Here is a 40964-nt window from a genome sequence, read left to right on the forward strand (position 1 = left end):
GTTGTCATTTGATGAAGCTGGCATTTTTCTACAAAATAGGCAGCAAAAAGCAGTACGTTATATTTTTTTGGTTATGATTGCTTTATCGGTTAGTATTTCTTCACAACTTGTTGGCTCATTATTAATTTTTGTATTGGTAACATTGCCTGCTGCAAGTGCTAAATACTATGTAACAGCTACGACAAAATTAATGGGTCTAGCTATCATATTTGCTTTATTTGGGACTTGGTCTGGTTTAACACTTGCCTATCTAACAAATTTACCAGCAAGTTTCTTTATTGCCATGATTGAAGTTTTAATTTATTTAATCTCAGTTTGGCAGTTTCAAAAAAATGCTTAAATACCGAACGTTACTGTTTTAAAAATGTTATAATTAATATTAAATATTAATATTTATAAAGGAGAATACGTGCTAATTTGTTTATCGCACGTTTATACATTATGAAAACACGTCGTTCGGATCGCCTTGTTGATATGGCGCGCTACATGCTTGAGCGCCCACGCACACTCATTTCTTTATCCTATTTTGCCAAGCGTTATGATTCTGCTAAGTCTTCTATTTCAGAAGATTTATCCATTTTAAAAAGAACCTTTCAGGAACGCGGCACAGGTTTACTAGAAACTGTTCCTGGCGCTGCGGGTGGTGCACGTTTTATACCGTTTATGGCTGAGGACGAAGCAAAAAGCTTCATTGAAGAAATACGCCAATATGTCAACGATGAAACACGTGTCTTACCTGGTGGATATGTTTATTTGTCAGATTTGTTAGGCCGTCCGGATATTTTACGCCAAGTTGGCCGATTGATTGCCACACAATATTTACGTGATAACATTGATGCAGTCATGACGGCAGCTACAAAAGGTGTCCCACTAGCACAAGCAGTTGCCGAGCAATTAAATGTACCTTTTGTAATTGTTCGTGATGATGCTAAAGTAACAGAGGGGCCAACGGTTTCCGTGAATTATTTGACGGGCTCTTCAAAGCGTGTTGAAAAAATGGAATTATCTCGTCGCTCGTTACGTACAGGATCTCGTGTCTTAATCGTTGATGATTTTATGAAAGCTGGCGGTACCATTCAAGGTATGCAGACACTTGTTAGTGAATTTGATGGAACAGTTGTTGGGACAGCTGTTTTTGCTGAAGGTAGATCAGCAACGCGTCTTCTTGACCGCTTTACGTCTTTGCTACATGTCGATACAAATCTTAAAAATGGTGATCCAATTATAGTCACTGCTGGTAATTACGCAAAAGAAATTTATAAACGCGAGGCATAGTTAATTATGGTTGATGAAGTAAACGTCTTAGTATTGGCAGCTGGTAATGGTTCACGTATGAAGTCAAGTGCGCCAAAAGTATTACATCATGTTGCTGGTCAAATGATGATTGATTGGGTGTTGGATGCAGTTGAACCACTCTCAAAAAATAAACCAATTACAGTCATTGGTGTTGGTGCTGAAAGCGTCCAGGCACATGTTGGGAAGCGGAGTGAATTTGTTTTGCAGTCTGAACAGCTCGGCACTGGTCATGCTGTTCAGCAAGCACAATCACAGCTTGAATCAAGCCATGGTGTGACACTTATTATGTCAGGTGATACACCGATGTTTCGTTCCGAAACGCTGTCAGAATTTATTGATGAGCACAATAGGTCCAACAATGCAGTAACTGTCTTGACTGCTATTGCTGATGATCCGACTGGTTATGGTCGAATTGTACGTGCAGATGATGATACTGTCATAAAAATAGTAGAACAAAAAGATGCTAGTATAACAGAGCGTCGTATTCGAGAAGTGAATACAGGTGTGTATATTTTTGATAATCAATTGTTATTTAAATCATTGTCACAGGTGAAAAATAACAATGCGCAAGGTGAATATTATTTGCCAGACACGTTAGACATTTTGCGTCAAGCTGGTCATCAAATTGGTGCATATACGTTACAAAACTTTACCGAATCTCAGGGTGTCAATGATCGTGTGGCTTTGTCTGTCGCAAACCGTGTCATGCATGAACGTATTAATCATCAATTGATGATTTCGGGCGTTGAATTGGTAGATCCGGCTAGTACATTTATTGACGGTACAGTAGTTATTGGCCAAGACACGTTGATTGAAGCTGGTGTCACCATTTTGGGACAAACAGTGATTGGCAAAAATAACGTGATAACTCAAGGATCACGCATTTCTGATAGTGTCATTGGTGATGATAACGTGATTACGTCATCACACCTAGAAAGTGCGCAGTTAGCTAATGGTGTCACTGTTGGGCCCTATGCACATTTGCGGCCACAAGCAGATCTTGGCGATAACGTACACATTGGTAACTTTGTTGAGGTGAAACAAGCAACAGTAGCTGCTAACACTAAGGCAGGTCATTTAACATATATTGGAAATGCAACTATTGGCGAGGATGTTAATATTGGTGCAGGCACAATTTTTGTTAATTACGATGGTGTCAATAAATTTAATACAACAGTTGGTGATCGTGCGTTTATTGGGTCAAATACAAAAATTGTTGCGCCAGTAAATATTGCTAGTGAAGCAATCACAGCAGCAGGATCAACGATTACAAATAATGTACCGGGCCATGCTATGGCAATTGCTAGAGCGCGACAAATTAACAAAGAAAATTTTTGGGATCATATGCCACATAAGTAATAGGCAACTATAATTTTTAAAAATGAGAAGCACGACTATGTCATCTGAACATAATATAGTGCTTTTTTCGTACGATAACTTAATAATCATGCCAATTGAATGGTTGTTTGTAACCTTATTCAATAATTATTCTATGGTAAACTAATATTGACATAATTTAAAAGGATGAGGCTATGCAAATTACAGGTGAAAAGGCATTAGAAAACATTTCGGAAGATACCATTTATTCGCATAAAGAGAATATTTTAGATAGTGATCATATTGCCTTGGATAATCTTTTTACGATGTTAGACAAGCATATTCATGATGACAATTTTATACATATTGACGGTGAAATTAATGGTGGTATAACTGAAGGTGGCACAACGCTAACTTTAGAAACTAATATTGTTAACTTGCCATTACGTTACACAAATCAATTAAAAAAATTGATTTGGCCAGAAAAAGAGGATAATCAAGTCAATATATATATGATTATTGAAAATATTGATGTGAGTCAATCAAATTTAAAAATTTCATTGGCAAGTTCAGTTGCGGCATATTTAGATGATGCTGCTAGTGTTAAACTAAAAATTTCGCAGTGGTTTGATGAACAACTAGCCAATATTGTGGTTGCCCAAAATAAGATTGAAGAAAATGACGAGCCAAACAATAAAACAAGCGATAATTAAGATTATCGCTTGTTTTATGCATCGTATTCAATTTTACCTGTAATCCGTGATTGCTGTTCACCATTCAAATAAGTAAAGTCTAAGATGTGATGTGATACAGTTGATTTTACACCATAAAGTTCACCTAAATCATAGGTTTCAATGACGTATTTTGCCATCATTTGTTTAGAATCAGCGTTGGAATCTGGGACATAAATGTCAGCAAGATCAGAGTATTTAGGATTAGCAATTCGGCTAATATCATGTTTTTCTAGTTTTGTTAATTTTATCATATGTCTATTATAACAGGTTATCAGATACGGATGAGTGGTATGATATTTTAAACGATGAAGTTGATTTTGACTATTATTTAAAAATTTGGTATACTATCTGTATGCGATGAGTCGAAGCGCTTGAAAAATTAGCGCCGAAGGCGGCCTGCCGTGTTAAATCACAAGTCTCGTATAGACGCAGGTGTTAATGGTGGTTGTGGAACCCCATTTTCTCACTATGACTAACAGTGCTTGCACTGCAGTGACGCGACTTTACTATTAGTGTGACAACTAGTAGTCGCCCGCAGGAGCGAATCCTGCATGCCAAACTAACACCTAACAATAATTTGTTAGGTGTTTTTTAGTGACATGGAATAGTGTAACGTATCATATTATCAGAGGTGATGCATGTGATAGATACATTTGATGTAATCAAGGATAAATTAGCAAGCTACAAAATTTGGTTATTGTTAGGTGGCGTTGTTTTTATGGGTTTCATTGCTATGCTTGTCATTAAGCAACCTAAAGGCACAGAAGTGCCACTTGCTTATAGTATGAGTAGCAGTAGTACAAGTAGCTCAGCTGCAACTCGTGTCAAGACAAACGACATGGTTGTTATGATTGATGTCAAAGGTGCTGTTAAAAATCCGGGCGTGTATGATATTGTCAACTCACCACGTGCACAAACTGCGATTGCAAAAGCAGGTGGATTGACGCATGAAGCTGACGCTTTGCAGTTGAATTTGGCCGAAAAATTATCTGATGGACAAATGCTTTATGTACCAGCGATTGGTGAAGTTAGGTCAAATAAAATTGCTGTTGGTCAACAAGCAACTGAACCAAGTCAAACAATGACTAAAATTAATTTAAATACCGCGACTGCTGCAGAATTACAGACACTTGAAGGAATAGGTGAAAAAAAAGCAGAGCAAATTATTGCTTATCGCGAAGCACATGATAATTTTAAAACAATAGATGAAATTAAAGAAGTTTCTGGTATAGGGGCAAAACGCTTTGAAACATTGCAGGATAAATTAACCATATAATGATTAATCGATCTTTGTTAATAGTAAGTTTACTCATTGCAGCAATGGGTGGTTGTATTTATCGTTTAAATGGTGTCACCATTATTTTGTTAGTATTAGTGATTGTCATTTCTTGTTTTAATTTAACTAAGTGGTTTGGGATGATTACCCTAATTTTAGGGATACCTTTTTTGCTATATTTTGTCTATGATGCACATGAACTAAGAGCACAGTCTCGACAACTAGATCAAGAAGCTGTTCAAATTAGTGGTGTTATTTTACCTGATGAAATCACGATTGATGGTGATAATTTAATAACCAACGCAAGTTTAGATGATAATAAACATGTTGTTCGATTGTACGCTAAATTAACTTCTGAATCCGAAAAAAAAGCGTGGTTATCTGAAAAAAATATTGTCCATTTTGATGCAACAGGTAATTTGTCGCGTATTAAATCACCAACAAATTTTAACCAGTTTGATGCACAAAAATATTATGAGACAAAGCACATAACACATCAAGTAACAATTAAGTCGTGGCAAGTCAAATCGATAAAGTCCAACAAATTTTGGCAAAAATGTCGTTATCAATTACATATATGGCATGCACAAGGTATTCAAAATGCAGCAAAACTCCCACAACCGTTAAGTGATTATGCACAAGCACTCATTTTAGGAACAACACCACAATCACTTTACGGCAATAATCCAGGAGTACAAACACTGGGACTGATTCATCTATTTAGTGTATCTGGGTTCCATGTATCTTATGTATTAATGCTGCTCATGGCGGTCTTGCGGCGACTTTATGTACCACAAGAAGTATCTGCTTGGTTGGGGGCGTTAGTTTTAATTAATTATTTTGTGTTTGCTGGTGAACCTGCAGTGCTTGTGCGTGCTCTGATTGCTGGACTAATTATGATGACACATTTGGCAGGTTGTCGCCGTATGCCAGTTGAAAGTGTTTGGGCCGTTAGTTTATTAGGCAGCCTGATTTATGAACCAGGTATTTTGCTAACACTTGGCGGACAACTCTCTTTTGCTATGACATTTTGTTTATTATTTACAACGACATTAAATTTTTGGCAAATTAACTTATTATTAAGTGCAGTCAGTTTACCACTTATTGTCGGCCAACAATACACTTGGCACGTCTTGCAAACTTTTGTGAACTTTGCAGCAATACCACTTTTTAGTGCCGTTATTGTACCGGCAGTGATGATTGGTTTTATCGGACAAACAGTGCCATTTGTAACTTATTTAATAAATAGTGTTATTGAATTATTTGCTCATAGTGTTGATTATATTGCGACACTACCTGGTAATTTAATTATTGGCAAACTGTCTTGGTTTGTCGCGATTATTCTTTTTATGATGGCATTGTTATTATTTGTAACAGAAAAAAAGGTTGCTCAATTGGCAAGGCTGTTGTGGATAATGTTACTAGGCATCGTATTACTTTTTATGCGTTTTCCAGTGTATGGAGAACTGTCAATTTTTGATATTGGTCAGGGGGATGCGACGTTAATTCGTGAGCCTTTTAATCGTTCTGTAACTTTAATTGATACAGGTGGACAAGTGACATTTGGTTCAAAACAAAAGTGGCAAGAACAAAATTTTAAGCGAACTAAAGGCGAGACAGTTATTGTGAATTATTTGCATAGCCAAGGCATTGGGCATATAGATAATCTTGTGTTAACGCATCAAGATTATGATCATATTGGTGATGCAAAAATCATTTTACAAAAAATAAAGGTTAATCATATTATCATTCCGGCGGGTATGCTGACGCAAAAGCCATTTGCAAAAGAAATCAAGCCGTATCTCAAAAAGACGCAAGTTGTTGAGGTTACTCAAGGTACGGTAGTACCTCAAATGCCATTAGATATTGTTCATCCATTTCAATCAGGGCAGGCCGAAAACGAAGATTCTATCGCATTATATGGTAAAATAGGCGGTCAAAATATTTTTACAGCAGGTGATTTAGATCAAGCAGGTGAGTCAGCAATTGCTGCTAAATATCCTAATATGCGTGTGGATATTTTAAAATTAGGGCATCACGGTTCTAAAACATCCTCTAACCCAATGGTTCTAAAACAATGGCAGCCTAAAGTAGGAATTGTGTCAGCAGGTCGTAATAATCGATATCATCATCCACATATTGAGACACTAAAAACAATTCAAGAGCAACAGATGGCACTGTTTAATACACAAACTCATGGTATGATTAGATATAATTATACAAAGGAAAAAGGCCAATTCGAGGTGAAAGTAAATCATGAACTTGCAACAACTACAACAACAAATTAACAATAATGCGTTAGCTAATTTTTATGTCGTGACTGGCAATGAAGAAATTCTTATTAGCCGTGCCCAACAGGCGTTTAGACAACTGATTCAACCGGCAGATCGTGATATGAATTATGCGCAATTTGACCTTGTTGATCAGACTTTAGATGATGTTATTAATGATGCGATGTCGATGCCTTTTTTTGGTGATCGCCGTGTTGTGGTTGTTCAAAATCCTGACTTTTTAACAGCCAAGGGTAAAACTTCTGTTCAAAACCAGGAGCAACTGATTCAATTATTAGAAAAACCAATTTCTGAAAATATTGTCGTTTTTTTTATTAATGACTTAAAAATTGATAAACGTAAAAAAATAACTAAAATGCTGTTAAAATATGCAGAAAATATTGAATTACCAGCATTAAATGAATCACAATCAAGACAAGCAATTACCCAAGAACTGCAACAACGTGCCTATAAAATTGATCAAGATGCTTTACAAGAATTAATTTTACGAACAAATGCGCATTATACTGCAATGAAAAATGAATTACCTAAATTAATCGCGTATGCAACACATACTAAAAATATTTCAGCAGAGGCGGTAGCGACTTTAGTACCTAAAACCTTAACAGCAACCGTTTTTGATCTCGTCGATGCTGTCATGACACGACAACCTAAAAAAGCATTGTTAATTTATAGAGACTTATTACAGAATGGTGAACCTGCTTTACGGATTAATGCAGTACTGACGGGCCAATTTCGATTATTGTTGCAAATTGCAGGTTTAAAGGGTACAGAACAAGACATGAGTAAGCAATTAGGCATCCATCCATACCGTATTAAACTAGCACGCCAAATGTTAAAAAAGTATCTATTGTCATCACTTAGAGATAGCTATCTTGGTATGATCAACATTGAAGTGAAATTAAAATCAACAAATCAAGAACCAGCACTATTATTTGAACGTTTTATATTAAAAAATACTTTATAAGAAAATAAAAAACGACTTAACCGTCATGCCAAATCTAGGAATGATGGTTAAAGTCGCTTTTTATTTGTTTTTACTTAACATACTTAGCTAAACGTGACTTTTCACGTGAAGCTTTGTTCTTCTTGATCAAACCCTTTGAATAGGCGTGGTCAATTGCAGAAGAAGCAGTCTTGTATAATTCTGCTAAATTGTCTTCACCAGCAGCTGAAGCTTTTTCAAAACGCTTAACAGCTGTACGGTAAGCACTGAGTTGCGGTTCGTTACGATCGTGTTGCTTTTTCGTTAGACGAACACGTTGAATTGCTGATTCAATAACAGGCATATGTCTTTTCTCCTTAAATTTGATACGAGGTTTTCATGTAATCCTAAGATTAACGACGCAAACCTAAGCGTTGGATTAATTCACGGTAACGTTGAATATCAGTGTTGCGGAGGTAACGTAATAAGTTACGACGGCTACCAATCTTCTTCATCAAACCACGTTGTGAGTGGAAATCATGCTTGTGAATTGCCATGTGTGTGTTCAACTCGTTAATGTCAGCAGTTAAAACTGCGACTTGTACTTCAGCTGAACCAGTATCGCCTTCGTGACGAGCATATTCATTGATGATTTCGTTCTTACGTTCTTGTGTAAGGGCCATAATCATATCCACCTTTCTAAAATGTCGCCAAAGACTGTGTGAAGCGACGGTGAGACGCTAAACAAAGTACTTGGTCATGTTGTTTTTACAACAAATTTAATTATACGCGAATATCATTAAAATGCAAGCGTAGAGAGCGTCAGAGTTATGGTAAAATAAATAGGTATATATGTTACGTGCGTTGTACATGTCGTTAAACAACAAACACGCTTAAAGGAGTAAGTAAATGTCTGAAACAACAATTTCAAAATCAGAAGTTGCACACGTTGCTAATTTAGCTAAACTAGCATTTGATGATACTGAATTAGTGCAATTCACAACTCAATTAGATAATATTTTAAATATTTTTGATACATTGGGTGAAGTTAACACAGATGGTGTGGCGCCAACATATTCGGTAACTGACAACGTGAATCATTTGCGTGAAGATGTAGCAGATAATTGGCATCAAAAACAAGAACTATTAAAAAATGCACCACTAGAGGCAGCAGATTTGATTAAAGTGCCAGCAATTTTAGATGGTGAGGGAGAGTAATCATGACAATTAATTTTTTTGATAATGATTTAACTTCTTTGCATGAAAAATTAGTTAACAAAGATATTACTACTGTTGATTTAACACAAGCAACCATAGAAAATATTGAAAAGACAGACAATGAATTACAAGCTTTCCTTCGAACAAATTCGGATGAAGCTTTGCTACAAGCAAAAAAAATTGATGAACAACAGAATTTTTCTAACATATTGTCTGGTTTGCCATTAGCTTTGAAAGACAATTTGGCAACAAATGGCATTCAAACAACAGGTGCTTCACATATTTTAGAAGGCTTTAAACCAGTTTATGATGCGACTGTTGTTGATAAGCTAAGTACAGTAGGCGCGATTTCTGTTGGTAAAACTAACATGGATGAATTTGCTATGGGTGGTTCAACAGAAACGTCATACTATAAAAAAACAGCAAATGCATGGGATCATACCAAAGTTCCCGGAGGGTCATCTGGTGGCTCAGCCGCAGCTGTTGCTGGCGGTCAAGTGCCCTTTGCATTGGGATCGGATACAGGTGGTTCAATTCGCCAACCAGCAGCATTCAATGGTATCGTGGGCTTAAAACCGACTTACGGACGGGTTTCTCGCTGGGGCCTATTCGCAATGGCTTCATCTCTTGATCAAGTAGGTCCTTTTACACGAACTGTTAAAGATAATGCTTTGGTTTTAAATACAATTGCTGGTTTTGATGCAAAAGACTCAACGTCATCAAACCGTGATGTACCTGATTTCACTTCAAAGCTAACAGGAGATGTCAAAGGTTTGAAAATTGCTGTACCAAAAGAATATTTTGGTGAAGGCATTGATCCTAAAGTTGCCACAACAGTTAAAGCAGCCATTGCCCAACTTGAAGCAATGGGCGCAACAGTTGACGAAGTTAGCTTACCACACACCAAATACGGTGTCGCTGCGTATTATATTATCATGTCTTCTGAAGCTTCTTCAAACTTACAACGTTATGATGGTGTTCGCTATGGCTTTAGGGCAGATAATGTCAAAAACTTAGAAGATTTGTATATTAAGACACGCTCTGAAGGATTTGGGGATGAAGTTAAGCGCCGTATTATGCTTGGTACATTCTCATTGTCAGCAGGGGCTTATGACGCTTTCTTTAAAAAAGCAGCAAAAATAAGAACGTTGTTAATTGAAGATTTTAACAAGGTGTTTGCTAATTATGATGTGATTGTTGGGCCGACAGCGCCAACTGTGGCCTATGGTTTGGGTGAAGAAATTGATGATCCCACGGCAATGTATTTAGCGGATGTCTTGACAATTCCAGTTAATTTGGCTGGCTTACCAGGTTTGTCCGTAAATGCTGGATTTGTTGATGGGTTACCAGTTGGTTTGCAAATCATTGGTAAACCGTTTGATGAAGCAACGGTATATCAAACGGGTTATGCGTTTGAACAGGCTAGCCGTTTGTTTGAACAACGGCCAAATATCGCTAAGAAATATTAAGCTAAGAGGGAGGAAACGTCTTTACTAATATATACAATCATGTTATAGTAGGGACTCTAAAATTATGGCAACAGGAAATTTTGAAACGACTATAGGACTTGAAGTCCACGTTGAAATGCAAACGAACTCAAAGCTCATGTCACCGTCACCAGTACATTATGGTGATAAACCTAATGAAAATACCAATGTCATTGATTTTGGTTATCCAGGAGTTTTGCCTGTCGCTAACAAAGGGGCAATAGAATTTGGTATGCGTGCTGCACTTGCTTTACATGCAACTGTGTCGCCATTCATTCGTTGGGATCGTAAAAACTATTTTTATCCTGATAATCCTAAGGCCTATCAAACAACGCAATCGCAAACACCGCTTGGAACAAATGGTTATTTAGATGTGACATTGACTGATGGCACAGTTAAGCGTGTTCGTATTAAAGAAATGCACGTTGAAGAAGATGCCGGTAAGAATACACACGGTGCAGATGGCTATTCTTATGTTGATTTAAACCGTCAAGGCACACCCTTAATCGAAATTGTTTCTGAACCAGATATTGCTTCTCCTGAGGAAGCTTATGCCTATTTAGAACAATTACGACAAGCTATTTTGTTTACTGGTATTTCAGAAGCTAAAATGCAAGAAGGCCAAATGCGTGCGGATGTTAACATCTCGATTCGACCATTTGGTTCATCTGAGTATGGTACAAAAGTTGAAATGAAGAATATTAATTCATTTAACTACGTGCGTAATGCTTTGATTTTTGAAGAAAAACGCCAAGCCGAAGTGTTACGATCTGGTGGTGTGATTCAACAAGAAACGCGTCGATATAATGAACCAACTAAATCAACTATTTTGATGCGTGTTAAAGAAGGTGCGGATGATTATCGTTACTTCCCCGAACCAGACTTGGCACCAATCACGATTGATGACGCGTGGATTCAAAAAGTCGCTGATGAATTACCAAAATCAGCTGGGGATCGTCAACGTGATTATGTGTCAGATTTAGGTATTGAAGCATATGATGCGGAAGTATTGACACAAACGCTTGCGATGTCTGATTTTTATGATGCAACGGTTACTGCAGGCGCTGATGCAAAACGTGCAGCAAACTATTTAATTGGTGATGTTAATGCCTTTATGAATAAGCATCAAATTGAATTACAGGATACGCAATTAACACCAGTGCACTTGGCTGGTATGATTAAGTTGATTGAAGCTGGTACAATTTCAACAAAACAAGCCAAGCAGGTTTTTGAAGCAATTATGGCAGGTGAAGAACCAGAATCATTTGCTAAGAAGAATGGTTTGGTACAAATTAGTGATCCCGCAATCTTATTGGGTTGGATTACTGAGGTTTTGGATAATAATCCACAATCAATTGAGGACTTTAAGGGTGGCAAAGATCGTGCAACTGGTTATCTGATTGGTCAATTAATGAAAATGTCAAAGGGGCAAGCAAACCCTGGTGTCATGAATAACATGTTATTAGAAGAATTAGCTAAACGTTAAGTACTAATAATTTTAATGTCACAATTTATAATGTGTTGATAAACAATAAACGGCATATGTTTTATACAGGTTTATACCTGTGTACATAGTTTTATGAAAGGATAGTGTGACACGGTAACGTGATCGGTAGCTATAAGTAGCTATATTACACTTTAAAATGAGAGCACGAATTATTTATAACCCAACATCTGGTCGTGAGGCAATTAAACGGGAAATGCTAGCTATTTTGCATACCTATGAGCTTGCTGGTTATGAAACGTCAGCATTTGCTACAACACCAGAACCGATGTCTGCTGCCAAAGAAGCACAACGTGCAGCCAAAGCTGGATTTGACTTGATTGTAGCAGCTGGAGGCGATGGTACGATCAACGAAGTCGTTAATGGGTTAGCGCCATTACCCAAACGTCCTATGATGGCTGTTATTCCAGCCGGCACAACAAATGATTATGCACGTGCGTTAAAATTACCGCGTGATGAGCCACTGGAAGCAGCTAAAATTATTTTTCAGCATGAAACCATTAAAATGGATATTGGAAAAATTGATCAAGCAGGCATATCGAAGTATTTTATGAACATTGCAGCGCTTGGAACAATTAGTGAAGTGACATATGCGGTCCCATCTTTGATGAAGTCATTGTACGGTTACTTGGCCTATCTTGTTAAAGGCACAGAGCTTATTACACGAATAAAACCAGTTAATGCTAAAGTTACCTATGACACTGGTGAATATTCTGGTAAAATTTCAATGATTTTTTTAGCATTAACAAATTCTGTTGGTGGTTTTGAGACAATTGTTCCTGATGCTAAATTAGATGATGGTAAGTTTACCTTACTGATTATCAAAGAATCCAATTTAGCTCAAATTTTACAAATAGTTGCTCAAATGTTAAATGGTGGCAAGCATATTGATAACCCACACATGATTTATAAAAAAACAAATAAAGTGGAAATTATACCTTTGGACGAAGATCAGTTAAAAGTCAATTTAGATGGCGAATATGGCGGAGATGCACCGATGGTGTTTACGGATTTGCAACAGCACATCGAATTTGTTGCAAATCGTTCGGGTATGGAAGAAACAGCGACTATTTCAGATACAACTAAGAAAAAATTTGTGGCTGACGTCGAAAAACTCGACGTTAAATAAGGTTGACAGTGGGTGTCTAAAAACCCAAGAAAAGGAGATACGGTGTACTATAATTAATAGTGTATGCCGTTAAAACATATGGCAAAAGCTAATCGTGTTTACAAAACAGCAGTACCAGTAAAAAAGAATCAAGAAATTCAAGGGGAAGTGATGGATATCACCTACCAAGGTATGGGTGTTGTCAAAATTGATAACTTTCCTATTTTCGTAGTTGATGCTATTCCTGGTGAGATAGTTAATCTCAGTATTACCAAAGTTCTAAAAAACTATGCGTTTGGACGTGTCGTTACACGGGTACAAGAATCACCAAATCGTGCTGAAAATGTTGATCAAGTGGCTATTACTACAGGAATTGCACCATTGGCAAACTTGAAATATGAGGCGCAGTTAACGTTTAAACAACATCAAATTGAGCAAATGTTCAAAAAAGTTAATGTTGCCGTTGATGTTAAACCTACGCTTGGCATGGCAAATCCAACAAAATACCGTAACAAAGCACAAGTGCCTGTGCAATTGATTAATGGTCGGTTAGAGACGGGATTTTATCGTCGTGGTTCGCATAAACTTGTGCCGACTGAAGATTTTTATATTCAAGATCCTAAAGTTGATGAAGCAGTGATTGTGACACGTGATATTTTACGTGATTTAGGTATTTCTGCGTATGATGAAGAAACAAATAAGGGTGTTGTTCGTCATATTATGGCACGTCGCGGTTATTATTCACATGAATTAATGGTTGTGATTGTGACAAACACAAAAAAGCTACCTGATGCAGAAGAAATTGCAACACGCTTGCAGGCAAAACTACCTGAATTAAAGAGTTTTATCCACAATATTAATAATCATGATACAAATGTCATCATGGGACAGTGGAATGAAACGATTTGGGGTGCTAATGACATTCATGACCAATTAATGGACAAGGATTTTGTGATTGGTCCAAATTCGTTCTATCAAGTGAATCCACAGACTACAGCTACGTTATATACACTTGCTGCTGAAAAAGCTGGCTTGAAAAAGACTGATATTGTAGTTGATGCCTATTCTGGTATTGGGACGATAACCTTATCTATTGCTGATAAAGTTAAGAAAATTTATGGCGTTGAAGTTGTTGAAGATGCAGTCGAAGATGCAGAGAAAAATGCTAAAAACAATCATATCGACAATGTTGAATTTGTGACAGCTGATGCGCCTGAACAGATGGTTAAGTGGGCCGAAGATGGGTTGAAACCAAACGTTGTCTTCGTGGATCCACCACGTAAAGGACTGACAGCTGAATTGATTTCTGCTGTGAGCGCTATGAAGCCCGAAACATTTGTTTATATCAGTTGCAACCCAGCTACGCTTGCACGTGATACCGTTCAAATTTTAGCTGAAGGTTTTAAAATTGATGGGGCTGTACAACCAATTGATCAATTCCCACAAACAACACATGTTGAAAGTATTACAGTATTTAAACGTGTGACGAATTAATTGAACGCTGATTTTTCAATAATTGTTGAAAAAATTTGACAAAAACAAGTTAAATCTGTAGTATATATTAGGGCTCCCATTTAATGGGACAGACGTTAAAAGCTCCCAAGTTCAGCTTGGGAGCTTTTCTAATTTATTTTTACCCCTGAAACGTTGCGAGCGCGGCTGCGCTGAATCATGAGGAGGCATCATGGCAGATAAGCAAGTTAAGTATATTTTTGTAACCGGTGGCGTTGTGTCATCATTGGGCAAGGGCATTGTGGCAGCATCACTTGGTCGATTGCTAAAAAACCGTGGGCTAAAGCTTGCGATTCAAAAATTAGATCCATACATTAATATTGATCCTGGCACAATGTCGCCCTATCAACATGGCGAAACATTCGTAACTGGTGATGGGCTAGAGACTGATTTAGATATGGGCCATTATGAGCGTTTTATGGACATTAATACGAATATGTATTCGAATGTCACGACAGGACGTATCTATTCAGAAGTACTAGCCAAGGAACGCCGTGGCGACTACAATGGTGGCACTGTTCAAGTGATTCCACATATTACAGATGCGATTAAAGATAAAATGAAAAAAGCTGCCCAATCAACAGATGCTGATGTTGTTATTGTTGAAGTTGGTGGCACAGTTGGTGATATTGAAAGTTTGCCGTTTATTGAAGCATTACGTCAAATGAAATCTGATCTTGGCAGTGACAATGTGTTTTATATTCATACGAGCCTGATTGTTTATCTTACAGCGGCTGGTGAAGCTAAAACAAAGCCAACACAGCATTCTGTCGCGCAATTAAGATCATTGGGTATTCAACCTGACATGATCGTTCTACGCACTTCAGAGCCTTTAGAAGAGAGCTTAATCAAGAAAATTTCTACTTTCACAGATGTCAGTCCAGAAGCAGTAGTTGAATCTCGTGATGTTGAAACACTCTATGAAATACCACTTAATTTACAAGCGCAAGGTATGGATGATGTTGTTTTGAATAAATTACAGATTGATGCGCCTAAAGCTGATATGGCTGACTGGTCAAAAATGATTACAGGCATCAAAAATCCAAAAAAGTCGGTTGATATTGCTGTAGTTGGTAAGTATACAGATTTGCCAGATGCGTATATTTCTGTTAATGAAGCATTGAAACATGCAGGTTATGCACAAGAAGCAGATGTGACTATCAAGCATATTAAGTCAGAAACTGTGACAGCCGAAAATGTGCAAACGTTGCTTTCGGGTATCGATGGTATCATGGTACCAGGCGGATTTGGTGAGCGCGGAACAGAAGGTAAAATCGAAGCGATTCGTTATGCGCGTGAATCTAATATACCTTTCTTAGGGGTATGTTTAGGCATGCAATTAGCTTCAGTTGAATTTGCCCGACACGTTTTGGGATATGCTGATGCGAATTCAACTGAATTAAATCCTGAAACAACAGCACCAATTATTGATTTGATGAAGGATCAAGAAGATGTTGAAAATCTTGGGGGTACGCTAAGATTAGGCCTTTATCCAGCCATGTTGGTACCAAATACATTAACAGCCAAAGCATATGATAATGTGGCAGAAGTTCAACAACGCCATCGTCACCGTTATGAATTCAACACAACGTACCGTGAAGAATTTGAAGCTGCTGGTATGGTATTTTCAGCAACATCACCAGATAATCGTCTAATGGAAGTTATTGAGTATCCAAAAAATGATTTCTTTGTGGCAGCACAATATCATCCAGAATTTTTATCTCGTCCAGAAAGACCAGAAGGCTTGTACCGTGATTTTATCGGTGCAGCTTTGCAACATAAAGCCTGATAGCGACGATATCAAAAACACGCGAACGCGTGTTTTTATTTTAGAACAAATACTTGTATAGCTTGGTATAATAGAAACATGTTAGCAAATCCGTCAAAACACATTGAACAAAAACTCGCGTTGCTCCCAGCAGAACCCGGGTCATATCAAATGAAAGATCAAAATGGCAAAATTATTTATGTTGGTAAAGCTAAAAATTTAAAAAACCGCGTGCGCTCTTATTTTAAACAAGAGCATAATGGTAAAACAGCTGAACTAGTTCAAAATATTGTTGATTTTGAGTTTATTGTTACAAATTCTGATAAAGAAGCTTTTTTGTTAGAAAATGAATTAATCAAAAAATATAAGCCGTATTACAATATCCGTTTAAAATATGGGACAGGCTATCCTTATATTAAGATCACTAAAGAACGTAACCCTAAGATGGCATTAGTTAATGAAGTTAAAAAAGATGGTGGCTTTTATTTTGGGCCATATCCAAACGTCTATGCAGCACAAGAGACGCTACGATTTTTAGAAAAAAATTATCCTTTGCGTCGTTGCAATGGTTATCAGGGGCGGCCGTGCTTGTATTACAATATGGGGCAATGCTTAGGGCCCTGTTGGCATGACGTATCAAAACAGGATTATGACGAACAAATAGATCGTATCAAACATTTTTTAGATGGTGACACAGCAACAGTTAAGAAGGTTATTGCCGAAAAAATGAAAGCTGCCGCTGATATCTTAGAATTTGAGCGTGCAGCGGATTTGAGAGATCAATTGAAGTATATTGATGAAACTGTTGAAAGTCAGCGTGTTTTGTCTAAAGACACAACACCTAGAGATTTATTCAATTATTACTTGGACAAAGGTTGGATGACAGTTGAAGTATTTTTCTTAAGGCAAGCCCGGTTGATTAGGCAATTTAAACGAACATTTTCAGTTGTTGGTACAGAAGATGAAGAAATGATGAATTTTATTCAGCAATTTTATTCACAACGTAATATTCAAAAACCACATGAAGTCCTTGTGCCACATGGTATAGATATTGCTGCATTAACTGAAATTTTGTCAGTATCAGTGCGTACGCCAGTGCGTGGTGAAAAACGTGATTTAATGGATTTGGCAAAAAAGAATGCACGTATCGCTCTAGAAGAAAAATTTCGCCTCATGCAATTAAATGAGAAAAAAACAACAGGGGCTATGCGAGAAATTGCAGAGGCATTGCATATTCCAATGGGGCATCGTATTGAATCATTTGACCACTCGCACACACAAGGCGTTGAAATAGTGAGTGCCATGGTTGTTTTTGATGATGGGATACCCAATAAAGATTTATATCGCAAATATAAAATTAAATCGGTTGATCATGCAGATGAATGGACAGAAACACAAGAAGTCATTCGGCGTCGTTACTCACGTCTTTTAAAAGAAGGCGGCACGATGCCGGACTTAATTCTGATGGATGGTGGCGAAATTCAGTTACATGCTGCTAAAGAGGTTTTGGTAGATGAATTAGGATTAACGCATGTGCCACTAGCTGCAATGGTAAAAAATGATAAACATAAGACGGCTGACTTGATTGATGGTAAAACTGAAAAAATTGTTGTTCTTGACAAACAATCAGAAGGATTTTTTTTAATTCAACGTGTTCAAGAAGAAGTGCATCGATTTGCTATCAATTTTCATAGACAATTGCGCGGTAAAAATTCGTTGGCATCACGTTTAGATACAATTAGTGGTGTTGGACCAAAAACGAGACAAAAATTACTACGTGAATTTGGCTCATTACCCAAAATTACTGCCGCATCAATGACAGAATTGCAGGCAATAGGCATTAATGAAAAATTGGCTCGTGTCATTCATATGAGTTTGAAAACAGGTGAGTAACAAGCTATTAAGCTACTATGCATTCGCACTATATTGCATTTTGTGTTAAACTAGAGTATTAAATTATCGCAAGCTCACATGTGTGAGCAGACAAGGAGAAAATGCGTTTGGTGTTGTTTAAAGATGTGTCTGTCAGAAGAATTATCATTTTCTAACTGAGTACATCCTTTTTATACCTTGCGCTCTAACGACTATGGCATTCGTAGATCAAGCAGAAATTGAAGTAAAAGCCGGAAAAGGTGGCGACGGTATCGTCTCATTCCGTCATGAAAAGTTCGAAGCAATGGGTGGCCCATTTGGTGGCGATGGTGGTCGTGGCGGCTCAATTATCTTTAGAGTAGACGAAGGACTACGGACGTTAATGGATTTTCGTTATAATCGTCACTTTAAGGCACAACCTGGTGGTAACGGTGGCACAAAAGGGATGACAGGTGCATCTTCTAAAGACCGCTACATCAAGGTACCGCAAGGCACAACCGTTAAAGACGTTGATACTGGTGAAGTATTAGGTGACTTACTTGAAAACGGACAAGAACTTTTGGTAGCTCAAGGTGGCCGTGGTGGCCGTGGTAATATTCACTTTGCTACATCTGCTAATCCAGCGCCTGAGTTATCAGAAAATGGCGAACCAGGGATTATTCGGAATTTAAAGTTAGAATTAAAAGTCTTAGCCGATGTTGGTTTGGTTGGTTTTCCATCAGCTGGTAAATCAACGTTGCTATCTGTTGTTTCAAATGCCAAACCAAAAGTTGCGGCCTATCATTTTACAACGCTTTCACCAAATATTGGTATGGTGCGTTTAGATGATGAACGTGATTTTGTTATGGCCGACTTGCCTGGATTAATTGAAGGCGCATCACAGGGTATTGGACTAGGATTTCAATTCTTACGACATGTTGAACGAACCAAAGTTGTTTTGCATTTAGTAGATATGTCAGGTGTTGAGGGGACAGATCCGTACACACAATATCGTAAAATATTGGATGAATTACAACAATATGATGAAACGATTTTGGATCGACCACAAATTGTCGTACCAACAAAAATGGATATGCCAGATTCTGATGACAATCTAGTGCAATTCCAAAAAGAAGTAGCCGCTGAATCTGGTCTGCCTATGCAACCAAAGATTGTTCCTATTTCAGCTTTGACTAGAGATGGTACACAAGAGCTAATGAGATTAACAGCAGATATGTTGGCAACAGCACCTGCACCTGAAAGTTATCGTCCAGTAGATGAGACCATTGCTAACGAAAAGACATATGACTTTAAACCAGAAAATCATGACTTTACTGTTGTGTGGTCTGAAGAGAGTGAGCAATGGATCATTGGTGGTTCAGAAGTTGAGAAGCTATTCTTGATGACCAATATCCAACGTGATGCAACAATTATGCGTTTTGGTCGTCAGTTGCGACATATGGGCGTTGATGATGCACTGCGTAAAGCAGGCGCTAAAGACGGGGATGACGTTCGTATTAGTGACTCAGACTTTGTCTTCGAATTTAGTGATTAATATGACTTGTAAACGAGTAGCCTGTAATGGTTGCTCTTTTTTAGTGCGGTATAAAGTTAAAAATCAGATTGTGAAGTCAAAAACGTTGATATAGAGATAAACTTCACAATGTTTAATTGGCAATGAGTGAGTAAATAGTGCTATGATATGGGTATCGAAAAAAATATGGAGGAAATGAGCGTAGCTAAATGTTCTTGCTTTGTCTCGTTTAATCAAGACACGCAATGCACGCTCAAATATATTATGTCAGAACAAAAGTATGGTGCAGATATTGTCGCTGATAGTTTAATTAACCATGGCGTTGATTTGGTTTTTGGTATTCCTGGTGCCAAAATAGATCGCTTATTTGAAACATTAGAGCATCCTAAAGCAGGTCAAAAAGTACCTAAATTAATCGTAGCACGTCATGAACAAAATGCTGCTTTTATGGCGCAAGCTTTTGCTCGTATTACCGGTAAAACAGGTGTTGTGATTGCAACTTCTGGTCCCGGTGTTGGTAATTTAGTGACCGGATTAATGACAGCCAATGCTGAAAGTGATCCAGTCGTAGCTATTGGTGGGCAAGTGCAACGTAAAGATCTATACCGATTAACTCATCAATCGACAAACTCCGTGGCTTTGTTTACACCAATTACTAACTTTAGTTCCGAAGTACAAGATCCTAATAATATTTCAGAAATTTTGGCTAATGCTTTTGCAGCAGCTAATGGGGCTAAAAAAGGTGCTGCATTCGTGTCATTGCCTCAAGATATTGATGACGCGCCCGTTAATATTAACGCGTTGGCACAAGTGCCAATGGCACAACAAGGTGCCGCTTCGTTGGTAGATTTAGACTGGTTAGCAGGCGCAATTAAACAAGCTAAGTTACCAGTTTTGTTGGTCGGTGCGCGTGCATCAGATGACGAATCTGTTGCGTCTTTGCATAAACTGCTTAATCAGGTTTCTTTGCCTGTTGTTGAGACATTCCAAGGTGCTGGTGTTATCTCACGTGATTTAGAAGAAGCATCATATTTTGGTAGAATTGGTTTGTTCCGTAATCAAACTGGCGATAAGTTACTGCAACAGTCTGATTTAGTGATTACTTTAGGTTACGATGCTATTGAATATGAACCACGTAACTGGAATAAAGAAAACAACTTAAACATTGTTGCATTGGATACAACGCCTGTACAAATTGATAATAATTTTGTACCGCAACGCCAACTTGTTGGTGATTTGTCACAAAGTATCGACTTATTAACAGAACGTATTGCTGGTTATCAATTACCAGATGACAGCCAACAAACGTTGCATGACTTAAAAACAGATCTTCGCTTGTCAAATGAACCAACTTACACGCCGGCTGAAGGTAACTTGAATCACCCATTGACAGTTATCAAGTCAATTCAAGCACATGTAACAGATGATATGACAGTTTCAACTGATATTGGCTCACATTATATATGGATGGCACGTCATTTCAAGTCGTATGTTGCACGTCACTTCTTGATTTCAAACGGCATGCAAACATTAGGCGTCGGTTTGCCATGGGCAATGACTGCAGCGATGGTTCGTCCAAATGCTAAGTCAGTTTCAGTTTCAGGTGATGGTGGTTTCTTCTTCTCAGCGATGGAATTAGAAACAGCGGTGCGTTTGAATTTAAACACTGTTCATATTGTTTGGAATGATAATGCACATTATGATATGGTGAAATTCCAAGAAGAAATGAAATATGATGGCGAATCTGCCGGTGTTGATTTTGGCAATATTGATTTAGTCAAATATGCAGAAGCATTTGGCGCCAAAGGCTTAAGAGTGACAACACCTGCTGATTTGGATGCAGTCTTAGATGAAGCCTTTGCAACACAAGGACCAGTTGTGGTGGATATTCCGGTTGATTATTCGCATAACTATGAATTGGGATCTCAATTGATTCAAGGTGAAGGTTAAACATTAGTATAACAACGTTTCCAGTGGTAGTATTATCTAAAAAATCTACTTGGGGACTTGAGTTTTAAAAAATAGGAGTAGGCTCTAGTTGAGACTGCTCTTTTTCTGTTAATAAGTGCGCGGATAATGATGTTTGAAAAATAGTTGCGTGCGTAAACACTTTATAAGATAATATAATTGAATTTTTATCTTATAAAGTGTATTATATACTTATAGCATGATATTGGAGGTATAAGTTATGGTAGCAATACAAGGCATTAAGTTATTGCCACCTGTTGTAACAACGCAGCAGGCTTTGACATTATACAAAAAAGTAGCCGTCATTAAATCAAAGATTGGACGGCTGAATTCAGAACTTGAGCATTCAATTGTCGATTCTCATTTGATTCAGTTACTCGCACTAAATGAATCTGTACAGTCAACGCGTATTGAGGGGACTCAGGTGACTTTTGCAGATATGATTGATGATGAAGATAAAAAGAAAAAACGGTCAGAAGTAATCGAAGTTGATAATTATCGACACGCATTATCTCTAGGTATTGATCTAATTAGTGCGGGTAATCCAATTTCTACACGACTTATTCAACAAATTCATGAAACACTAATGGCAGGCGGTACGCGTGGTACAACGTCAGCACGTGGTGAGTATCGTAAAATACAAAATTTCATAGGGCCAGATAATAAAATTGAGCATGCAACCTACATTCCAGTCGCAGCAAACGAAATCGCGAACTACATGGCTAATCTTGAGTTTTTTATTAATGGTGAACATCATCGAACTTTTGATAACGTCATTGTTAGTGATAATGAAATTGTTCTTGATGAGGCGACAGATCCACTTATTAAAACAGCAATTTTACATGCACAATTCGAGTCTATTCATCCGTTTTTGGATGGCAATGGTCGTGTTGGGCGTATGTTAATTGTATTTAGTACAATGCTTGATGGCTTGGTTGATAAGCCTGTATTTTTTGTTAGTGAAGAATTGGAAAAAGAACGCTTGCGATACTATAATTTTTTGAATGGTATTCGCGGCAATAATGCAGACTGGTTTGGTTGGATCAATTTTTTCTTAGATGTCAGTGATCGTATGACTGATTCATTGTTGAACAAATTGATAGCTATCACGAAATTAAGTCAAGATGGGCTTGAAATCATTGGTGATCGTAAAGAAACACTTAAAAAGGCTTGGTTTGTTACTTTTGGGCAACCATGGATTAGTGCCAAACATCTTAGTGATGTGTTAGCGGTAACACCGGCTACAGCTAGAGTGGCATTAAATGAGCTAGAAAAATTGAAACTAGTTGAAAGTGATGTGACTAAGAAGCGTAATAAAATTTATGTTAATTTTAGTTTGTTGCGATTAATGCAGTGATTGTAAAAGAAATAATATAAAATGCAACTGAACTGAACTCCCTGAGTTGGAGAAAATCAAACTCAGAGGTTTTGTTATGTTTTCAAAAGAGGTCCAAATAGAAGCTATTTCTTTAAACTTTAATTATTTTTTAAGCAGATGTAAAGCGTTTGCTTTTTTTGTGCAAAAAAAATTAAGACACGATTGAGTGTTTTCAATTCATTAAAATAAAAATTGTAAAGAAACTGTTATATTAATGCTTATGCAGTATTGAGCATGTTAATCAGATAATAACAGCTGGTAAGATAGCATTTGCGATAATACTTACAAAAAATAATGAATAAATACTTGATGATCTATAAAGGTGAATAACAGTGAAAAAACTGTCGTTACTGGTAATATACCTAAGTAAATAGGTTAATCATAATGTCTATTTATACATAGAACAGGTGTTTGACATCTACCCCCTAAAACGCGCATAATTCTAAATACAGCCATACAACTGATGTGAATTAATTATCATAACACGCATATTATTTTGTATAGAATAAGGGGAATCCATATACATGAACACAATTAATTTAGTCACAACAATTACGAAAAAATCTGGTGAGGCAGTACAATTTCGACCATACAAAATTGCACTTGTTCTTGAATCACTTGATATTGAGAGGGATGATTATGAAGCGATTATGACCAGTGTGATGGCCATAGCAGAACAACCTAATGTGACCACACAAATAATTTATCAAACGATTCTAACGCAATTAGAAACACGTTCACCCAAGGCTGCTGAAGCTTTTCAAGCAAGGCATATGTCAAATGAGCAAGCATGGTTACAGGCGATCAATCCAGAAAATAAGCTTAAATCATTAATCAATCAAGATGATAAAACAATGCATGAAAATGCTAACAAAGATTCACATGTGTTCAATACATTTCGCGATTTAACTGCTGGTATGATTGGTAAGTCTAAAGGTTTGACGATGATGCCCGAAAGTGTCGCAAAAGCACATTTAAGAGGCGATATTCATTGGCATGATTTAGATTACACGCCTCTTGGACCAATGACGAACTGCTGTTTGGTCGATTTTGATTATATGTTTAAATCTGGGTATACAATGGGTAATGCGCAAGTTGAACCACCAAAGTCAATTGGTACGGCAACCGCTCAAATGGCGCAAATTATAGCCAATGTGGCATCATCTCAGTATGGTGGCACATCAATTAACCGTGCAGATGAATTATTGGCACCGTATGCCGAGATGAATTATCAAAAACATCTTAAGGATGCCAACACGTATGTTCAAACAGATAAGCGCCAAGATTACGCAGACAATGCCACAAAAAAAGACATTTATGATGCGATGCAGGCGTTAGAGTATGAAATTAATACACTTGCTTCAGCGCAAGGTCAAACGCCTTTCACAACGCTTGGTTTTGGTTTAGGAACAAATTGGATTGAACGAGAAATTCAAAAGGCGATATTCGACATACGAATAAAAGGTATTGGACCCAATCATAGAACAGCTATTTTTCCAAAACTAGTCTTTTCATTGAAACGCGGTGTGAATATGACTACTGAAGATCCTAATTACGATATTAAAAAATTAGCCATTGAATGTGCTTCAAAACGAATGTATCCTGATGTGTTAAATTACGAAAAAATTGTGGCACTAACTGGCTCATTCAAAGCACCAATGGGATGTCGTTCATTTCTACAAGGTTGGCAAAATGAGCAAGGCGTTGAAGTCAATGAGGGACGGATGAACCTTGGTGTTGTAACGCTCAATGTGCCGCGTATTGCCTTGCAATCACATGGCAGTAGAGAACAATTTTGGAACATATTAGATGAGCGATTAGCCTTGGCGAAGCAGGCATTAAAATTTAAACTTGCTAGAACAAAAGAAGCCATTCCTGAAAACGCGCCAATTTTATATAAAAATGGCGCGTTTGGTAAGATGCTTGGTGATGATGACGACGTTGATACCCTGTTTAAAAACGGACGTGCGACACTGTCTTTGGGTTATATTGGCTTATATGAAGTAGGGACTTATTTCTTCGGCCCAAAGTGGGAAAGTAATAAAGAAGCGCATGATTTCACAGTTGAAATTGTACGACGATTACATACTGCTTGCCAAGAGTGGGAGGCAGAAGATGGTTATCACTATTCTGTCTATTCAACACCTGCTGAATCGTTAACTGATCGCTTTTGTGAACTCGATAAAGCACGGTTTGGTGCGATTCCTGATATCACGGATAAGGATTACTATACGAATTCATTTCATTATGATGTACGTAAGCATCCAAATCCATTTGAAAAGTTATTGTTTGAGGAAGCTTATCCAAAATATGCGAGTGGCGGTTTTATTCATTATTGTGAATATCCAAACTTACGTCAAAATCCAGCGGCTCTTGAGGCAGTTTGGAATTTTGCTTATGATCATGTAGGCTATTTGGGGACCAATACACCAATTGATAAATGCTTTAAATGTGGTTTTGAAGGTGATTTTAAACCGACAGCACGCGGATTTTGTTGTCCTGAGTGTGGTAATCACGATCCAGAAACGTGTGATGTGGTTAAAAGAACTTGTGGTTACCTCGGTAATCCACAGGCCCGTCCAATGATTCATGGCCGTCATGTTGAAATTGCGTCGCGTGTGAAGAATATGTCACAATCGGAGGTTGCTCAAACACATGTCAAGTAAGTTAGCTAATGGTATCACAGTGCCAGAAAGTAAAGAATGGCAGTCAGATGATTTGTCACTTAATTATGTGGCTGATTATAAGCCTTTCATTATGGTCGATGGCCCAGGTGTACGGTGTTCAATATATTTATCTGGTTGTAAATTTTTGTGCCCAGGTTGCTATAATGTGGTTGCTCAAAATTTTCATTACGGTACTGAATATACACAAGAATTGGAAGACCAAATCATTGCTGATTTAAGTCATTCCTACGTACAAGGACTGACGTTATTGGGTGGCGAGCCGTTTTTAAATACAGCAGTAGCATTAAAATTAACACGACGCATACGCGCTGAATTTGGTGATACAAAAGATATTTGGTCTTGGACTGGTTACACATGGGATGAATTAATGGCCGAAACGGCCGACAAAAAGGCATTATTGCAAGAAATTGATGTTTTAGTTGATGGTCGCTTTGTTCAGGCATTGATGAACTTAAAGCTGCGATTTAAAGGATCATCTAATCAACGAATCATTGATGTGCCCGCATCATTAGCAACAAAAGAAGTTGTCTTGTGGACGGATGAGTATGAAAATTGATTTAATCGGTTGCTGTTAAAAAGTGTTTTTTGATATATAATGTTCATTTAATGTTGTTATATCAAGTCTATCCATAAACAAATGCACGTGTGATGTTTGGACTATTTGCCTATAAATAGGGTATAATATAGTGTTGTGACTTTTTCACACATTGATATTTTGTCGGAGGAAAGACATGACTGAAGATAGCCAAAAAACTGTTTACACACCTACTGATCCACGTGGGTTGAATGAACCGTTCTTACCAGTGTCTATTGCTAAACAAATTGATTTGCCTGGAAATGAAAATGTTTCTGGCGCACCATTAAAGGTGAGTGGTAGATATATTACTAAAGAATATGATATGGGTACGTCGCGTAACGAAAAAATTCAAGCTATCTTGAATCCTTTGAAGTCTAAAAAAGAAAAATTTTGGGGACTTAAGGGCATTTCTTTTGATGTTTTTGAAGGGGATGTTGTTGGCGTTATTGGGGTTAATGGCTCTGGAAAGTCAACGTTACTTAACATTTTAAGCGGGGCGCTGATGGAAACATCTGGACGTTTAATTCTTAAAGGAAAAACATCTCTTTTATCTGTATGGGATGGTTTACGTGACAATTTGACAGGACTAGAAAATATACGTTTAAAATCGTTGATGATGGGACTATCGAACAAAGAAATTGATAATCAAATTGATGATATCTCAGAGTTCTCTGAATTAGGTAAATTTATCAAGCAACCAGTTAAAAATTATTCATCAGGCATGCGTTCAAAGCTAGGTTTTGCAATCGCGGTGCATCAAAATCCTGATATTATGATTATTGACGAGGCATTGTCAGTTGGTGATCAAACATTTACGCGTAAAGCATTGAACAAAATGAAAGAGTTCAAAGCAGCCGGCAAGACAATTTTCTTTGTCTCACATGCCTTGGGTCAAATAGAAGAATTTACAGATAAAACAATGTGGATTCAATATGGCGAATTGCGTGCATACGGTGATACAGAAACCATTTTACAAGAGTACAAGGACTGGACTAAGTGGTACAACCAGTTAGATGATGATGTTAAAAAATCATATGTGGCTGCACGTAAGCAAGCACAAAATGATTTTAATCGAACACAACTAACCGAGCGTATTGTAGAAGATAACCATTTATCAGATGCCGATAAGAAAAAAATTATGCGTGATAACTCGGTCGGTGGTCGATTGACCTGGTGGAATTGGCTACTATTAATAGCTGGAACAGGAATCTTTGCTTATGCAGTTTATCTTTATGTGTATTTGGGACGGTAATTAAATTATGAGAGAAATTTGGCTTGTGCTACGGGAGCAAATAAAATACTTCCCCGTCATGCTACGTTTGGCTCGCTATGAAACTCGCGCCAAATACAAAGACCATTCACTTGGCGTTTTGTGGGATGTGATTAACCCAGTGATGCAAATTGCAACGTACTGGTTAGTTTTTGGAATTGGCTTACGTCAAGGTGGTACAACAAATGGGGTACCTTATGTTGGCTGGCTAGTTATTGGACAGGCAACTTGGTTATTTTTGAACACATCATTTATGGATGCGACTTGGAGTATTCGAAATAATGTGCGACAAGTTTCAAAGATGAATTTTCCTATCAGTATTATGCCAACTGTGCGAACATGGATTAACGTGATTCCTTTTGCTATTACATTGGCTGTTGGTGTCTTAATAGCTGTTGGCTCAGGTGTGCAGTTAACAATGCATGCGTTCCAATTTGTCTATTATTTCTTAGCCATGCTTGCATTTTTGCATGCATTAGGCATATTTAATGCAACAATAACAGTATTATTTCCAGATTATCAACAATTAATCCAAACGATTATGCGATTTGTATTCTGGTTCTCTGGGGCTGTTATTGACATTGCAGCCAAGTTAGGACCAGATCATGCACGAATCGGTCGTATGATTGAGTTGAATCCTTTCTACTATTTGATTTCGGGTGTCCGTGATTCATTTTTGAGCACGGGTTGGATATGGGATCACCCATCGCAAAATCTTGCTTTCTGGATGTTTGTACTGGTGGTCTTACTTCTCGGATCGCATCTGCATTTAAAGTTCCGCGCTTACTTTGCGGATCTTGTTTAGAATAAAGTAAAAGGGGTGTGGGCGTCTGCTCGCCCCCTCTTTGCGTACATAATTGATATAGGAGTTTTAACCATGACTGAACAAATTATCCACATACCAAAAAATATTGATGAACCAGTAACTGTCGTGAATAAAAGTAACCGTGCGGTTACCACATTAAGTGTGATTGTACCAATGTATAATGTGGCATTATTTTTGGAAGAGGCTTTGGATTCATTATTACGTCAAGGTATTAATGATGAACTACAAGTTATTTTGATTGATGATGGCTCAAAAGATGATACGCCGGCATTAGCACAAGAATATGTTGATCAATATCCGAATATTTTTGAGCTTTATTTATTTGAAAATGGTGGTTTAGGAGCTGCACGTAATCGTGGTACTAATTTAGCGGTTGGTGAGTATGTCACATATGTCGATCCAGATGATATTGTTGTTGATGACTCTTATGCTAAAATGCTTAAAATCATTAGTAAAACAGGTAGTGATGTTATTGGTGGCGCTGTACGTCGTTTTAACAGTACGGGAAAGCAGTGGACCTCTACAGTACATGATAAAGCTTATCATGATAGTTATGAAGCTGTAACATTAAAAAGTCACCCTGAGTTAATTTGGGACACAACTGCCTGGAATAAAGTATATCGCCTTGATTTTATTCATCATTATAGCTTGTATTTTCCTGAAAAAATGTTGTATGAAGATATGCCAATGGTGGTGCCGATGTACTCATTAGCGAAAACAATTGATGTTTTTGATGAAGTTATGTATCTTTGGCGAGAACGTGATGAGGGAACACCATCTATTACTCAGTTAACTGCTCAAAAGAATAACTTTACTGATCGTGTAAAGGGTATGAAGATGATCCTGAGCAGTTTGGTTAAGTATGATGCACCACAAAATGCGCAAAATGAGCAATTGAATAAAATGCTTAATTTTGATTTACGTTTACCTTTTACTTACGAAAAATATTTAGCACTTGATGATGAATACAAAGATACAATTTATGAACAGGTAAAGGGCTTTTTAGAATTATTAACACCTCCCCAGTTTAATCAAGCACATTTTTGGTATAGAGCATTGTATACTGTTTGGCTTAATCAACCTAAGGATATTGTACAAATTGCTATTGAAAAATTTGCCAAGTATGAGTTTCATATAAAATTTGATCAAAAGACTGGTACTTTTACTAGCAGTTATCAGGATGAATTTCATTTTGAATTACCTACTTTTCAATCGGACTTTGAATCATTTACTCGATTGCATTGTGTCGAAGAAGAAGATAAAAATCTTGTCTTAGTAGGGCATTTATTTTATCGTTATATGGATTTACCCAGTCGTGATTTAATTTCCAATTTACAAGTTGAACTTGTAGACAAAAATGGAGATGTGTTAATTCATTCCAATGGAACAGCTGATATGGCGTATGATCCAGATGGAACAGCAAAGTGGGGATTTGATAACACTCAAAGTCGTAGAGAACAACCAGCACATAATTTTGATATTTCACAATATCGCATTAAAATACCATTTACTGAGTTGACTTTATTAAATGAAGTTGCATATGTAAAACTTAAGCTGTCTATTTATGGTCGTAACTTAGAAGTGCTGATCAGTGAACCCCTACCTGGCGATGAGCCAAGACCAGAGGGATTTGTTATCGATGAAGGATTTTTACTAACTTCTTATTCATCAGATTGGCGACTTCGTTTAAATTATTTAGAAAATGCACCAATAATTGATAAATCTGTTTGGTCGGGAAATAATTACCATTGGACTATTAAGAATGCTAAAAAGCATGTTTTCATCTTCAATCCACTAAACAAAGAGACTCGTGAACTCATAAAACAGGATAATCAATATTCGTTGTCAAAGAAAGATATTAAATACCTTGGGACTCCTGGTGGTTCAGGACAAGTCTGGTGGCAATTTATGACAACTAATGATATTGAAAAATCCGACTCTTTTGAATTAGTTCGTATGGCGGCACCTGTGATTGCTGAACCTCATACAATAAACAAAAACATGTCCATATTACATGTTTCAAATCATGTTGCCACTTTAGCAATTTCCTGGCAATATCCAGTAGTAGCATCAGCTGAAGTAAATGAGAACGATGTCACAATTAAATATTGGTTAGACGGGTGGGCGCGTTTCGCCACGAGTTCTAAAATTAGTTTTACTCAAGATAAATTAACTAATGAGTATATGGCTAAAAAAATTGAAGGGGGTCTATATAAACCTAGTTTATGGGAAGTAACAATACCATTGGAATATGGTTTATATGGTGAAAATACATTACTCCACCCAGAGGTTAATTTAAAGTTTCTCTATCGAAAAAGCTTTACGATGCCGCTACGTTGGGGAAAGTCAAAATTCAATATTTTTCGTAAAGATTACAAAATTGGAAAACTGACCTGGTATTTTGGTTCTGATGATAAAGAGGAACATCGCGTTGTAACACTACGTCAGCGTAATAATCGTGACGGTTTTGGAACGATTAGTGAAAAAGTAACATTCTGGCAAGAAGAGTATCAAAATTTTCTCAAGAAACCTATTTTGGAAAAAACAATTATGTACTCATCATACTGGGGTCAAAACTTTAACGATAATCCACGAGCGCTTTATGAATACATTCAAAAAAATCATCCAGGTTATCAACATATTGCTGTATACTCTAGTATCTTACAAAATATTGAACTTCCTGACGTTACTGCAGTTTTAACTGGCACTAAGGAGTATTGGTATTATTTAGCTCGTGCAAAGTATTTTGTTAACAACGTTAACTTTGAGGGAAAAGAGCGTGTTAAACGACCTGAACAGGTAGAAATACAAACAATGCACGGGACACCATTAAAAAAGATGGGATTTAATGTATTGCAGGACTGGACATCGGCATCCTATGAGCAATATTTGCAAAAAAATCGTAACTGGGATTATTTAACAGTTCCAAGTGATTATGTTGCAAGTATTGCTGATAATGCCTATCGTCATCAAGCAAAAGTACTTAAAACAGGATATGCACGTAATGATGAATTGTTTGTTAGAAATAACTTAATTGAAATTAAGCGTATTAAAAATAAAATGAATATTCCAGTTGATAAAAAAATAATTTTGTATGCTCCGACTTGGCGTAAGCAGTCTGAAACCAAGTTGGGTATAGATTTTGATTTAATGTATCAATCCTTGAATGATAATGTACTTATGCTTGTTCGTCCGCATCATTTAAGTGGAAACATCAATATTCCCATTAAGTACGCAGATAAAATCGTTTTATCAGATAGTTTATTTTCAATTGAAGATTATTATTTAATTAGTGATGTGATGATCACAGATTATTCTTCAGTTATGTTTGATTATGCATTATTAAACAAGCCGATGGTTTTTTTCACGTATGATTTTGAAAGCTATGTCAGCTCACGTGGCTTGAATTTTGATTTTAAAAATGATGCACCAGGACCTATTGTTTATAATCAGAGAGAGTTAGAAACTATTTTACAAAATTCTGATCAGATTAAACAAAATTATGCAAAAAAAATCACAGCATTTAATAAAAAATTTATACAATATGATGATGGGCATGCATCCGAAAAAATTTTTAATTCAGTTTTTGAAGATAATGATTAATTCTAAAAAAGCTTATGAAATAAATATTAGTATTCATTATGTATAAAACATAGTTATTTGAAAATGATTATTGGACAGAGGAAAATGTAATATGAAAAAAGGTTGGCACTTCGGTTATTTTTTAATTATTATGCTAGCATGGTTGCCTTATTGGTGGTCTTTTTACCCTATAATTATTAGTTATGATGGTGCTGCTCAGCTAGCTAATTTTTTCGGATTAACTTATCCTAATAATCATCAACCCTATACAGCTGCGTTTTTGATGGGATTGTTAGTTAAATTTTTCATGAAATTGACACATGAAAGCACATTAGCTTTTGCACTATATGCGATTTGCATTGCGAGTGTTAGCGCATTCGTACTGAGTAGGTTGGCTTTTAAGTTGGGAAGTAGTTTTGGAAAGAAAATTGAATGGTTTGCAGTTGGATTATTTGCACTGTTTCCTTTGTTTCCATTTTATGCAATTTCTTATGATAAAACGTCACCATTTTTGATAGGAACAGCTATGTTACTTTCAGCACTGATATCAATCGCTGAAGAAAAAAAAATCAATAATCATTTATTGGAGTTGTTTATAGGTTCAATATTAATATCAGCATTTAGGACTGATGGTTATTATGTTGTTGTTATTGTTTTATTTGTAAGTAGTATAGTGCTCAAAAGTAAAAAAATATTATGGGGATTATTATTATTAATCTTTTCAATGTCTATCATTAGTAAAGTGATTTTTCCAAATATGTATGTTATGCCAGGATTACCTGGAGATCCAATTAGTGTACCATTGCAACAAGTTGCCTACACTGTTAAGAAAAATGAATCACATTTAGAGAAAAATAAGTTATACGTTGAATTAAATGAAATAATACCTCTGAAAAAAATTACGCAAGCATATAACCCTAATCTAGCAGATTATGTTAAATTTAGTTATGGTAATAAATATTATGGCACGAATAAGTCTCAAAAAAAGGCTTTTGAAGATTTTTTGAAAGAAAAGAAAAAATATAGTACTTTGAAATTTGCAAGACTTTGGCTAGCATTAGGAAAAAGATATCCTTTTGATTACGTAAAAGCATGGTGGTATCAAGTGAACTCGTATTATATGCCAACAAATTATGATGAACAACAAAAATCTTCCGGTCAATTATTTATGAACTTTAATAAAAATTGGGTTAATAATAGTGTTATTAACACTATGAAACAATTAAATATGCCGATTAATTATAATAATTCAAATTTTGCTAAAAAATTTAGAAGTAAAATTACGACACCGTTGAAGAATGATAATTTTATTTACAAGTTTTCATTGTCTGCGTGGCTCTACGATTGGGTACTTATTTTATCTGCTATAATAGCGATCATACAAATAATTAAAAAGAAAATATCAATCGTTTGGCTATTACCTTTCTTATTTCCGCTAGGAATATTAGGAGTTGCAATGTTAACGCCAGTAGATGGAGGAATGCGATATATATTACCTATTATCATGACGTTACCAATGGGTGTAGGATTTATTTTCCGGAAAAATAAAAAAACAGAAAATGGCTAGCATTTTAGCAATAAATAATTGATGATAATTTTTCGATGCGTATGTCATAATAGATTATTCGTTGAAATATATTGTGAATAAAAAATAAAATCAGAGAGAGACAAAATGGATAAATTAGCGATATTAATACCAGCATATAACGAGGCCCAAACTATCGAAAAAGTAGTGACAGATGTGTTGGAGACTACTAAAAATATTGAGGGTACGGTAGTATATGTTTACGACAACAATTCTAAAGATAATACTGCCAAACTTGCTGAAAAAGCTGGAGCAATAGTTAAACACGAGTTTGCTCAAGGAAAAGGCGCAGTGATTAGACGAATGTTTCGGGAAATCGATGCTGAAGTTTATATCATGATTGATGCTGATGACACATATCCAGTGGAAGCGATGACAAAAATGTATCATACTGTCAAAGTTCGTGGGGTGGATATGGTGGTCGGAGATCGCTTATCATCCACTTACTTTGAAGAAAATACACGACCATTTCATAATGTCGGAAATTCTGTGGTACGTGGATTAATTAATACGCTTTTTAAGACAGATATCAAAGATATACTTACAGGGTATAGGGCCTTTAGTTTTGAATTTGTTAAAACATTTCCGGTTCTTTCTCGTGGATTTGAAATTGAAACAGAGATGTCTATTCATGCTACTGAAAAACGTATGTTGGTAGAGAACCAAGTGATTGATTATAGAGATCGACCGGATGGATCAGAATCAAAATTAGACACATATGGTGATGGTATGCGTGTTCTGAAAACAGTTATGAATTTATATCGTAATTATCATCCGTTTGCTTTTTTTGGATCTATTTCAGCTTTGTTTGTTTTTATTAGTTTAATTGTATTTTTTGTTCGCGTTCTTGGACCTTATGCGAGAACAGGTATGGTAGATAATATGCCAACATTGATCGTGACTATGATATTGTTATTAGTTGCTGTGATTTCTTTCTTTTCAGGCATGATTTTGAATGCTGTTCAAGCCAAAGAGAAACGTGATTTTGAATTATCTCTAATTGAAGCATCTAATAGAAAAAAAGAATTGTGCAAATATTAAAAATATTTTAGTATTAATATTTTTTGTTAGCTAATAGAGTACCAAAATATAATAATGACGTTTGGAGTAGCAAAAAATGTTAGAAAATGTAAGTGAAAAAAAAGATGCCGAAAAAAAGAAGATTAGATTATCAAATATTGAAATTCTACGATTTATTTCTATTTTATTAGTTGTATTACATCACGTAGCCATTCATACAAATTGGACAACAGGTATGTCGACTAATTTTGAATTAATTCGTGATACAATGATTTTGAGTGGGAAAGTGGGTGTCGACTTATTTGTTATTATTTCTGGTTATTTAATGATTAATTCACGAACCAAAATAACAAGTTTAGTTAGGACCGTTAGTGAAGCCATTGTATTTTCAGTAGGTATGTATGCAGTTGCAATCATACTAAGAATAAACGGTACCATATTTTCAACGTCGTATTTCTTAAAACGCTTATTTCCAGTAATTTTTTCTGATTATTGGTTTGTAACAGCTTTTGTTTTTATGTATATACTACTCCCAATCTTGTTACCTTTTTTATCTAGCTTGTCGAAAAAAGATTATCAACGTTTCTTGATTATTGGTTTTTTGGTTGTTTCTATTTGGCCAATGATTGCTTTAAATAAAGGTATGAATTTTTCTTACGTTATTCTATTTTTATATTTATTTGCCATAGGAGGTTATATTCGTAAGTTTGACGTGAAAATTCATAAGCGAACTGCGATTATTTCTATTATTGGATTGACAGTTGCTACGGTTTTAACAACACATATTTTGCGTCAACTACTGGATATACGGCATAATTCTTTTTATCAGTTATTTACCTTTTTGAATTGGACGTCTGTCACTAGTTGGCGAGAAAATATTATTATTTGGTTTGATGCAAGTCCATTTCCTTTGTTAATTGCTACACTTATATTTGTTGCCGTAATTTCAATGAAGCATTATTATAATAACATTGTAAATTTTTTAGGAGGCCATGTCTTTGGTGCTTACTTATTTCAAAGTGCACCAATATTTTCACCGTGGATTTATGTCACTGTGGTTAATTTAAACCGTGTTCATGGTACTTTAAATCGTTTATTATTTTCACTGGGTGTTGCGTTATTATTCGTATTCATAGGCATTGGGTTGCATGTTATGTTAGGGCCAATATCAAATAAACTGACTGATTTTTTATTAAAAGTAATTAAAGTAACTGGTAATAAGTGGATTGAACTGTCTGCATATCATACAAGATCTGAATTTTCTAAATCACTAGGTTTAATTATTCTCAAGATGATTGCCATTTTAACTACAGCTATTTTTGTTGTGCCAGGCAATAAAATTTTGGGAATTGTGGCAATCAGTATAATTTTGTTTGTCATGTTGCAACCATATCGTGAAAAAAATAAAACAAAAATTACTTATATAGAATGGATTTCCGGATTTGTTGGTGGTGTACTTTATATTATTACTTTTTTACCAAATAATTATTTTAATACGTTATTCATCATCCATGGTGGGGTAGTTTTAATTGCTTTTGTGACGGTTAGTTTTTCTATAGCTACTGTACTGAGTCAATTCAAAAACAATCAGAACTTAGTTAGTAAATCACGATCATTTCATAAAATTTATTGGCGATATGTATTATTCTACGGTGTCATTATTACAATATACTTTTTCGCTTATTATCCTGGGATATTAGTGGTTGACTCTGTTAATCAGTGGAATCAAATACATAACACGTATCCTTGGAATAATTGGCACCCAGTAGGACACACGGCCGTATTGTGGCTAACTTCAAAAGTGTGGGATAATCCAGCAAGTTTTGTCCTTCTGCAAAGCATGATCTACACGATATTATTTTCATATTTTGCTACACTATTAAATCAATATGTACTAAAAAAATGGATTAGACATTTATTTTTCATTTTAACAGCAGTAATACCATTCTTCCCATTGCAGGCAATGGTTATTGTTAAGGATACTTTATTCACCTATGCTTTTATATTTTTAGGACTAGCTTTGTTTCAAGCAGTCAGAACACGTGGCAAATGGTTACACAATCCGTTAGCTTTTGTGTTGACTTTAATAGCGACAATCGGAGTTAGCATTTGGAGAAGTAATGGCATGCCAATTGTATTGGTTATGTTGGTACTCATCATTTTGATTTTGGGTATTAAAAATTACTGGCGATTACTTGTTATAATGATGGTTTCCGTTGGTTGTTATTTTGCTATTAATGGTCCGATCGTAACAAAATTCAATATTTTTGAGCCCTCTAAAACAGAATCTTATGGTATGTTAATCCAAGTCGATGCTGGTATTATTCACAATGATGGTGTATTAAATGATAAGCAAAAACAGTACTTTGGCAAATTGATGAGTGCTCAAAATATTGCAGGTTATCAACCAGATAATATTGACAAGGTGAAATTTGGGATGGGATTTAATTCTAGTTTGTTGACTAAAGACACAACCAAATTTCAACGAGAAAGTATCTCTTTGATTGAGAATAATAAAAAGCTGGCACTAAAAGCATATAAGGCACAGACGGCAGTTATTTGGAATCAGAATGCACAATATCGATTGGGTATTCTGATGAGAGATAAATACCCTGTAGAAACCGGATACTTTTTATCAAGGAGTGATATTGAGAAGTATCATATAAAGTATCAAGCGTTCAATTATGACAGATATTGGAGTGGATTTAGACAGTTACATACAATTTTACGCAATTTTCAAGAAGTATTTATAGTTCAAAGTGTGCAGCACTGGTTTTTGCCAGGAATCTACTTGATGATGCAACTGACCATCGCTTTTTGGCTTTTGTTACGAGGGCAATGGCATAAATTACTAGTTATTTTACCAATAATTGGCTTAGCTGGTACGTATATGTTGGCAATACCCGCGGCTGATATAAGGTATTTGCAGCCAATACTGTTGTACGTGTTTATTACAATTTTAGTAGTGAGCTTACCTGATACTGTATTTCATGGTTTGCACATGAAACGATCTGCTAGGAAGATGTAAAAAAATTAACATGCTAAATCATGATTAGTTGAATATAAAGATAATAATCAATGCCAATATATTGTAAGATTAATTATTTTACGTATAATAAAACAACCAAATCTTATTAAGGGAATAACAAAATGACTGAAAAAACAGTAGCAGCTGCAATTGTGACATACAACAGATTAGCATTGTTAAAAGAATCATTGGCAGCCATACTAGCACAAACGAACTATCTGTCACATGTGATTGTTGTCAATAATTTGTCAACTGATGGCACAACAGAATATTTGGATAGTTTAAATGATGAACGTATCGTCGTTTATCATGCAACTGAAAATTTAGGGGGTGCTGGTGGTTTTAATCAAGCAGTTCGTTTATTTGGTGAGAAATTGCAAGATGACTTTGTATGGTTAATGGACGATGACACTATTCCAGAACCAGATGCTTTGTCGCATTTAGTTGAATTTACGTTAGAACATCCGGAAGTGGGGTTTGTCAATTCACAAGTTCGTTGGGGACAAGTGAACGGTAAACCGTCATGGATGAACGTAACTGCACCACGTCCGTTTACATGGCAACGTTATCTCATGGATCCGAAAGAGCCCGCAGTAGAAGTCGTTAACGCGACTTTCGTGTCTGTTATGTTTTCACGTGAGATGGTTGCAATGGTTGGTTTGCCACAGAAAGAATACTTTATCTGGGGTGACGACATGGAGTACACGAACCGCATAGCTGACGTTAGACGTGGTTACATGGTGATGAATTCTATAGCTGTGCACAAGTCTAAAGAGAATACTAAACCGGGTGATATTGTTGCTGAAAAAGATGATAGTAGGCTATGGCGTTATAATTACGAATACCGTAATCGCGTCTTAACTGCGCGTCGTATTTCAAAAAAAGAAATGATCAAAGTTGTGTCAGTTGCGATTATGCGCGATTGGCGTAAAACATTGCTTAAAAAAGATGTGGCGTTTAGGGCTAAGAAACTTTGGGTTATTATACGTGGTTTATGGCGCGGCTTATTTTTCAATCCAGACATTGAATATGCAGCAGGATTACAAACAGCAAAAATTCAGAGTCTGCGTGATAGTGAAATGGACTTGTTGGATTAGGAAAAAATAGTATTAAATAATCAAAAAGATTGATTCTGTTGAAGAATCAATCTTTTTTTGTGCGCAATTAACGCAATTAACGCCTTCATTTGAATATCTATAAATGAAGGTGACGATCAAAAAAATGATGACGAAAATAATTGGGTGTTAAGCCGGTAATTTCTTTAAATGTTTTAACAAAGTAAGTCGTAGTTGAGAAGGATAATAGATTAGAAATCTCAAGTAATGTCAGATCTGAAGCGATTAGTAGTTCTTTGGCAGTATCTATTTTAGTTTGTCTTATGAATTGCGTAATTGTACAATTATATTCTTTTTTAAAAGCAGGATTTAAAGACTTTTTTGATGCATTGAGTCCTTTAGCAATGTCATCAAGCGTTATATTTTCAGTAATATGTTCTTTGACATATTTCACAATTCTCTGGTGAAGTGGTAAAAAATTGGTTATGCGATAGTTTTGAACCACTTTAAAGTAATACCAAGTCATCTCTCTAATAACTTGAAAAAAGTCTAAAAATCGTGGCGTTAATTCGATTTCTTGAATAAGTTCGTTATGTAATTGAAATGCCAATTCAGTAGGATAGCCCCATTGAATGATAGCACGATTTAGCACGGCTATATAAGAAATGAGGGTATCTTTCTCGCCTCTAATCAGGTTATTAGAGGCAAATCGTTCGCCAATAATTTTTAAATGTGACAAACTTTCTAATGCAGAAACAAGTTGATCGCTGTGTGAATATATAATTGCTTTAATAATATCAGTTTCTGTATTAAAGAAGGTAGTCGCATCAAATGGTTGCGTTTTTTCAGTTTTAATTGTTTGTTGGTCAGAAAATTGTGTAATAATAACATCTTCATCTGGTGCACGTTTTCCATGATATAAGGTATAAACAATTTGAGAAATTGATTGTAAGTTGGTAAGAGAATGCAACATCATTAATTCATTGCTGTTCGATTCAAGATTACTGTAATCAAATGAAAAACATATTATCAATTCGTTCGTAACTTGGCAAGTTAAAATGTGACCTAAGTGATAATTTAGAGATTGATAACGGTGACCTGATAGTAAATTAATGTTTTTAAGTAAAAAATTTGTGAAATGTTCGCTTGAATTAACAATGTCTCTGTCTAAATAGCTAACCTCTTTAGTCGTAATATTTAACAAAATAACAGTCGCATTTAAAATATCTGCTAATTTTTTAATATCGTTCATGGATCTCCCCAGCAAATTTTATACGATTAGTTTATATATAAATTAATCGTATAAAAAGCATATTTTCTTAATTATATAAAAAAAACTAGATAATAAATATATCATTTCTGATCAAGTCCCTTTATTTGATACAAACGCTCCTTTTTTATCATGAAAACATATAGTTTTTGAGTCATAATCATAACAGGACAGTTTCATTCTTTATTTTTAAGTAGAAAAAAATGAAAATAACAGTAATAAAAAAATTATAGTGTGACACTGTATGCAGCGGTCATATATGAGTATATGAAGAATCAATTAGGTTAGCATTATACATTAAATATCTCATGTTCATCATCAATGAGTAAACTGCTTGAAATGTTTCAAAATCAAGTTTTTATGACGTATATTATTGAATTGACCAGCTTGCTTTAAATATGACATTAAATAAGATAAAAAGGTTTAGTAGTGATGAAAGAACTGATCAAACGGATTTATTATTCAACATTAATTGTAATAGTGTACGAACTCGGGAAACATATTATATTACCAGGTAATTTAGTTAAATCTTATAAATCGCCAGATTTAATGAGTTCAATTAGTTTATTAATAGGTGGTGATTTATCTAGATTATCTTTCTTTTCTTTGGGGGTTGGTTCATATATGTCAGGAATGATTTTTTGGCGGGTAATCCAATCTTTGAATAAGGACAGATTCAGCAAAAGTTCTGAAAATACAATTTATTATTTGCGATCTATTCTGATACTATTTATCTCTATTATTCAATCATTAGGATTAGCAACTAGCATGAAAAATAATATTTCGTTTTCTACTAATGAGGTTGTTAATATTCTGATAGCTGGATCTACGTCAATAAATCGGACACGCATTCTACTTTGATTTGCTATTTTTGTTCAAAGGCCACTGGGGTTAAAT

Annotated in this window: 31 protein-coding genes (1 of these 31 only partly in view); 27 read left to right on the forward strand and 4 right to left on the reverse strand. The window is 36.0% G+C overall.

Annotated features, from left to right (window positions below):
* The 4 genes from K5Q14_RS06665 to K5Q14_RS06680 form a co-directional block, all read left to right on the forward strand.
* Window positions 1-340 carry the 3' end of a metal ABC transporter permease gene (locus K5Q14_RS06665; RefSeq protein ID WP_220735050.1) on the forward strand. Its footprint begins 452 nt before the window's first position, so the window shows 340 of its 792 coding nt (coding positions 453-792); its start codon lies off the left edge, out of view; its stop codon occupies window positions 338-340.
* A 101-nt stretch (window positions 341-441) separates the two neighbouring features.
* Window positions 442-1275, forward strand: coding sequence for a pur operon repressor (gene purR, locus K5Q14_RS06670; RefSeq protein WP_010387749.1), 834 nt, complete (start codon window positions 442-444; stop codon window positions 1273-1275).
* A gap of 6 nt (window positions 1276-1281) precedes the next feature.
* A complete protein-coding gene (gene glmU, locus K5Q14_RS06675; protein ID WP_220735051.1) occupies window positions 1282-2655 on the forward strand; it encodes a bifunctional UDP-N-acetylglucosamine diphosphorylase/glucosamine-1-phosphate N-acetyltransferase GlmU in 1374 nt (457 codons plus the stop codon).
* A 173-nt stretch (window positions 2656-2828) separates the two neighbouring features.
* Window positions 2829-3326 (forward strand): hypothetical protein, encoded by a 498-nt coding sequence (locus K5Q14_RS06680; protein ID WP_220735052.1) that lies wholly within the window; start codon window positions 2829-2831, stop codon window positions 3324-3326.
* 14 nt (window positions 3327-3340) lie between these two features.
* On the opposite strand, the gene K5Q14_RS06685 is transcribed toward K5Q14_RS06680, so the two are convergent.
* A complete protein-coding gene (locus tag K5Q14_RS06685) occupies window positions 3341-3598 on the reverse strand; it encodes a hypothetical protein (protein WP_220735053.1) in 258 nt (85 codons plus the stop codon).
* Window positions 3599-3981: 383 nt separating this feature from the next.
* On the opposite strand from K5Q14_RS06685, the gene K5Q14_RS06690 reads away from it, so the two are divergent.
* The 3 genes from K5Q14_RS06690 to holA are packed head-to-tail and all read left to right on the forward strand — an operon-like array spanning window position 3982 to window position 7881.
* Complete coding sequence (locus tag K5Q14_RS06690; protein WP_246587598.1) at window positions 3982-4623, forward strand: helix-hairpin-helix domain-containing protein; 642 nt, start codon at window positions 3982-3984, stop codon at window positions 4621-4623.
* Complete coding sequence (locus K5Q14_RS06695; RefSeq protein WP_220735055.1) at window positions 4623-6911, forward strand: DNA internalization-related competence protein ComEC/Rec2; 2289 nt, start codon at window positions 4623-4625, stop codon at window positions 6909-6911. Before K5Q14_RS06690 ends, K5Q14_RS06695 begins: the two co-directional genes overlap by 1 nt.
* Complete coding sequence (holA, locus tag K5Q14_RS06700; protein WP_220735056.1) at window positions 6880-7881, forward strand: DNA polymerase III subunit delta; 1002 nt, start codon at window positions 6880-6882, stop codon at window positions 7879-7881. Before K5Q14_RS06695 ends, holA begins: the two co-directional genes overlap by 32 nt.
* Window positions 7882-7951: 70 nt before the next feature.
* On the opposite strand, the gene rpsT is transcribed toward holA, so the two are convergent.
* Together rpsT and rpsO are read right to left on the reverse strand one after the other, a co-directional pair.
* Window positions 7952-8203 (reverse strand): 30S ribosomal protein S20, encoded by a 252-nt coding sequence (gene rpsT / locus K5Q14_RS06705; protein WP_010016113.1) that lies wholly within the window; start codon window positions 8201-8203, stop codon window positions 7952-7954.
* A 49-nt stretch (window positions 8204-8252) separates the two neighbouring features.
* Complete coding sequence (rpsO, locus tag K5Q14_RS06710) at window positions 8253-8522, reverse strand: 30S ribosomal protein S15 (protein WP_010016112.1); 270 nt, start codon at window positions 8520-8522, stop codon at window positions 8253-8255.
* Window positions 8523-8748: 226 nt separating this feature from the next.
* Between rpsO and gatC the strand changes: the two genes are divergently transcribed.
* The 19 genes from gatC to K5Q14_RS06805 all read left to right on the forward strand — a co-directional run bounded on the left by gatC (window position 8749) and on the right by K5Q14_RS06805 (window position 38839).
* A complete protein-coding gene (gene gatC, locus K5Q14_RS06715; RefSeq protein WP_220735057.1) occupies window positions 8749-9057 on the forward strand; it encodes an Asp-tRNA(Asn)/Glu-tRNA(Gln) amidotransferase subunit GatC in 309 nt (102 codons plus the stop codon).
* A gap of 2 nt (window positions 9058-9059) precedes the next feature.
* Window positions 9060-10526 carry an Asp-tRNA(Asn)/Glu-tRNA(Gln) amidotransferase subunit GatA gene (gene gatA / locus K5Q14_RS06720; protein WP_220735058.1) on the forward strand — a complete coding sequence of 489 codons (1467 nt, stop codon included), beginning with the start codon at window positions 9060-9062 and terminating at the stop codon, window positions 10524-10526.
* A gap of 64 nt (window positions 10527-10590) precedes the next feature.
* The gene (gatB, locus tag K5Q14_RS06725) at window positions 10591-12030 is read left to right on the forward strand and encodes an Asp-tRNA(Asn)/Glu-tRNA(Gln) amidotransferase subunit GatB (protein WP_220735059.1); all 1440 of its coding nucleotides are present in this window, start codon (window positions 10591-10593) and stop codon (window positions 12028-12030) included.
* 157 nt (window positions 12031-12187) lie between these two features.
* Window positions 12188-13177 (forward strand): diacylglycerol kinase family lipid kinase, encoded by a 990-nt coding sequence (locus K5Q14_RS06730; RefSeq protein ID WP_220735060.1) that lies wholly within the window; start codon window positions 12188-12190, stop codon window positions 13175-13177.
* A 78-nt stretch (window positions 13178-13255) separates the two neighbouring features.
* Window positions 13256-14650: a 23S rRNA (uracil(1939)-C(5))-methyltransferase RlmD gene (rlmD, locus tag K5Q14_RS06735; RefSeq protein ID WP_220735061.1), complete on the forward strand. Its 1395-nt coding sequence runs from the start codon at window positions 13256-13258 to the stop codon at window positions 14648-14650.
* A gap of 190 nt (window positions 14651-14840) precedes the next feature.
* Window positions 14841-16457 (forward strand): CTP synthase, encoded by a 1617-nt coding sequence (gene pyrG / locus K5Q14_RS06740; RefSeq protein WP_220735062.1) that lies wholly within the window; start codon window positions 14841-14843, stop codon window positions 16455-16457.
* A 78-nt stretch (window positions 16458-16535) separates the two neighbouring features.
* Window positions 16536-18329 (forward strand): excinuclease ABC subunit UvrC, encoded by a 1794-nt coding sequence (gene uvrC / locus K5Q14_RS06745; protein ID WP_220735063.1) that lies wholly within the window; start codon window positions 16536-16538, stop codon window positions 18327-18329.
* Between the two features lie 193 nt (window positions 18330-18522).
* The gene (gene obgE, locus K5Q14_RS06750) at window positions 18523-19842 is read left to right on the forward strand and encodes a GTPase ObgE (RefSeq protein WP_220735064.1); all 1320 of its coding nucleotides are present in this window, start codon (window positions 18523-18525) and stop codon (window positions 19840-19842) included.
* A gap of 243 nt (window positions 19843-20085) precedes the next feature.
* Complete coding sequence (gene alsS / locus K5Q14_RS06755; RefSeq protein WP_220735065.1) at window positions 20086-21771, forward strand: acetolactate synthase AlsS; 1686 nt, start codon at window positions 20086-20088, stop codon at window positions 21769-21771.
* A 238-nt stretch (window positions 21772-22009) separates the two neighbouring features.
* Complete coding sequence (locus K5Q14_RS06760; protein WP_220735066.1) at window positions 22010-23146, forward strand: Fic family protein; 1137 nt, start codon at window positions 22010-22012, stop codon at window positions 23144-23146.
* A 545-nt stretch (window positions 23147-23691) separates the two neighbouring features.
* On the forward strand, window positions 23692-25833 hold the full coding sequence (gene nrdD / locus K5Q14_RS06765; RefSeq protein ID WP_220735067.1) for an anaerobic ribonucleoside-triphosphate reductase: 2142 nt from the start codon (window positions 23692-23694) through the stop codon (window positions 25831-25833).
* Window positions 25823-26410: an anaerobic ribonucleoside-triphosphate reductase activating protein gene (gene nrdG, locus K5Q14_RS06770; RefSeq protein ID WP_220735068.1), complete on the forward strand. Its 588-nt coding sequence runs from the start codon at window positions 25823-25825 to the stop codon at window positions 26408-26410. Before nrdD ends, nrdG begins: the two co-directional genes overlap by 11 nt.
* 175 nt (window positions 26411-26585) lie before the next feature.
* Entirely contained in the window at window positions 26586-27683 is a 1098-nt protein-coding gene (locus K5Q14_RS06775) for an ABC transporter ATP-binding protein (protein ID WP_220735069.1), read from the forward strand.
* Between the two features lie 7 nt (window positions 27684-27690).
* Window positions 27691-28506 carry an ABC transporter permease gene (locus tag K5Q14_RS06780; protein ID WP_220735070.1) on the forward strand — a complete coding sequence of 272 codons (816 nt, stop codon included), beginning with the start codon at window positions 27691-27693 and terminating at the stop codon, window positions 28504-28506.
* Window positions 28507-28578: 72 nt separating this feature from the next.
* The gene (locus K5Q14_RS06785; RefSeq protein ID WP_220735071.1) at window positions 28579-32130 is read left to right on the forward strand and encodes a bifunctional glycosyltransferase/CDP-glycerol:glycerophosphate glycerophosphotransferase; all 3552 of its coding nucleotides are present in this window, start codon (window positions 28579-28581) and stop codon (window positions 32128-32130) included.
* A 91-nt stretch (window positions 32131-32221) separates the two neighbouring features.
* Window positions 32222-33676: a DUF6020 family protein gene (locus tag K5Q14_RS06790; protein ID WP_220735072.1), complete on the forward strand. Its 1455-nt coding sequence runs from the start codon at window positions 32222-32224 to the stop codon at window positions 33674-33676.
* 105 nt (window positions 33677-33781) lie between these two features.
* The gene (locus K5Q14_RS06795; protein ID WP_220735073.1) at window positions 33782-34735 is read left to right on the forward strand and encodes a glycosyltransferase family 2 protein; all 954 of its coding nucleotides are present in this window, start codon (window positions 33782-33784) and stop codon (window positions 34733-34735) included.
* Between the two features lie 76 nt (window positions 34736-34811).
* Window positions 34812-37742: a DUF6020 family protein gene (locus K5Q14_RS06800; RefSeq protein ID WP_220735074.1), complete on the forward strand. Its 2931-nt coding sequence runs from the start codon at window positions 34812-34814 to the stop codon at window positions 37740-37742.
* 122 nt (window positions 37743-37864) lie between these two features.
* Window positions 37865-38839 carry a glycosyltransferase family 2 protein gene (locus K5Q14_RS06805; protein WP_220735075.1) on the forward strand — a complete coding sequence of 325 codons (975 nt, stop codon included), beginning with the start codon at window positions 37865-37867 and terminating at the stop codon, window positions 38837-38839.
* Between the two features lie 97 nt (window positions 38840-38936).
* On the opposite strand, the gene K5Q14_RS06810 is transcribed toward K5Q14_RS06805, so the two are convergent.
* Window positions 38937-40049 (reverse strand): helix-turn-helix transcriptional regulator, encoded by a 1113-nt coding sequence (locus K5Q14_RS06810; RefSeq protein ID WP_220735076.1) that lies wholly within the window; start codon window positions 40047-40049, stop codon window positions 38937-38939.
* A 450-nt stretch (window positions 40050-40499) separates the two neighbouring features.
* Here K5Q14_RS06810 and K5Q14_RS06815 point away from each other — a divergent pair, with 450 nt between their 5' ends.
* Window positions 40500-40928, forward strand: a complete 429-nt coding sequence (locus tag K5Q14_RS06815) for a hypothetical protein (RefSeq protein WP_220735077.1) — start codon at window positions 40500-40502, stop codon at window positions 40926-40928.
* Window positions 40929-40964: the final 36 nt, after the last annotated feature.

It is taken from the genome of Leuconostoc inhae (genome assembly GCF_019656015.1).
Lineage (GTDB): Bacteria > Bacillota > Bacilli > Lactobacillales > Lactobacillaceae > Leuconostoc > Leuconostoc inhae_A.

Coding starts and splice junctions, on each gene's coding strand:
- K5Q14_RS06680 (WP_220735052.1), top strand. CDS start 2,829: ATGCAAATTACAGGTGAAAAGGCATTAGAAAACATTTCGGAAGATACC.
- uvrC (WP_220735063.1), top strand. CDS start 16,536: ATGTTAGCAAATCCGTCAAAACACATTGAACAAAAACTCGCGTTGCTC.
- K5Q14_RS06785 (WP_220735071.1), top strand. CDS start 28,579: ATGACTGAACAAATTATCCACATACCAAAAAATATTGATGAACCAGTA.
- K5Q14_RS06815 (WP_220735077.1), top strand. CDS start 40,500: ATGAAAGAACTGATCAAACGGATTTATTATTCAACATTAATTGTAATA.
- gatA (WP_220735058.1), top strand. CDS start 9,060: ATGACAATTAATTTTTTTGATAATGATTTAACTTCTTTGCATGAAAAA.
- rlmD (WP_220735061.1), top strand. CDS start 13,256: ATGGCAAAAGCTAATCGTGTTTACAAAACAGCAGTACCAGTAAAAAAG.
- gatC (WP_220735057.1), top strand. CDS start 8,749: ATGTCTGAAACAACAATTTCAAAATCAGAAGTTGCACACGTTGCTAAT.
- pyrG (WP_220735062.1), top strand. CDS start 14,841: ATGGCAGATAAGCAAGTTAAGTATATTTTTGTAACCGGTGGCGTTGTG.
- nrdD (WP_220735067.1), top strand. CDS start 23,692: ATGAACACAATTAATTTAGTCACAACAATTACGAAAAAATCTGGTGAG.
- gatB (WP_220735059.1), top strand. CDS start 10,591: ATGGCAACAGGAAATTTTGAAACGACTATAGGACTTGAAGTCCACGTT.
- purR (WP_010387749.1), top strand. CDS start 442: ATGAAAACACGTCGTTCGGATCGCCTTGTTGATATGGCGCGCTACATG.
- K5Q14_RS06795 (WP_220735073.1), top strand. CDS start 33,782: ATGGATAAATTAGCGATATTAATACCAGCATATAACGAGGCCCAAACT.
- obgE (WP_220735064.1), top strand. CDS start 18,523: ATGGCATTCGTAGATCAAGCAGAAATTGAAGTAAAAGCCGGAAAAGGT.
- K5Q14_RS06760 (WP_220735066.1), top strand. CDS start 22,010: ATGGTAGCAATACAAGGCATTAAGTTATTGCCACCTGTTGTAACAACG.
- rpsT (WP_010016113.1), bottom strand. CDS start 8,203: ATGCCTGTTATTGAATCAGCAATTCAACGTGTTCGTCTAACGAAAAAG.
- rpsO (WP_010016112.1), bottom strand. CDS start 8,522: ATGGCCCTTACACAAGAACGTAAGAACGAAATCATCAATGAATATGCT.
- K5Q14_RS06775 (WP_220735069.1), top strand. CDS start 26,586: ATGACTGAAGATAGCCAAAAAACTGTTTACACACCTACTGATCCACGT.
- K5Q14_RS06805 (WP_220735075.1), top strand. CDS start 37,865: ATGACTGAAAAAACAGTAGCAGCTGCAATTGTGACATACAACAGATTA.
- K5Q14_RS06800 (WP_220735074.1), top strand. CDS start 34,812: ATGTTAGAAAATGTAAGTGAAAAAAAAGATGCCGAAAAAAAGAAGATT.
- nrdG (WP_220735068.1), top strand. CDS start 25,823: ATGTCAAGTAAGTTAGCTAATGGTATCACAGTGCCAGAAAGTAAAGAA.
- K5Q14_RS06685 (WP_220735053.1), bottom strand. CDS start 3,598: ATGATAAAATTAACAAAACTAGAAAAACATGATATTAGCCGAATTGCT.
- K5Q14_RS06790 (WP_220735072.1), top strand. CDS start 32,222: ATGAAAAAAGGTTGGCACTTCGGTTATTTTTTAATTATTATGCTAGCA.
- alsS (WP_220735065.1), top strand. CDS start 20,086: ATGTCAGAACAAAAGTATGGTGCAGATATTGTCGCTGATAGTTTAATT.
- K5Q14_RS06780 (WP_220735070.1), top strand. CDS start 27,691: ATGAGAGAAATTTGGCTTGTGCTACGGGAGCAAATAAAATACTTCCCC.
- holA (WP_220735056.1), top strand. CDS start 6,880: ATGAACTTGCAACAACTACAACAACAAATTAACAATAATGCGTTAGCT.
- K5Q14_RS06810 (WP_220735076.1), bottom strand. CDS start 40,049: ATGAACGATATTAAAAAATTAGCAGATATTTTAAATGCGACTGTTATT.
- K5Q14_RS06730 (WP_220735060.1), top strand. CDS start 12,188: ATGAGAGCACGAATTATTTATAACCCAACATCTGGTCGTGAGGCAATT.
- K5Q14_RS06695 (WP_220735055.1), top strand. CDS start 4,623: ATGATTAATCGATCTTTGTTAATAGTAAGTTTACTCATTGCAGCAATG.
- K5Q14_RS06690 (WP_246587598.1), top strand. CDS start 3,982: ATGCATGTGATAGATACATTTGATGTAATCAAGGATAAATTAGCAAGC.
- glmU (WP_220735051.1), top strand. CDS start 1,282: ATGGTTGATGAAGTAAACGTCTTAGTATTGGCAGCTGGTAATGGTTCA.